The 57,671-nt window shown below is 69.9% G+C and carries 45 protein-coding genes (1 of these 45 running past the window's edge); 23 read left to right on the top strand and 22 right to left on the bottom strand.

Annotated features, from left to right (window positions below):
* The 5 genes from narH to ABZS97_RS17090 form a co-directional block, all read right to left on the bottom strand.
* Window positions 1–795, bottom strand: the 5' portion of a protein-coding gene (narH, locus tag ABZS97_RS17110; RefSeq protein ID WP_356138464.1) for a nitrate reductase subunit beta. The gene continues 792 nt to the left of window position 1, outside the view; only the first 795 of its 1,587 coding nucleotides appear in the window; the start codon lies at window positions 793–795; its stop codon lies off the left edge, out of view.
* Entirely contained in the window at window positions 795–4,490 is a 3,696-nt protein-coding gene (locus ABZS97_RS17105) for a nitrate reductase subunit alpha (RefSeq protein WP_356138462.1), read from the bottom strand. Before ABZS97_RS17105 ends, narH begins: the two co-directional genes overlap by 1 nt.
* Window positions 4,491–4,568: 78 nt before the next feature.
* Window positions 4,569–5,366, bottom strand: coding sequence for an SAM-dependent methyltransferase (locus ABZS97_RS17100; RefSeq protein ID WP_356138460.1), 798 nt, complete (start codon window positions 5,364–5,366; stop codon window positions 4,569–4,571).
* Between the two features lie 10 nt (window positions 5,367–5,376).
* Window positions 5,377–6,246 carry a helix-turn-helix transcriptional regulator gene (locus tag ABZS97_RS17095; RefSeq protein ID WP_356138458.1) on the bottom strand — a complete coding sequence of 290 codons (870 nt, stop codon included), beginning with the start codon at window positions 6,244–6,246 and terminating at the stop codon, window positions 5,377–5,379.
* Window positions 6,247–6,302: 56 nt separating this feature from the next.
* Entirely contained in the window at window positions 6,303–7,133 is an 831-nt protein-coding gene (locus ABZS97_RS17090; protein ID WP_356138456.1) for a helix-turn-helix transcriptional regulator, read from the bottom strand.
* A gap of 150 nt (window positions 7,134–7,283) precedes the next feature.
* On the opposite strand from ABZS97_RS17090, the gene ABZS97_RS17085 reads away from it, so the two are divergent.
* On the top strand, window positions 7,284–7,586 hold the full coding sequence (locus ABZS97_RS17085; protein WP_356138453.1) for a 4a-hydroxytetrahydrobiopterin dehydratase: 303 nt from the start codon (window positions 7,284–7,286) through the stop codon (window positions 7,584–7,586).
* 5 nt (window positions 7,587–7,591) lie between these two features.
* Window positions 7,592–8,338 (top strand): class I SAM-dependent methyltransferase, encoded by a 747-nt coding sequence (locus tag ABZS97_RS17080; RefSeq protein ID WP_356138451.1) that lies wholly within the window; start codon window positions 7,592–7,594, stop codon window positions 8,336–8,338.
* On the opposite strand, the gene ABZS97_RS17075 is transcribed toward ABZS97_RS17080, so the two are convergent.
* Together ABZS97_RS17075 and ABZS97_RS17070 are read right to left on the bottom strand one after the other, a co-directional pair.
* Window positions 8,304–8,783, bottom strand: a complete 480-nt coding sequence (locus ABZS97_RS17075; protein ID WP_356138445.1) for a hypothetical protein — start codon at window positions 8,781–8,783, stop codon at window positions 8,304–8,306. The two genes, ABZS97_RS17080 and ABZS97_RS17075, sit on opposite strands and share 35 nt — an antisense overlap.
* Window positions 8,780–9,259: a hypothetical protein gene (locus ABZS97_RS17070; protein ID WP_356138442.1), complete on the bottom strand. Its 480-nt coding sequence runs from the start codon at window positions 9,257–9,259 to the stop codon at window positions 8,780–8,782. The genes ABZS97_RS17075 and ABZS97_RS17070 overlap by 4 nt, the downstream gene beginning before the upstream one ends.
* A gap of 62 nt (window positions 9,260–9,321) precedes the next feature.
* Between ABZS97_RS17070 and ABZS97_RS17065 the strand changes: the two genes are divergently transcribed.
* Together ABZS97_RS17065 and ABZS97_RS17060 are read left to right on the top strand one after the other, a co-directional pair.
* Complete coding sequence (locus ABZS97_RS17065) at window positions 9,322–10,278, top strand: YafY family protein (RefSeq protein ID WP_356138440.1); 957 nt, start codon at window positions 9,322–9,324, stop codon at window positions 10,276–10,278.
* 93 nt (window positions 10,279–10,371) lie between these two features.
* Window positions 10,372–12,201 carry a rhamnogalacturonan lyase gene (locus tag ABZS97_RS17060; RefSeq protein ID WP_356138480.1) on the top strand — a complete coding sequence of 610 codons (1,830 nt, stop codon included), beginning with the start codon at window positions 10,372–10,374 and terminating at the stop codon, window positions 12,199–12,201.
* A gap of 63 nt (window positions 12,202–12,264) precedes the next feature.
* Here the strand turns inward: ABZS97_RS17060 and ABZS97_RS17055 are convergent, their stop codons facing one another.
* The 4 genes from ABZS97_RS17055 to ABZS97_RS17040 form a co-directional block, all read right to left on the bottom strand.
* Window positions 12,265–12,855 (bottom strand): hypothetical protein, encoded by a 591-nt coding sequence (locus tag ABZS97_RS17055; RefSeq protein ID WP_356138482.1) that lies wholly within the window; start codon window positions 12,853–12,855, stop codon window positions 12,265–12,267.
* 2 nt (window positions 12,856–12,857) lie between these two features.
* A complete protein-coding gene (locus tag ABZS97_RS17050) occupies window positions 12,858–13,175 on the bottom strand; it encodes a helix-turn-helix transcriptional regulator (protein ID WP_356138438.1) in 318 nt (105 codons plus the stop codon).
* A gap of 115 nt (window positions 13,176–13,290) precedes the next feature.
* On the bottom strand, window positions 13,291–15,954 hold the full coding sequence (locus tag ABZS97_RS17045; protein WP_356138436.1) for a cellulose binding domain-containing protein: 2,664 nt from the start codon (window positions 15,952–15,954) through the stop codon (window positions 13,291–13,293).
* A 133-nt stretch (window positions 15,955–16,087) separates the two neighbouring features.
* Window positions 16,088–19,003, bottom strand: a complete 2,916-nt coding sequence (locus tag ABZS97_RS17040) for a glycoside hydrolase family 48 protein (RefSeq protein ID WP_356138434.1) — start codon at window positions 19,001–19,003, stop codon at window positions 16,088–16,090.
* A 264-nt stretch (window positions 19,004–19,267) separates the two neighbouring features.
* Between ABZS97_RS17040 and ABZS97_RS17035 the strand changes: the two genes are divergently transcribed.
* Window positions 19,268–20,746, top strand: a complete 1,479-nt coding sequence (locus ABZS97_RS17035) for a cellulase family glycosylhydrolase (RefSeq protein ID WP_356138431.1) — start codon at window positions 19,268–19,270, stop codon at window positions 20,744–20,746.
* A gap of 77 nt (window positions 20,747–20,823) precedes the next feature.
* Window positions 20,824–22,551, top strand: coding sequence for a glycoside hydrolase family 6 protein (locus ABZS97_RS17030; RefSeq protein WP_356138429.1), 1,728 nt, complete (start codon window positions 20,824–20,826; stop codon window positions 22,549–22,551).
* Between the two features lie 55 nt (window positions 22,552–22,606).
* On the opposite strand, the gene ABZS97_RS17025 is transcribed toward ABZS97_RS17030, so the two are convergent.
* Window positions 22,607–23,377, bottom strand: coding sequence for a phytanoyl-CoA dioxygenase family protein (locus ABZS97_RS17025; RefSeq protein WP_356138427.1), 771 nt, complete (start codon window positions 23,375–23,377; stop codon window positions 22,607–22,609).
* 137 nt (window positions 23,378–23,514) lie between these two features.
* On the opposite strand from ABZS97_RS17025, the gene ABZS97_RS17020 reads away from it, so the two are divergent.
* Complete coding sequence (locus tag ABZS97_RS17020; protein ID WP_356138424.1) at window positions 23,515–24,408, top strand: methyltransferase; 894 nt, start codon at window positions 23,515–23,517, stop codon at window positions 24,406–24,408.
* 96 nt (window positions 24,409–24,504) lie between these two features.
* Window positions 24,505–25,206: an SDR family oxidoreductase gene (locus tag ABZS97_RS17015; protein WP_356138422.1), complete on the top strand. Its 702-nt coding sequence runs from the start codon at window positions 24,505–24,507 to the stop codon at window positions 25,204–25,206.
* 63 nt (window positions 25,207–25,269) lie between these two features.
* On the opposite strand, the gene ABZS97_RS17010 is transcribed toward ABZS97_RS17015, so the two are convergent.
* Window positions 25,270–25,977: a glycoside hydrolase family 75 protein gene (locus tag ABZS97_RS17010; RefSeq protein ID WP_356138417.1), complete on the bottom strand. Its 708-nt coding sequence runs from the start codon at window positions 25,975–25,977 to the stop codon at window positions 25,270–25,272.
* Window positions 25,978–26,173: 196 nt separating this feature from the next.
* Between ABZS97_RS17010 and ABZS97_RS17005 the strand changes: the two genes are divergently transcribed.
* The gene (locus ABZS97_RS17005) at window positions 26,174–27,187 is read left to right on the top strand and encodes a DMT family transporter (RefSeq protein ID WP_356138415.1); all 1,014 of its coding nucleotides are present in this window, start codon (window positions 26,174–26,176) and stop codon (window positions 27,185–27,187) included.
* On the opposite strand, the gene ABZS97_RS17000 is transcribed toward ABZS97_RS17005, so the two are convergent.
* A complete protein-coding gene (locus tag ABZS97_RS17000) occupies window positions 27,126–27,917 on the bottom strand; it encodes an aldo/keto reductase (RefSeq protein ID WP_356138478.1) in 792 nt (263 codons plus the stop codon). The two genes, ABZS97_RS17005 and ABZS97_RS17000, sit on opposite strands and share 62 nt — an antisense overlap.
* A gap of 324 nt (window positions 27,918–28,241) precedes the next feature.
* On the opposite strand from ABZS97_RS17000, the gene ABZS97_RS16995 reads away from it, so the two are divergent.
* From ABZS97_RS16995 to ABZS97_RS16940, 12 genes are all read left to right on the top strand, one after another.
* Window positions 28,242–28,385 (top strand): pyrroloquinoline quinone precursor peptide PqqA, encoded by a 144-nt coding sequence (locus ABZS97_RS16995; protein WP_356138413.1) that lies wholly within the window; start codon window positions 28,242–28,244, stop codon window positions 28,383–28,385.
* Window positions 28,386–28,417: 32 nt separating this feature from the next.
* Window positions 28,418–29,194: a pyrroloquinoline-quinone synthase PqqC gene (pqqC, locus tag ABZS97_RS16990; RefSeq protein WP_356138476.1), complete on the top strand. Its 777-nt coding sequence runs from the start codon at window positions 28,418–28,420 to the stop codon at window positions 29,192–29,194.
* Window positions 29,191–29,445, top strand: a complete 255-nt coding sequence (pqqD, locus tag ABZS97_RS16985; RefSeq protein WP_356138411.1) for a pyrroloquinoline quinone biosynthesis peptide chaperone PqqD — start codon at window positions 29,191–29,193, stop codon at window positions 29,443–29,445. Before pqqC ends, pqqD begins: the two co-directional genes overlap by 4 nt.
* The gene (gene pqqE, locus ABZS97_RS16980; protein ID WP_356138408.1) at window positions 29,442–30,551 is read left to right on the top strand and encodes a pyrroloquinoline quinone biosynthesis protein PqqE; all 1,110 of its coding nucleotides are present in this window, start codon (window positions 29,442–29,444) and stop codon (window positions 30,549–30,551) included. Before pqqD ends, pqqE begins: the two co-directional genes overlap by 4 nt.
* A 503-nt stretch (window positions 30,552–31,054) precedes the next feature.
* Window positions 31,055–32,140, top strand: a complete 1,086-nt coding sequence (locus ABZS97_RS16975) for a glycoside hydrolase family 88 protein (protein ID WP_356138474.1) — start codon at window positions 31,055–31,057, stop codon at window positions 32,138–32,140.
* A gap of 6 nt (window positions 32,141–32,146) precedes the next feature.
* Window positions 32,147–32,950, top strand: a complete 804-nt coding sequence (locus ABZS97_RS16970) for a Tat pathway signal sequence domain protein (protein ID WP_356138406.1) — start codon at window positions 32,147–32,149, stop codon at window positions 32,948–32,950.
* Window positions 32,951–32,962: 12 nt separating this feature from the next.
* Window positions 32,963–34,885 (top strand): glycosyl hydrolase family 28 protein, encoded by a 1,923-nt coding sequence (locus ABZS97_RS16965; RefSeq protein WP_356138404.1) that lies wholly within the window; start codon window positions 32,963–32,965, stop codon window positions 34,883–34,885.
* Window positions 34,882–36,711 (top strand): discoidin domain-containing protein, encoded by a 1,830-nt coding sequence (locus ABZS97_RS16960; RefSeq protein ID WP_356138401.1) that lies wholly within the window; start codon window positions 34,882–34,884, stop codon window positions 36,709–36,711. The genes ABZS97_RS16965 and ABZS97_RS16960 overlap by 4 nt, the downstream gene beginning before the upstream one ends.
* Window positions 36,711–38,438, top strand: a complete 1,728-nt coding sequence (locus tag ABZS97_RS16955; protein WP_356138399.1) for a carbohydrate-binding protein — start codon at window positions 36,711–36,713, stop codon at window positions 38,436–38,438. The genes ABZS97_RS16960 and ABZS97_RS16955 overlap by 1 nt, the downstream gene beginning before the upstream one ends.
* A gap of 164 nt (window positions 38,439–38,602) precedes the next feature.
* Window positions 38,603–40,000 (top strand): carbohydrate-binding protein, encoded by a 1,398-nt coding sequence (locus ABZS97_RS16950; protein ID WP_356138472.1) that lies wholly within the window; start codon window positions 38,603–38,605, stop codon window positions 39,998–40,000.
* A gap of 12 nt (window positions 40,001–40,012) precedes the next feature.
* Entirely contained in the window at window positions 40,013–41,656 is a 1,644-nt protein-coding gene (locus tag ABZS97_RS16945) for a glycosyl hydrolase family 8 (RefSeq protein WP_356138397.1), read from the top strand.
* A gap of 103 nt (window positions 41,657–41,759) precedes the next feature.
* Window positions 41,760–44,147, top strand: coding sequence for a PQQ-dependent sugar dehydrogenase (locus ABZS97_RS16940; protein ID WP_356138395.1), 2,388 nt, complete (start codon window positions 41,760–41,762; stop codon window positions 44,145–44,147).
* On the opposite strand, the gene ABZS97_RS16935 is transcribed toward ABZS97_RS16940, so the two are convergent.
* From ABZS97_RS16935 to ABZS97_RS16915, 5 genes are all read right to left on the bottom strand, one after another.
* Window positions 44,140–44,922 carry an ABC transporter ATP-binding protein gene (locus ABZS97_RS16935; protein ID WP_356138393.1) on the bottom strand — a complete coding sequence of 261 codons (783 nt, stop codon included), beginning with the start codon at window positions 44,920–44,922 and terminating at the stop codon, window positions 44,140–44,142. The genes ABZS97_RS16940 and ABZS97_RS16935 overlap by 8 nt on opposite strands.
* Window positions 44,919–47,630 (bottom strand): ATP-binding cassette domain-containing protein, encoded by a 2,712-nt coding sequence (locus ABZS97_RS16930; RefSeq protein WP_356138391.1) that lies wholly within the window; start codon window positions 47,628–47,630, stop codon window positions 44,919–44,921. Before ABZS97_RS16930 ends, ABZS97_RS16935 begins: the two co-directional genes overlap by 4 nt.
* A gap of 22 nt (window positions 47,631–47,652) precedes the next feature.
* Window positions 47,653–48,909, bottom strand: a complete 1,257-nt coding sequence (locus tag ABZS97_RS16925) for an ABC transporter substrate-binding protein (RefSeq protein ID WP_356138389.1) — start codon at window positions 48,907–48,909, stop codon at window positions 47,653–47,655.
* A gap of 160 nt (window positions 48,910–49,069) precedes the next feature.
* Entirely contained in the window at window positions 49,070–50,896 is a 1,827-nt protein-coding gene (locus ABZS97_RS16920; protein ID WP_356138387.1) for an AMP-dependent synthetase/ligase, read from the bottom strand.
* A gap of 287 nt (window positions 50,897–51,183) precedes the next feature.
* A complete protein-coding gene (locus ABZS97_RS16915) occupies window positions 51,184–52,704 on the bottom strand; it encodes an MFS transporter (RefSeq protein WP_356138385.1) in 1,521 nt (506 codons plus the stop codon).
* Between the two features lie 112 nt (window positions 52,705–52,816).
* Here ABZS97_RS16915 and ABZS97_RS16910 point away from each other — a divergent pair, with 112 nt between their 5' ends.
* Complete coding sequence (locus ABZS97_RS16910; RefSeq protein ID WP_356138383.1) at window positions 52,817–53,797, top strand: AsnC family transcriptional regulator; 981 nt, start codon at window positions 52,817–52,819, stop codon at window positions 53,795–53,797.
* Window positions 53,798–53,800: 3 nt separating this feature from the next.
* Here the strand turns inward: ABZS97_RS16910 and ABZS97_RS16905 are convergent, their stop codons facing one another.
* Complete coding sequence (locus tag ABZS97_RS16905) at window positions 53,801–54,664, bottom strand: LysR substrate-binding domain-containing protein (RefSeq protein WP_356138381.1); 864 nt, start codon at window positions 54,662–54,664, stop codon at window positions 53,801–53,803.
* 185 nt (window positions 54,665–54,849) lie between these two features.
* Here ABZS97_RS16905 and ABZS97_RS16900 point away from each other — a divergent pair, with 185 nt between their 5' ends.
* A complete protein-coding gene (locus ABZS97_RS16900; protein WP_356138470.1) occupies window positions 54,850–55,860 on the top strand; it encodes a bile acid:sodium symporter family protein in 1,011 nt (336 codons plus the stop codon).
* Here the strand turns inward: ABZS97_RS16900 and ABZS97_RS16895 are convergent.
* Both ABZS97_RS16895 and ABZS97_RS16890 read right to left on the bottom strand, forming a co-directional pair.
* On the bottom strand, window positions 55,796–57,028 hold the full coding sequence (locus ABZS97_RS16895) for a hypothetical protein (protein ID WP_356138379.1): 1,233 nt from the start codon (window positions 57,026–57,028) through the stop codon (window positions 55,796–55,798). The genes ABZS97_RS16900 and ABZS97_RS16895 overlap by 65 nt on opposite strands.
* A 10-nt stretch (window positions 57,029–57,038) precedes the next feature.
* Window positions 57,039–57,671, bottom strand: a 633-nt coding sequence (locus ABZS97_RS16890) for a LamG domain-containing protein (RefSeq protein WP_356138377.1), incomplete at its 5' end; no start/stop codon positions are given.

Raw genomic sequence — 57,671 nt, 5'->3', positions numbered from 1 at the left:
GCAGGTCTCCGAGCAGACGGTGGGCAGGCCCACCTCCAGGCGTGGATAGCACAGCGTGCACTTCTCGGCCTTGCCGGTGCGGTGGTTGAAGTAGACCTTCTTGTACGGGCATCCGGTCACGCACATCCGCCAGCCGCGGCAGGCGTCCTGGTCGACCAGCACAATGCCGTCCTCGGCCCGCTTGTACATCGCGCCGGAGGGGCAGGACGCCACGCACGCCGGGTTGAGGCAGTGCTCGCAGATCCGCGGCAGATAGAACATGAAGGTCTGCTCGAACGCGAACTTCACCTTGTCGGCGGCCTGTCTGCGCGTTCGCTCGACCATGGGGTCGAGGTCGCCGTGCTCGGGGGCGCCCGCCAGGTTGTCGTCCCAGTTCGAGGACCACTCGATCTTCATCGGCTTTCCGGTGAGCTGCGAGACGGGTCGTGCCACCGGGAAGTCGTCGCCGAGCGGGGCGTCGGTGAGGTTCTTGTAGTCGTACGTCCAGGGCTCGTAGTAGTCCTTGATCTCCGGCAGCTCGGGGTTGGAGAAGATCCCGGCGAGCTTGCGGAAGCGCCCGCCGCCCTTGAGCTTCAGGGCACCCCGCTTGTTCAGCTCCCAGCCGCCGCGCCATTTCTCCTGGTCCTCGTAGCGGCGCGGATAGCCCTGGCCGGGCCGGGTCTCGACGTTGTTGAACCAGACGTACTCCATGCCGCTGCGGTTGGTCCACGCCTGCTTGCAGGTCACCGAACAGGTATGGCAGCCGATGCATTTGTCGAGGTTCATGACCATGGCGATCTGGGCCATCGGGCGCATCAGTACTCCACCTCCTGCGAGCGGCGGCGGATGACCGTCACCTCGTCGCGCTGGTTGCCCGTCGGGCCCAGGTAGTTGAACGCCCACGACAACTGGGCGTAGCCGCCGATGAGATGGGACGGTTTGAGGATGAGCCGGGTCAGCGAGTTGTGGATGCCGCCGCGCATTCCGGTCGTCTCCGCCTTCGGGACGCTCACCGTGCGCTCCTGGGCGTGGTGCATGTAGACCGTGCCCGCGGGCATCCGGTGCGAGACGACCGCCCGGGCGACCACCACGCCGTTGCGGTTGACCGCCTCGATCCAGTCGTTGTCCCTCACCTTGATGGCGTCCGCGTCCTCGGGGGACATCCAGATGTTCTGCCCGCCGCGGGACAGCGAGAGCATGAACAGGTTGTCCTGGTACTCGGAGTGGATGGACCACTTGTTGTGCGGGGTCAGGTAACGGACCGTCACCTCCCGTTGCCCGTCCGGTCCGAGGCGCGGTTCGCCGAAGAGTCTGTTCATGTCGAGCGGCGGCCGGTAGACGGGCAGCGCCTCGCCCAGTTCATGGATCCAGTCGTGGTCGAGGAAGAAGTGCTGGCGCCCGGTGAGCGTGTGCCAGGGCTTGAGGTGCTCGGTGTTGAGGGTGAACGCGGTGTAGCGGCGCCCGCCCGACTCGCTGCCCGACCACTCCGGAGAGGTGATCACCGGCACCGGCGCGGCCTGCGTGTCCGCGTACGTGACCAGCTTGCCCTCGTGCTCGGCGGCCAGGTGGGCCATCTCCTGCCCGGTGCGCTCCTCCAGGGTGCGGAAGCCCTGCGTCGCCAGGCGCCCGTTGGTGGTGCCCGACAGGGCGAGGATGGTGTTGGCGGCCTTCACCGCGGTGTCGAGCGCCGGACGCCCGTCGGCGGGACCGCCGCGCACCGCACCGTTGCGCTCACGGAGGGAATCGACCTCCACGTCGGGCCGCAGCGCGATCCCCTTGGCGGGCAGCCCGAGCTTTTCCACCAGCGGACCGAGCGCCGCGAACTTCGCCCCGATCGCCGTGTAGTCCCGCTCGACCACCGTCAGGTTCGGCAGCGTTGTGCCGGGCACGGGCGCGCAGTCGCCCCGCTTCCAGTCCAGGACGACACCGCCGGGCTGCGCGATCTCGCCCGGAGTGTCGTGCTGCAGGGCGGTGGCGACGAGGTCCTTGCGGACCCCGAGGTGCCCGACGGCGAGTTCGCTCAGCCGCTCGGCCAGCGCCTTGAAGGTGTCGAAGTCGGTGCGTGCCTGCCACGGCGGATCGACGGCCGGGGTGAAGGAGTGCACGTAGGGGTGCATGTCCGTGGTCGACAGATCGTGCTTCTCGTACCAGGTGGCGGCCGGCAGGACGACGTCCGACAGCAGCGTCGAGGAGGTCTGCCGGAAGTCCAGCGACAGCAGCAGGTCGAGCTTGCCCTCGGGCGCCTCCTCCCGCCAGGTCACGTCGCGCGGGCGCACCTCGGGCTCCGCCTCCTCGGCGCGCAGCGACGAGTGGGTGCCGAGGAGATGCTTGGTGAAGTACTCCGCCCCCTTCGCCGAGGAGCCAAGCAGATTGGCCCGCCACAGGGTCAGCACCCGTGGCCAGTTCTCCGGTGCGTCCGGGTCCTCGCACGCGAACTTCAGTGTCCCCGCCCGGAGTTCGGCCACCACCTTGGCGACGGGGTCGCCGAACGCCTCGCCCAGGTCCAGGGGGTTGCGGTCGAACGTCGGATACGACGGCATCCACCCCGTCCGCGCCGACAGGGCCAGACAGTCCGCGCCCGTCATGCCCGCGAAGCGGCCCTCGCCCAGCGGGGAGGCGAGCACGTCGGCGGCGAAGCGGTCGTAGCGCCACTGGTCGGTGTTGAGGAACCAGTACGCGGTGCCGATCATCTGCCGTGGCGGCCGGCTCCAGTCGCCGGCGCCCGCGAGCGTCGCCCAGCCGGTGACCGGGCGGCACTTCTCCTGCCCGACGTAGTGCGCCCAGCCCCCGCCGTTGCGGCCCTGGCAGCCGGTGAGCTGAAGCAGGGCCAGGAAGGCGCGGTAGATCGTCTCGGAGTGGAACCAGTGGTTGGTCCCGGCGCCCATCAGGATCATGCAGCGGCCCCGCGACTTCTCCGCCGTCCGCGCGAACTCCCGGGCGATCTTCGTGCACGCGGCCGCGGGGACGGAGGTGTGCACCTGCTGCCAGGCGGGCGTGCCGGGCGCCTCGGCGTCGTCGTAGGAGGCGGGCCACTGCCCCGGGAGTCCGCCGCGTCCCACGCCGTACTGCGCGAGCAGCAGATCGAAGACGGTCGTCACCAGCGGGCCGTCCGCCCCGCCCGGACGCGTCGCCGGAACCCCACGTCGCAGGATGTCGCCGCGCCCCTGCCCGTGCTCCCCGCCCTCCGTGTCGAAGCGCGGCAGGAGCACCTCCACCCCGGCGGCGCCGTCGCTGCCGTACAGGCTCAACCGCGGTTGTACGGCGTCGAGTTCGAGGTTCCACCTGCCCTTGCCCGACTCGGTCCAGCGGAAGCCCAGCGAGCCGTTGGGGACGACCGGGCGGCCGGTCGCGGAGTCCAGCACGACCGTCTTCCACTCCGCGCCCTCGCCGCCCTGGCCGAGATCGGAGGCGCGCAGGAACTTGGCCGGGACGTACGCGCCGTCCCGCTCTGTGAGGGTCACCAGGAACGGCAGGTCGGTGAACCTGCGCACGTAGTCCGCGAAGAACGGGGTCTCGCGGTCGACGAAGAACTCCTTGAGGATCACGTGCCCCATCGCCAGGGCCAGCGCGCCGTCCGTGCCCGGGTGCGGATGCAGCCACTCGTCGGCGAACTTGGCGTTGTCGGCGTAGTCGGGGGCGACGACCACGACCTTCTGGCCGCGGTAGCGGGCCTCGGCCATCCAGTGCGCGTCGGGGGTGCGGGTCACCGGGACGTTGGAGCCCCACATCATCAGATACGCGGCGTCCCACCAGTCGCCCGACTCCGGCACGTCGGTCTGGTCGCCGAAGACCTGCGGTGAGGCGACCGGAAGGTCCGCGTACCAGTCGTAGAAGGAGAGCATCGGGGCGCCGATGAGCGAGTGGAAGCGCGCCCCTGCGGCGTGCGACACCATCGACATCGCCGGGATGGGCGAGAAGCCCGCGATCCGGTCGGGGCCGTACGCCTTGATGGTGTGGACATGGGCCGCCGCGACGATCTCGACCGCCTCGTCCCAGCTCGCCCGCACCAGTCCGCCCTTGCCGCGCGCCTGCTGGTAGCGGCGCCGCCGCTCCGGGTCGCTCTGCAGGTCCGCCCAGGCGAGCACCGGGTCGCCGAGCCGGTTGCGCGCCTCCCGGTACATCTCCAGGAGCACGCCCCTGATGTACGGGTAGCGGACCCGGGTCGGCGAGTACGTGTACCAGGAGAAAGCCGCCCCGCGCGGGCAGCCGCGGGGCTCGTACTCGGGACGATCGGGGCCCACCGACGGGTAGTCCGTCTGCTGGGTCTCCCAGGTGATGATGCCGTCCTTGACGTACACCTTCCAGCGGCAGGAGCCCGTGCAGTTCACTCCGTGCGTGGAGTTCACGACCTTGTCGTGGCTCCAGCGGTCGCGGTAGAACGCGTCCGCCTCGCGCCCGCCGGTGAGGCCGATGCTGTGCAGGTCGGGCGCCGGTGTGCCGGGCCGGAAGAACCTTCCGGCGCGGAGCAGGGCGGCGCCCGGTTCGCTGGGGGGTGCCGGGGTGTCGGCCACGGTGCGCTCCCTTGCTTGCCCGTGGGTCGAACCTACGGGCGGGTGCGGGAGCGCACCCGTTCACGGCACCCGTCCGGGTCAGGCCTTGCGGGCCACGCCCGCGTACACGGGCACGATGCCCTCCAGCTGGGCCGCCACGTCCACCGGCTCCGGCCGCCAGCCGAAGACGGGGATGACGCCGGGCCCGAGCAGCTCCAGGCCGTCGAAGAAGCGCGTGAACTCGGTGACCGACCGGGGGTGGAAGGGGGTGCCGCTGCGCCGGAAGTTCTCGGCGGCCTTCTCGATGGCCTCCGGGCTGAGGTCCGCGGTGACCTGCGACAGGATCAGGTAGCTGCCGGGCGCGAGCACGTCGACGTACGTGCGGAGCAGGTCGTGGACGCCGTCGTCCAGGTAGTGGGTCAGCGCCACCAGCGACAGGGCGACCGGCTCGGCGAAGTCCAGGGACTCGGCGGCCAGCCGCAGGATGGTGTCGGGGTCGCGGACGTCGGCGTGCACATAGTCGGTGCGGCCCTCGGCGGACCCCTGCAGCAGCGCCTGGGCGTGCCGCAGGACGATCGGGTCGTTGTCCGCGTACACGACCTTGCACTCGGGCGCGACGTCCTGCGCCACCTGGTGCAGGTTGGGTTCGGTGGGGATGCCCGTCCCGATGTCCAGGAACTGCCGGATCCCGGCCTCGGCGACCGTGCGGACGGCACGGTGCATGAACCGGCGGTTGGCGCGCGCCCCGCGCAGCACGGAGCCGTCCACGGCGAGGATCCGGCGCGCGAGCTCCTCGTCGATGGGGTAGTTGTCCTTGCCGCCCAGCCACCAGTCGTAGACCCGGGCGGGGTGGGGCCGGCTGGTGTCGATGGCGGGCGCTGCTTCCCGTTCGGTCATGCACATGCTCCTAGACGTGGCAGTCCTCGCGGTACTTCCGGAGGATCTTCTTGGTGTCGTGCGCGGACGCGGCACGGGCCGTCAGGTGGTCGAGCACTTCCAGGTGCATGGCCACCTCGGCGCGCGAGTCGAGGTAGAGCGCACCGGTCAGGTACTCGCTGACGACCATGTCGGGCAGTTCGGGCTCCGCGAAGCGGAACAGGCAGAAGGGCGCGTACGTCGCCGGGTGCGGGCCCTGCGCGTACTCGGCGACCTGGAGCGTGACGTGGTCGCTGTCGGCGGCCTCCAGCAGCCGGTCCAGCTGGTCGCGCATGACGGCGCCGCGGATGCTCACCGGACGCCTGAGCACCGTCTCGTCCATGACCACCCACAGACGCGGGGGATGTTCGCGCGAGAGCAGCTTCTGCCGGGCCATCCGCAGCGACACATGTCCCTCGACCGCCCCCGGGCCCGCCTCCCCGACCGTCCCGGCCTCCAGGACCGCCCGCGCGTACTCCTCGGTCTGCAGCAGCCCGGGCACGAAGTGCGGCTCGTACGACCGGATCATGCGGGCCGCGCCCTCCAGGCTGACGTGCATGCTGAACCAGTCCGGCAGCACCTCGTGGAACCGCTGCCACCAGCCGGGCCGGTTCGCCTCCTCGGTGAGCGCCACGAACGCCGACGCGTCGTCCTCGGGCACGCCGTAGGCGCTCAACAGCATCTGCACGTAAGGGATCTTGAGCGCGACGTCGGCCGTCTCCATCCGCCGTACGGTCGCCGAGGTCACGCGCAGCACCCGCGCCGCCTCGTCCCGGCTCAGCCCGGCCGTCTCCCGCAACTCCTGCAGCCGCTTCCCGAGCACCACCTGCCCCACGGTGGGCGCGGCACGCCGCTCACTCACGCCACGCCTCCCCACGCGCCGAAGTATGCGTGCAGTGTGACATGTCCATCGTTCCGTCAGGGCACGAGTGACTGAAGGTATTTGACGGTCGCGGGGTCGGCCGGGAGGAACGTCTCGATGGCCAGTTCCGCGACCGTCACGTCCATGGGTGTGTTGAAGGTGGAGATCGACGAGATGAAGGAGAGGACCCGGCCCTCGTGCTCGACCTGCATCGGGAGCGCGAAGTAGGGGACGGGCTCGGTGAGTTCGACGTCTGCGTCGAGGTCCGGGACCGGATACGCGGCGACCTCCTCGTACAGCGCGCGCAGCGGCTCGGAGCGGTGCAGGGCGATCTGGCGGTCCATCTGCGCGAGGAGGTGGTCGCGCCATTCGCGGTGGTTGCGGATGCGCGGGGCGAGGCCCTCCGGGTGCAGGGTGAGGCGCATCGCGTTCAGCGGGGATGTCAGGAGGGACTCCGGGATGCCCTCCAGGAGCATGGCGATGCCCCGATTGGCCGCGAGCACGTTGTACATGGCGTCGACCACGAGCGCCGGGTAGGGCTCGTAGCCCTGGATCAGGCGCTCCATGCCCTGGCGCAGCGCGTCCATCGACGGGTCGTCGAGCGGGGTCTCCGGATAGTGAGGCGCGTAACCGGCAGCCAGGAGCAGCGCGTTGCGCTCGCGGACCGGCACGTCCAGGTGCTCGGCCAGCCGCAGCACCATCTCCTCGCTCGGGCGCGAGCGGCCCGTCTCGATGAAACTGATGTGGCGGGCCGACGAGCCGGCCCGCAGCGCCAGCTCCAGCTGGCTGACGCGACGCTGCTCGCGCCAGCCGCGCAGCAGCGGGCCGACCCCCTTGCCGGGAGCGGCGGCGGGAAGGGAGGCGGCCTCGGAGGCGAGAGTGCTCATACGACGACCGTATCGGTCGGCCGGCGCGGCAGCCGGGCCATGGTTCCTCCAGGAGTGGTCGGCCGCCGGGGGCGTACGGCGCCGACTTCGGGGGATTGTGGCAGTGTGAGACGCGTCCCCCTTGTGTGAGCCGTGTGAGAGGAGCGAGGCATGCCGGTCCAACCGCTGTCGCAGAAGGAGATCGAGGACCGGCTGGCGGAGCTGCCGGGCTGGTCGCTGGACGGGGACCGGATCGCCGGTTCCTACCGCCTCGCCTCCCATTTCGCCGCGACCGCGATGGTCGTGCACATCGCCCAGGTGCAGGAGGAACTCGACCACCACTCCGACCTGACCCTCGGCTACAACACCGTCTCCCTGACGGTGAACACACACACCGTCGGCGGTGTCACCGAGCGCGACTTCGAGCTCGCCCGCCGGGTGGCGGAACTGGCACCGGGGCACGGCGCAAGCTGACCCGCATGCTCGACTACGACAAGGAAGCCGACGCCTACGACGCCACGCGCGGCGGTGAGCCCCGGGCCGCCGCGGCCGCGGACGCGGTGCTGGGCCTGGTGCCCGAGGGAACACGGAGCCTGCTCGACGTCGCCTGCGGCACCGGGATCGTGACCCGACGGCTCGCGGCCGCGCGGGGCGGGCTGCGGGTGACCGGCGCGGACGCCGCTTACGCCATGGCGCACATGGCCGCGGCCCGGCTGCCGGGCGCCGTGCTGCTGGCCGACAGCCGTCGACTGCCGTTTGCCGACGGGGTGTTCGACGCCGTGACCAGTGTGTGGCTGCTGCATCTGGTGGACGGCTCCGACGACGCCCGCGCCGTGGTCGCCGAGTGCGCGCGGGTGCTGCGCCCGGGCGGGGTGTACGTGACCACGGTCGACAAGGCCGCCGCCCACGACGTCGGCAGCGACATCGACGCCGTCCTCGCCCCGCGGCCGCGGCGCCCCGCGCAGGACCGGGCCGACCACATCGAGGCGTACGCCGTCGAGCACGGGCTGAGCCCGGTGGGACAGGCCCGCTTCCGGGGCCACGGCCAGGGGCGCAGCCCGCGCGGCACGGCGGCGGACCTGCGCCGCGGCTGGTACACCCAGCTGCCCCCGGGCGAGCGGCTGACCGAGCAGTTCGCGGTGCGGCTCGAAGCGCTGCCCGATCAGGAAGTCCCGCGCCCGGACCCGGAGTTCACGCTGAGGGCGTTTCAGAAGCCGCCCGCGTGAACTCCATGACCCAGTTGGTCACCCACGTCTTCTCCCCGTCCACCGAGAACGCCTGCTCCCAGCGGGCCGTGCCGGCGGAGATCCCCGACCACACGAACCGCACGCGTACGTCCTTTCCGTCGTGGGTGTCGTCGCCGTGGAACACGCCCTCGGCGCCCACGAATCGGCCCACCACCGGCGGGAACAGCCTGCCGCTGCGGCTGGAGGACCAGTTCAGCGACCACTGCTCGCTCTCGCGGTCGAAGAGGCGCAGGGTCAGGCCCTTCCACCCCTGAACGGGTACGTCGAGTTCGTCGATGTTCGCGGCACCGTCGAACAGGCTCCAGCAGCGGCTGGTGGCCGGGAACTCCTCCCACCCGCTGTCGGCGTCCAGGAAGTCCACCAGGCGCCGGTGAAGGACGTCCCACTCGCCGTGGAAGAAGTCGAAGTCGTGCGCGGTGCTCATGTGCGGTCTCCAGTCGTTTTGGCGGGGAGCGAGTCCCCGATGTATCCGTCCAGGTCGGGTGTGTGGGGGGCGAGCATGTGCCGCACCCAGGCGTCGCGTTCGTGCAGGATCGGCGGCAGTTCCCAGACACACCCGATCCAGGGGCGGTCCGGGGCGATGAAGTGGGTGGGGTCCCGGTCCGGACAGCCCAGCACCGGCTGGCCCGCCGACGCGCCCCGGAAGTGCAGGACGTTGTCCCACACCCAGCTGTACGCGTTGAGGTAGGCACCGTCGTCGCCTCCGCGGTGCAGCACGACGAAGGTCGCGGGCGGGGTGCCGTCCGGTTCCGGAAGCAGCTCGGGCACCATCGCGTACGCCGCCTTCTCCACCTCGGGCGCGATGCCCGCCGGGTCCGCGGTGACGTGGTAGCGCTTGATGCGCCGGCCGGCCACCACGATGGGCGGTGGCACGGTCAACAGTTTCTCGGTGAAGGCCATAGGGGGAAGCTAGGCCCGCTTCACTGACACCTTCTGTCAGTGAAGTCTGGCAGGGTGGACACGTGAAATCAGCGCGACTCGTCTCGATCCTGCTCCTGCTCCAGACCCGCGGCAGGATGACCGCCGCCGAGCTCGCCGCGGAGCTGGAGGTCTCGGTGCGCACGGTCTACCGGGATGTCGAGGCGCTGGGCGCGGCGGGCGTGCCGCTGTACGGGGACGCCGGTCACGCGGGCGGCTATCGGCTGCTCGACGGCTACCGCACCCGGCTGACCGGCCTCACCACCGACGAGGCCGAGGCCCTCTTCCTCGCGGGCGCCCCCGGCCCCGCAGCCGAGCTCGGCCTCGGTTCGGTTCTTGCCGCCGCCCAGCTGAAGGTGCGCGCCGCCCTCCCGCGCGAGCTGCGCGAACACGCCGACCGCGTCAGCGGCCGCTTCCACCTGGACGCGCCCGGCTGGTACGCGGAGGCCGCCGAGGCGCCGTACCTCCCGGCGGTGGCCGACGCGGTCTGGAACAGCCGCGTGCTGCACGTCCTGTACCGCCGCTGGGCCGAACCCACCGACGTGCAGCGCCGTCTGGAACCGTACGGACTGGTGCTGAAAGCCGGCCGCTGGTACGTCGTCGCGGGCCCCGGCCCGCGCACCTTCCGCGTCGACCAGATCCTCGAACTCGCCACGTCCGACGAGGAGTTCACCCGCCCCGACGACTTCGACCTGGCCGCGTACTGGACGCGGTACCAGCGCGACTTCCATGACCGGCTGTACCGCGGCGAGGCCCTGGTCAGGCTGGCGCCCGGGACGACGCTGCCCAGGGCGGTGCGGGTCGACGGACATGCGGACGAGGAGGGCTGGACCGTGGCCAGGGTGCCCATCGAGTCCGTCGAGCGCGCCCACGGCGAGTTCCTCGGCCTGGGCGCGGCCGTCGAGGTCCTCGAACCGGCCGGGCTGCGCTCGATGATCGCCGCCACGGTGGCAGAACTGGCCGAAAGATACGGCAACTCCCGTGCGAGCGGCGGCGACTGAGGGAGCGGAACCCGTCCGTCCTCTCAGGAGGTACGTCACGTGCAGCACCCGCATCCGCACCAACGCCGCAGACGCCGGGCCGTCCTCTCGGCGATGACCGCCGCCGCGGCCCTCGTCGCCGCCGGCCTCACCACGCTCGCCGGCACCGGCACGGCCGAGGCCGCCACCGCCCGGCAGGTCGAGAAGCTCGACCGGGGCGTCGTCAGCGTCCACACCGACAGCGGCAACCTGATCAGCTGGCGCTGGCTCGGCACCGACCCGAGCGATGTCTCCTTCAACGTCTACCGCGCCGGTACGAAGGTCAACTCGGTCCCGGTCACCGGTTCCACCAACTACTTCCACTCCGGTGCGCCCAACTCGGCCGACTACACGGTCCGCGCGATCGTGAACGGCACCGAGCAGGGCGACTCGGTGCACGCGATCCAGTTCCGCAGCGGCTACAAGGACGTGCCGATCACCCCGCCCGCGGGCGGCACGACCCCCGACGGCGTCGCGTACACCTACGAGGCCAACGACGCCTCGGTCGCCGACCTCGACGGCGACGGACAGCTCGACTTCGTCCTCAAGTGGCAGCCCACCAACGCCAAGGACAACTCCCAGTCCGGCTACACCGGCAACACGGTCCTCGACGGCGTCAAGCTCGACGGCACCCGCCTGTGGCGCATCGACCTGGGCCGCAACATCCGCTCGGGCGCGCATTACACGCAGTTCCAGGTCTACGACTACGACGGCGACGGCAAGGCCGAGGTCGCCATGAAGACGGCCGACGGCACGAAGGACGGCCAGGGCACGGTGATCGGCAACTCCGCGGCCGACTACCGCAATTCCAGCGGCTACGTCCTCTCCGGACCCGAGTACCTGACCATGTTCAACGGTCAGACGGGCAAGGCGATGGGCACCGTCGACTACGTCCCGGCCCGCGGCACCGTCTCGTCCTGGGGCGACTCCTACGGCAACCGAGTCGACCGGTTCCTCGCCGGGACCGCCTACCTGGACGGCGCAAGGCCCTCGCTGATCATGGCGCGCGGCTACTACACGCGCACCGTGATCGCCGCGTGGGACTGGCGGGGCGGCGCCTTCACCCGGCGCTGGACGTTCGACACCAACTCCTCGACGAACAGCGGCAAGGGGTACGACGGCCAGGGCGACCACCAGTTGTCGATGGCCGATGTCGACGGCGACGGCAAGGACGAGATCGTGTACGGCTCGATGGCCGTGGACGACAACGGCTCGGGGCTGTGGACCACGAAGAACGGGCACGGCGACGCCATGCACGTCGGCGACCTCGACCCCTCCCGGGCGGGCCTGGAGGAGTTCAAGGTCGACGAGGACTCCTCCAAGCCGTCCTCCTGGATGGCCGACGCGCGCACCGGGCAGATCCTGTGGTCCACGCCCGCCAACGGCGACAACGGGCGCGGAGTGTCCGGCGACGTGTGGGCCGGCAGCGCGGGCGCCGAGTCCTGGTCCTCCCACGCGGACGGCGTCCGCAATCCGAAGGGCACGGTGGTGGCGAGCCGCAAGCCGGGCAGCATCAACTTCCTGTCCTGGTGGGACGGCGACCCGGTCCGCGAACTCCTCGACGGCACCCACATCGACAAGTACGGCACGTCCGGCGACACCCGCCTGCTGACGGGCTCCTCGGTCCACTCCAACAACAGCACCAAGGCGACGCCGTCCCTGTCCGGCGACATCCTCGGCGACTGGCGCGAGGAGGTCGTCTGGCCGACGACCGACAACACGGCGCTCAGGATCTACTCCACGCCGTACGAGACGAACACGAAGATCACCACACTGCTCCACGACACCCAGTACCGCACGGCCCTGGCCTGGCAGAACACCGCCTACAACCAGCCGCCGCACCCGAGCTTCTTCATCGGCGACGGGATGGCGACTGCGCCGCGACCGGCGGTGTACACGCCGTAGGGCGCCCTCTGGCCGGACAGGTGGGAGCGGCCAAGTAGGGCCGCTCCCACCGCTGTTGGGCGTTCACTCGTCCTCGGTGTCCGGCCGGTCCACCGCCGCGAGTTCGATACCTCGTACCCGGCGCAGCCAGCCGATCGCGTTGTACAGGACGATCCCACCGGCGGCGGTCCATTCGAGGCCGTCGGTGCACAGCGCGTAGAGGCCGTCGTGCATGCTGATCGCGACCACTTGGAGGCCGACACCGGAGGCGACGAAGACGTTCGACCGCTGCTTGGTCGAGATCGTCCAGTCGATCGGTTTCCAGAAACCGCCGAGGATGTCACTGAGGCGCATACGTACGGCGGCGCGAACGAACCCCAGCGCAAAGCGCAGCTGCCGGACCGGGGAGAGCGTCACTCCGTGTTCCGGGTCTCCGGCGAGGACGGAGGCCCATTCCTCGACGTAGTGGGCGCGCCGTCGACCGGCGATCCTCCCGGCGACGCCCGCCGTGCGGGAGGGTACGCCCAGCGTTTCCAGGAGACTCGTGTCCCCCTTCATCCTGATCCCGATCGTCAGGAGCAGGAGACCCACGATCCCCGCGGCGCCGTACTTCCACTGCACGGTCTGCTCGATTCCGACAACGAACGCGGCTGAAAGGAGGGCCAGCGCAGGCATGGTCAGCCTCCCTGTGGAGCGATGCCGAGGAACCCGGGGTATCGCGCGGCGCGCGCCTCCAGGGCGGAGTTGGCGTTGATCCGGCCCGCCCCGGTCAGGTCGTAGTACGTGCGAGCGGGCCGGCCGGGGTGCTCGCCGTCCTCGCGTCGGCTGGTGATCCAGCCGGCTTTGAGGAGCCGTTCGAGGATCGGGTACACGGTTCCCGAGCCCAGTCCCGCCTCCTGGCAGATGCGCAGACCCCAGGCCGGGTTGTCGGGGGTGGAGGCCAGCAGCACCTTGATCACGTCAAGTGTGGTGCTGGTCAAGCGAATTGAGGCCATGTCGGCAGTGTGGCAGCGTGCCGAGCATATGTCGAGAACGAGATACGCCTCTCTTGGGTGAACGCGGGAAAGGGGCGCGTACCGGCGTCGGTACGCGCCCCCTGGGGAAGGACGGTCAGGTCACCGTGCAGGTCTGGTCGCCCAGTTTGAAGGTGGTCGGTTTCGTGTTCGAACCCGACCAGCTGCCCGTGAACCCGAAGCTCACCGACGAGCCCGTCGCCACGTTCGCGTTCCAGTTCACGTTCTTCGCGGTCACCGCCGTACCCGACTGCGTGTAGTCGGCGTTCCACAGCTGGGTGATCTTCTGGCCGTCCGCGAAGGACCAGCCGAGCGACCAGCCGGACCAGGCGCTCGTCCCCGTGTTGGCGAGGGACACGTCCGCCTGGAAGCCGCCCGACCACTGGTTGGTGACCTTGTACGTCACCGTGCAGGCGCCCGTCGGGGTGGGAGTCGGGTCCGTGCCGCCCCCGCCCCCGCCGCCGGTGTCGGAGGAGTCGCCGTAGACGACCCCCCGCCCGTTCGTCGAGACGTACACCCGCCCGTAGACCCGGGGGTCACCGGTGATCGCCTCGCCGGTGAAACCCCACTGGTGGGCGTCGTCGTTGATGCGGGTCCAGCTCGCGCCCTTGTCGGTGGAGCGGAAGATACCGCGGACGCCGCCGATCCTGGCGCTGGTGTAGAGCGTCTGGTACGACGCGCCCGTGGCCGCCTTGCCGAAGCCGATGGTGTCGGCCTGGCCGACGTTCGACAGCTTGGTGAAGCTCGTGCCGCCGTCCGTCGAGTGCCACAGCCCGTATGCCCCGTCCGTGGCCCCACCGGCCAGCCAGACGTCGCCCTTCGTGCCGGGCAGCGCCTTGAAGCGCACGCTGTCACCGCTCGGCAGGCCGCTCGCGGCGGACGCCGTGAAGGTGGCTCCGCCGTCCGAACTCACGTAGAACTTACCGGACTTGAAGCCGTAGAAGGTCTTCGGGTCGACCCGGTCCGACTCGACGCGCGCCCCGGCCGGGATCCCGCTCGACGCCGACCACGACGTACCGAACCCGGTCGCGTACTGCACGCCCGTGCCCGCCGGGCTCCACACGAACCGGCTGCCGTCGGAGGCCGCCGCGACCGTACCGCCGCCGCTGACACCCGAAGGGTCCGTACCCGCGAACCAGTTGGCGCCGTTGTCCGTCGAGAACGCGATGTGCGGACCCGAGTCCAGGTTGCCGACCCGCACCACGGTGTTCGTGTTCGTCTCGGCGAAGTCCAGGCTCGTGGTCGTCGTGAAGTTCGGTGAAGTGAACATCATCGAGGGGACCTTGGTCAGATCCGTGTGGCGGAAGCCGCCGATGTCGCCCAGGCCGCTGAAGAGCTGCGCCCCGCCCGACGGGGGAGCGGCCAGGTCCTGCACGGACGTCTCCTCCAGCCCCTGCACCATCGGCTTGATGGTGAACTGGCTCCCGCTGTCCCAGTTGGTGAGGTTCTCCGTGCCGTAGAGCGTCGCCCCCGTCCCGTACATCATCCGCGCGGAGTTGAACGGGTCGATCTCCAACGCCTCGGTCATCCAGCCGAGTTTGGGGCTCTGTTCGGGCGGCGAGGGGTTGGCGCCCCAGCTCAGCCACGGCGAGGAGGAGACATCCATCGTGTAGCGGTTCGCGCGGGTCGGGTACGAGGTGTAGTCCCAGGCCTTCGTCCAGGTGGAGCCGCTGTCCGTCGTACGGAAGATCTGCGTGTCCGGCCACCAGGAGCTGTACGCCGTCGCCATCACCGTGCCCGGATGCTGCCGGTCGACGGTCAGCCCGCTGAAGCCGTAGTAGGTGTCGGCCTCCGCGACCGGGCTGATGTTCGTCCAGGTGCCCGTCGCCGTCGCGTAGCGCCACAGTTGGCCCTTGCCGCCGTCGTACGGGCCGCCCTTGTCGCTGTAGGCGAGGTAGAGATAGCCGTTCTTGGCGTCCAGCACGCCCTTGTGGGCCAGATAGCCGGTCGGCTGACCGGCCAGCCGGGTCCAGGTCGCGCCCGCGTCCGTCGAGCGGTAGACCGAGTTGTCCTTGTCGGCGACGCCCACGTAGACCGTCTTCGTCGCGCTGCCGGACGAGCCCGTCGACTCGTCGAAGGTGACCCAGACGATGCCCTGGTTGTCGGAGGCGTAGCCGCTCGTGTCCGTCGCATCCTGCACGTAGTTGCCGACGTTGGGGAAGTCGGTGACCTGGGACCAGCTCGCGCCCGAGTCCGTCGAGCGCCACAGGCCCTTGCCGCTTGGCGCGCCCAGGTACAGCACGCTGTTCTTGTTCGGGTCGATCGCGAGCCGCTCGCCCATACCGCGGCCGGGCATGTTCCCGCCCAGCTTGTAGGGCAGGTCCGCCTTCTGCCAGCTCGCGCCCCGGTCGGAGGACCTGAGCACGGCGCCGTTGCCGGGATCCCAGCTGTTCGTGTACGTGCCGACGGCCGCGTACACCTTGTTCGGGTCGACGGAGTCGGAGGCGAGGCTGACGACACCGGTGTGGCCCCAGTCGTCCCAGCCGACCGAGTCGAGCAGCGGCGTCCAGGTCTTCGACGACTCCTGCCAGCGATAGGCGCCGCCGATGTCGGTGCGGGCGTAGGCGAGGTTCTTCTCGGACCGGTTGAAGACGATGCCGGGGACGAAGCCGCCGCCGTCGATGCGCGCGTTCTTCCAGGTGTACGTGTCCGCGGCGAGCGTCGTCCGAGGGGCGGGGCTCGCGGCCAGCGCGGGTGGTGTGCCCGCGAGGAGGCCGGCCGCGAGGGCGAGCACGGCTGTGAGGATGCGGGTTCTTCGCACGGGGGGTCCTCTCCTGAAGGGGGGTGGAAAGGCGCGACGGCCGGGCGGCCCCCCGTGCGGGTGGGGACCGCCCGGCCCGAGCCCTGCCGACACGAGGTCGACAGGGCCAGGTACGCGGAGCCTTAGCGGGGACTTATTCGAGGAGCTCCGCGTACGAACCCATGGCGAGGGCAATGTCCGCCTGGGCCCAGAACCGGTGGTACGTGAACGAGGGCGCGGCGCCGCCCGCGAGATAGCTCTGGATCTTCGACCACGCCGGGTCGTTCTTGTAGAAGGACCTGAGCGAGGTGAAGGTCGAGGAGGAGTTGACCGTGTCGCCGTTCGGCATCTTGCCGCTCCAGCCGCTGGGCACGTACACCGTGTCGTCGAAGCGGTTGTAGTCGGCGCGGGTCTCCGGGACGGCCACACCGAGGCCGTCCTGGTAGTTGCCCCACATGCCGTCGAGCAGTGCCTTCGCCGTCGTCTTCGCCTGGGTGTTGCCGGACTTGGCGGCGTAGTACGACAGGGTCTTGGCGTAGGCGGCCGCCACGCCCACGTCATTGGTGTAGTCGGCGACGGTGACGTGAAGTCCGCTGTTGGCGCCGGGACTTGAGGCGTTCCAGGTGTCGGGCGTACCCGACCACTGAAGGGTGGACGGAATCTGGTAGGTGCCGTCCGGGTTGATCGTGGTCTTGGACAGCGCCCAGGAGACCCACTTGTCGAGCACCGCCTTGGCGCTCGCGTTCCCGGTCTGCTGGTAGTACTCGGCGACGCGTTCCATGGACCACGCCTGGAAGCCGAACCACTGGTTGGACGGCGGGTCGTGGTACACGGGCTGCTGGTCGTAGTACATGCCGTAGAAAGTCGGCGTCCCGGCCGGAGGAGTCGCGTAGCGGCCCGCCCAGCTGTTGGTCGCGCCGCCCGCGATGGCGCCCTCGTTCGACTGCAGCCAGCGGTAGAACTCCAGCTGCCGGGTGAGCGAGGTGTTCCAGTCGGCCGCGCCTGTCGCCGACTTGGGCTTCAGATCGGCGTACGAGCTGAGCGCGTAGGCGGCCAGGGGGTTCTGGTAGCCGCCGTGCACATGGCTGGAGCCGATGCGCCAGGCCCAGCCCGCCGAGGTGTCGGTGGCGCCGCCCCACGCGTAGTACCAGGACAGCAGGTAGGACGAGGCGTCCTTGCCGGTGCCGGCCGCGCAGGTCGACGGTCCGACGCAGTTGCCGATCTTCTTGAAGTACTTGTCGTACATGGAGTAGCGCAGGTAGTCGCCCATCTTCGCGGCCTTGCCGACGGTCGTGGAGACGTCACTGCCCTTGCCCTGCCCCTTGGCCCACACATCGGCCCAGTAGGCGGCCTGCACGGCCCGCGCGTCGGCGTCCGGCGCGTCGGTGTACTTCCACTGCTTGGCGTACGAGGAGTCGCCGGTGAAGAGGTCCAGGTAGCCGTTGGTGCCGCCGTACTTGAAGGCGTCACAGGTGGGCTGCGGGACCGTCTCCCAGACGGACTCCTGGGCGCCGCGCTGGAAGGTGTTGATGTACGACGGCCCGGTGGCGGTCGGCCCCGCCTCGCACTTGCCCGGTTCGTTGCCGTAGCCGTAGGTGTTGTCGACGTCCTGCAGCCAGTGCATGCCGTACACGTCGTCGGTGCCGTACGCGCTCTTCAGCTCGCCGGCGATCGGGTCCGAGCCGACCGAGACACCGGTGTCGAGCTTGGCCGGGTACTCGTTCGGGGTGTCCAGCTCGGGTGCGTACGTCGCCGGTTTCGAGGCGTTGTAGAAGGAGTTCGTCGGCTGGTCGGCGTGCGTGGGGATCATGTACTTTTCCATGGTCGTCCACGCGGCGTTGAACTTGGACCAGTCGCCGGTGACCTTCCCGTACATCGCCTGCAGCCAGATCAGATAGCTGTACGCCTCTGACGTCGTCTCATGGCCCTGGTCCGGCGCCTCGACGATCAGCGTCTCCACCGAGTGGTACGGAATGCCCTCGGGGGAGAAGTAGCCGTTCGCCGGGTTGGTGATCTTGCCGTAGAGGTCCAGGAAACGTGCGTCGTACGCCTTCGACGCGGCCAGCTCCGTCACCGTGACGGTGGCCTTGGCCTGGCCGGTCGCGGACGCCGTGAAGGTCGCCGCCCCGGTGCCGGTGGCGTCGGCCGTGATGGTCACCTTCTGCGCCGTGTTCCAGTTGGACGGCGTGAACGTGAGCGACGATCCGCCGCTCACGGAGAGGCCCGTGTTGCCGTCCGTCCGGGCGGTGCTGACGGTGACGTTCGCCGAGGGCTGCGTCGACAGCTTCACGTCGAAGGTGCCCGTCTTGCCCTGCTGGACGCCCAGTTGGGTGGGCGAGGCGACCACCGCGGGACCCGAGGCGACCGTGATGCCGACCGGCGTGGAGTCGGCCGACGCGCCCAGGCTGTCGTACGCCTTCGCCACCAGGGAATGACTGCCCACGGTCAAGCCGGAGGCCGAGAGCGTGTACGGCGAGCTGGTGTCGGTGCCCAGCAGCGTGGTGTCGTCGTAGAACTCGACCTTGCTGATGGTCGCGTTGTCGGCAGCGGCGGCGGTCGCGGCGAGCGGTACCGCGTCCCCCTGCGTGTAGACGGCGCCCGCGGTGGGGCTGGTCAGCACGGTGATCGGCGGCTGGTGCGCTCCGGTGCAGCTGGTGCCGTTGATCGCGAAGGACGTGGGTGCGGTGTTGGTGCCGCTGTACGTGAACTGTGCGCCGGTGGTGACGGCGGCCCCGGCGGCGATCGTTCCGTTCCAGCCGGCGTTCTTCGCCGTGACCGTCTTGCCGGACTGGGACCAGGTGCCGTTCCAGCCGTTGCTGAGGGTCTGGTTGCCCCCGTAGGCGTACGTCAGGGTCCAGCCGTTGATGGCGTCGGTACCCCGGTTGGTGAGGGTCAGGTCGGCGGTGAAGCCGGAGCCCCAGTCGTTGGTCTTGTAGTCGACGCTGCATTGAACTCCCGCGGCCTGGGCGGGAGTCGAACCGGTCGCGAGCGTCGTCAGCGGCAGGGCGAGGGCTGCCACCACGGCGGTCCACAGCCGCCGCACAGTACGGCCTCTCCGTCTGGAGTGCATGTGCTGGTTTCTCCTTGCGGCTCGGAAATTGGGGGGAGGAGCAACAAGCCTTGAACCAGTGGGAGCGCTCCCATATTGAGGAGGGGGGTGCAAGGGGTCAAGATGTTTGAAGAGTCGAAAAGATTCGACGAAGGTGTCGAGGAAAAGTCGAGCGACTCCTCTGTCCTTTACTGTCACTTGGCGCTACGTTCCTTCGCACCAGTGGGAGCGATTCCATCAGTCGACGCGTCCGTCACGACGCGCCAGATCTGTGAGGAGTCGCTCATGCGACACCCCCCGCGTTTACTTTTCTTAACTGTCGGCGCCGCCGCGACTGCCCTGGTGGGCACAGTGGTCGCTCCGGTTGTCACGGCTTCAGGGGCCGCACCCGCGTGCACGGTGGAGTACTCCGTCACCAGCCAGTGGGGCACCGGCTTCCAGGGTGCCGTGAAGATCACCAACAACACGGCGGCGCTGAGCAGTTGGAGTCTGACCTTCGGCTTCGCCGACGGACAGAAGGTCAGTCAGGGCTGGAACGCCAAGTGGTCCCAGTCCGGTTCGACCGTGACCGCGTCCAACGAGAGCTGGAACGGCTCGCTGGGCACGGGCGCCGCCGTCAGCGCGGGATTCATCGCGTCCTGGTCGGGGAGCAACACGGCGCCGGCCTCCTTCAAGCTCAACGGCACCACCTGCAACGTGGACGCGGATCCGTCACCGACGCCCCCGCCGAGCGATCCTCCGGCGGACGGCAAGGCGCCGGCCCTGCACGTGTCGGGGAACAAGCTCGTCGACGCGAACGGGGCCAGTCGGCGCCTGCTCGGTGTCAACCGCTCCGGCGGCGAGTTCATGTGCGTCCAGGGCCGCGGCATCTGGGACGGACCGGTCGACGACGCCGCCGTCAAGGCGATCGCCGACTGGAAGGCCAACACGGTCCGCATCCCGCTGAACGAGGAGTGCTGGCTCGGGCTGTCCAACATCAAGCCCGAGTACGCGGGCGCCGACTACATCGCCGCCGTCAAGGACCTGGTGGCGAAGGTCGAGGCGCACGGCATGACGCCGATCGTCGAACTGCACTGGTCCTACGGCCAGTACACCGGCAACTCGGCGGGCTGCTCCGACGTGCACGCCACCTGCCAGAAGCCGATGCCGGACGCGCAGTACAGTCCGTCGTTCTGGTCCTCGGTCGCCGGCACCTTCAAGAGTGACCCGGCCGTCGCGTTCGACCTGTTCAACGAGCCCTATCCGGACCGGGCAACCTCCACGACCACCCAGGCGTGGCAGTGCTGGCGGGACGGCGGGACCTGTCCCGGCATCTCCTACGAGGTCGCCGGTATGCAGGACCTGGTCGACGCGGTACGCGGCACCGGCGCCAAGAACGTCGTCCTGGCCGGCGGGCTCGCGTACTCCAACGACCTGAGCCAGTGGCTGACGTACAAGCCCAGTGATCCGACGGGCAATCTCGCCGCCGCCTACCACGTCTACAACTTCAACACCTGCTCCAGCGAGAGCTGCTGGAACTCGACGCTCTCCCCGGTGGCCGCCCAAGTGCCGCTCGTGGCCGGGGAGATCGGGGAGAACACCTGCTCCCACGCCTTCGTCGACACCGTCATGAAGTGGTTCGACGACCGGGGCCTCTCCTACCTCGGCTGGACGTGGAACACCTGGGACTGCTCCTCCGGGCCGTCCCTGATCTCGAACTACGACGGCACTCCCACGTCGTACGGCATCGGGCTGCGTGACCGTCTGCGCGCCCTCAACGGATAACTCCCGCACCAGGCAACTCCCGCAAGGGCACCACTCGCAAAGGACAACTCCCGCAAAGGACAAGGAAACCCGCACTCATGAGTCGTACCAGAACAGCGATACTCGCTGCCTTGGCGCTGGTCGCCGGGGCCTCCGGGACCGCGGCCGCCGTCGTCGCGCCCTCGGACGCCGGGGTGGCAGCGGCCCCCGCCTGCACCGTGGACTACAAGGTGCAGAACCAGTGGGACACCGGCTTCACCACCGCCGTCACCGTGACCAACAACAGTGCTGCCAAGAGCAGTTGGGCGGTGAAGTGGTCCTACGCCGGAAACCAGAAGGTCACCTCCGGCTGGAACGCGAAGATCACTCAGAGCGGTACGGCCGTCACCGCGGCCAATGAGACCTACAACAGCTCGCTGGCGAGCGGCGGTTCGGTCAGCTTCGGGTTCAACGGCTCCTACAGCGGTACCAACGCGGTGCCGACGACCTTCACCCTGGACGGCGTGACCTGCAACGTGGACGGCGGCGGTCCCACCGATCCTCCGACCGATCCCCCCACGGACCCGCCCACCGGAACCAAGGTCGACAACCCGTACGCCGGCGCCAAGGTGTACGTGAACCCCGAGTGGAAGGCGCACGCCGACGCCGAGACCGGCGGCAGCCGCATCTCCAGCCAGCCCACCGGTGTCTGGCTCGACCGCATCGCCGCCATCAACGGCACGAGCAGCAGCATGGGCCTGCGCGCCCACCTCGACGCGGCCCTCGCCCAGAAGGGCAGCAACGCAGAGGTCGTCCAGCTGGTCATCTACGACCTGCCCGGACGCGACTGCTCGGCCCTCGCCTCCAACGGTGAGCTCGGCCCGACGGAGATCGACAAGTACAAGACGCAGTTCATCGACCCGATCGCGGCGATCCTCGCCGACTCCAAGTACGCGGGTCTGCGCATCGTCACCACCGTCGAGATCGACTCGCTGCCGAACCTCGTCACCAACACCGGCGGCAAGGCCACCGCCACCCCGGCGTGCGACACGATGCTCGCCAACGGCAACTACGTGAAGGGCGTCGGCTACGCGCTGCACAAGCTCGGCGCGATTCCCAACGTCTACAACTACATCGACGCCGGACACCACGGCTGGCTGGGCTGGGACGACAACTTCGGCCCCTCCGCGACCATCATGAAGCAGGCGGCCACCGCCGAGGGCGCGACCGTGAACGACGTGCACGGCTTCATCACCAACACCGCCAACTACAGCGCCCTGAAGGAGAACAACTTCACCATCAACGACTCGGTGGCGGGCAAGTCCGTCCGCGAGTCCAAGTGGATCGACTGGAACCGCTACGTCGACGAGCTGTCGTACGCCCAGGCCTTCCGCAACCAGCTCGTCTCGGTCGGCTTCAACTCCGGCATCGGCATGCTGATCGACACCTCCCGCAACGGCTGGGGCGGCACCGCACGTCCCACCGGCCCCGGTGCCACGACCAGCGTGGACACCTACGTCAACGGGGGCCGCTACGACCGCCGTATCCACGTCGGCAACTGGTGCAACCAGTCCGGGGCGGGCCTCGGTGAGCGTCCGCAGGCCGCACCCGCGGCGGGCATCGACGCGTACGTGTGGATGAAGCCCCCGGGTGAGTCCGACGGCTCCAGCTCGGCCATCTCGAACGACGAGGGCAAGGGCTTCGACCGGATGTGCGACCCGACGTACACGGGCAACCCCCGCAACGGCAACAGCATGTCCGGGGCGCTGCCCAACGCTCCGCTCTCCGGGCACTGGTTCTCCGCCCAGTTCCAGGAGCTCATGAAGAACGCGTACCCGGCGCTGTAATGCGCTGCGGTGCGCTGTCACCGATGAAGTGAACCCGTGAAGTGATCCGCCGGGGTCAGGCCTTCTGGGCCAGACCCCGGCGGATCGCGAACTCCACCGCCGAGTAGTCCCCGTCGGACCGCTCCAGCTCGTAGGGCACCGCCGGGAGCAGCGGCGGCTGCGCCATGAACCGCGGCCGCGTCCCGTGGTGCGGCTGGGCGGCGTGCACCAGAAACGGGTGGCAGAGGTACACGTCGCCGGGCCGGCCGGTGGCGTACGCGAGCGGCCGGTGGGCCGAGGCCTCGACCAGCCGGGGAGCGATGTCCAGCCCCGAGACACCGTCCTCGCCGTAGGGCTCCAGAAGCGGTGGCACGTCCAGGTGCGAGCCCGCCCGGATGCGGGTCGGGGCGTCCTCGGGGCCCACCTCGGTGAAGAGGAACAGCATGAGCAGGGCGCGCTCCTTCGACCGGAGGTTCGTGAAGTACCAGGTGGCGCCGGGCGGCAGATAGCTTCCCTCGATGTGCCAGCCCGCGTCGTCCGGCTCCTCCTCGTGCGGGAAGCGCAGCGGAAACGTGCCGAGGGAGTACCGCGGCTCCCAGCGGCCCTCGCCCACCAGCAGGTCGAACGCCTCATGCAGCACGGGGGAGTTGGCTGCGGCGGCGAACGGGCCCTGTGCCATGCCGGGCACCCGGTACACCGGGTCCTTCCAGGTGCCGGGGTCCTCGGGGTCGTACCCCGTCTCCCGCCACAGCAGCCGGGCGCAGTCCTCGGCGACACGCGGCGGGAAGGCGCCCTCGATCTTCACGAATCCGTCCTCGAGGAACCGCTCCACCACGTCGTCGTCCATCGGGCCATCCTGAGACACCGCCCGCGCGGTCGCACCTCAATTTCGGGTCACCCGTTTTGCCGTCCCGGCAACAGAAGTGGCCGTTCCCCGGTGCGGCGGCGCACTCTGTCAGCGACCCGGACGAGAGGCTCGCAGACATGGCACACCACCACGACAACCAGCACAACCACTCCCGCTCCCACGATCACGCCGACGTCGACTGGGCCGTGATGGCTCCGCTCCTGGAGGCACAGGCGGAGCTCTTCGCGCCGATGCAAGCGCAGGTCACGGCCTGGCTGCGCACCCACCAGCCGGAGCCGGGCCTGATCGTCGACGCCGGCAGCGGGCCCGGCGTCGTGTCCTGCGCCCTCGCCGACGCGTTCCCGGGCGCGCGGGTCGTCGCCGCCGACGCCTCGGGGCCCCTTCTGGAGCGGGCCGCGGAGCGCGCGGACCGGCTCGGGGTCGCCGACCGTTTCAGCACCCTGGAAGCCGAACTCCCGGCCGGGCTCGCCGACTTGGAGTACCCCGTCGACCTGCTGTGGGCGAGCAGGAGCCTGCACCACCTCGGCGACCAGCGGGCGGCCCTCGTCGCGTTCGCGCAGCGCCTGGCCCCGGGCGGCACCCTCGCGCTCCTGGAGGGCGGCCTGCCCACACGCTTCCTTCCGCGCGACATCGGCATCGGGCGTCCGGGCCTGCAGTCCCGCATCGGCGCGGCCGAGGACATGTGGTTCAACGAGATGCGGGCCGCGCTGCCCGGGGTGGTCGCCGAGATCGAGGACTGGCCGGCACTGCTGACCTCGGCGGGCCTGCGCCACACCGGGACCCGCTCCTTCCTGCTCGACCTCCCGGCGCCCCTCTCGGACGAGGCCCGCGCCTACCTGGTGTCCTACCTCGGGCGCCTGCGCGACTCCCTCGCCGAGGCCCTCGACGCAGACGACGTCGCCACTCTCGACCGGCTGCTCGACCCGGGCGACAAGGCGAGCGTGCACCACCGCCCCGACGTGTTCGTGCTGACGGCGCAGACGGTGTACACGGCGGAGAAGCCCGAGTGACCCGCCGCGGGGCCGCTGCGGGCTGCCCGGGCGGTTGACTTCGAGAGCGCTCCAAGTGATGAACTCCTGGCGTTCACCTAACACTTGGGGGTAATCATGAGCGACTCTCGCGTCGCGCTCATCACCGGCGGCGGCAGCGGAATCGGGGCGGCGGTGGCCCGGCGTCTGCTCGACGCGGGTCACCGGGTGGCCGTCACCGGGCGCGGGGAGGAGCGGCTGCGCGCCTTCGCCGAGGAACTGGGCCGCCCCGAGGAGTTGTTGACGCTCGTCGGCAACGCCGCCGAGTACGACCAGGTGCAGGCCGCGGTGGACGCGACCGTGAAGGAGTTCGGGCGGCTCGACACCGTCGTCGCCAACGCAGGCTTCGCCACGCACGACACCGTCGCCGCGGGCGACCCCGCCGGATGGCCGGACATGGTGCTGACCAACGTGCTGGGGCCGGCGCTTCTCATCAGGGCGTCCATCGGGGCGTTGAAGGAGACCAAGGGGCGGATCGTGCTGATCGGCAGCGTCGCGGGGCACGTCTTCACTCCGGGCAATCTCTACGGGGCGACCAAGTGGGCCGTGACCGGGCTCGCCGAGAACGCACGGCGCGAGGTCACCGAGTTCGGGGTCGGTGTGACCCTGGTGTCGCCCGGGCGTGTGGAGACCCCGTTCTGGGACAGCTACGGCAGCCTTCCGCCCGGGCACCTGCTCACCGCCGACCAGCTCGCCGAGTCCATTGTCTGGGCCATTCGCCAGCCGGTCGGAGTCGACATCAACAGCGTGACCGTACGGCCTATCGGGCAGCCCAACTAGACTGCCCGGTACGGGAGTTCGGCGCGGCATCGGACCAGCGCCGCGCCGAATCCCCTGCGGCACTCAGTTGTTCTGGATGAACTGCTTGGCCAGCGAGTCGCCCAGCGACACAGCCTTGCTGTGGCTCTCGATCGGCGACACCTGCGAGTTCTTGAACAGGATGTAGGTCACGCCGGAGTCCGTACCGCCCGTCTCCGGGTCCGGGTCGATCCCCAGGGACTTGGCCGTGGCGTACGAGGCCTCGCCGATGATCTTCGTGGGACCCGTGTCACCGACCACCGCGTACTCGACCTTGTTGTTGTAGATGACGGCGACCACGCCACCGCCCTTGATGCCGGAGCTCGAGTACTTCCAGATGCTGCTGGAGCTGGGCACGACGACGTACGGCAGCGAGTCCGCGCGCAACGGCTTGCCGTCGGACTGGTGGAAGGCGGTGTCGTCCTGGAACCAGGGGTCGGTGTCGCCGTTGCACTTGCCGGTGACCTGTCCGTCGCAGTCGACGTCCATGTCGGCCTTCCAGAACACCGCGCCGTTCTTGCCGCACACGGGAACGGTGGCCGAGGTCTCGTCGTCGGTCCGGTACTTGCCGTTCGATATCTGCGAACAGGACGTCACCTTGGCGAGCAGATCGGCCGCACTGACCGAACCCTCCTGCACGGAACGGGGGTTGGCGGTCTTCGAGGAGGTGCCCGACGCGCCGGCCGGGAGCGCCGCGGTGACGAGGAGGGCGGCTCCGGCGGCCGCCGCGAGGGTCAGTGTTCGAATGCGCACTGTGGGGGACCCTTCTGTTAGGAAACTTTCCTTACCGGGTTGCCGCACAATGTGGCCCTGTTCGCATGACCGCGTCAAGCCCTCGCTTCACTTTCGTTGCTCCCCGTTTTCCGAAGAGTTGACCTTGCGGTTGCGAGACCGATGCGCGGGTACTCGGCTGGATCTTGGCTCCGATCCATGTCGAGGGGAGTGTCCCGTGCCGCGTCCCGCCACGACGACGGTGACCGCCCGGGCGTCGAGCGGTGCTGCCAACGTGCTGCCGCACGGGCCGCGTTGGGGGCAGGGCACGGCAGCGGTGGCGCTCTCCGTGTCGCCCGTCTGCCTCGATCTCTCGGGCACGGAGGCCGGTACGGCGTCGGTCTACCGCTGTCTGCTCGCGCTTCCGCTCCTGCTGCTTCTCGTCGTTCCCGAGTACCGTCGCGAGGGGCTCCCGTCGCGACGCCAGGTGGGCTACGGCGTCGTCTGCGGGGCGCTGTTCGCGGGGGACATGGTCCTGTGGACGCAGGCGATCGCCGAGGTCGGCGCGGGTCTGTCCACCGTGCTGGTCAATGTGCAGGTGGCCCTCGTGCCCCTGCTCGCCTGGGCCGTGGACGGCGAGCGGGTGGCACGCCGCTTCCTGCTCTGGCTGCCCGTCATGGTGGTGGGGGTCGTCCTCACCGGCGGACTGGTGGACAGCGGTGTCGGCGGCAGCGACCCCGCCGCGGGCATGATCCACGCCATCCTCGCGGCCCTGTGCTACTCCGGGTTCCTGTTCCTGCTGCGCCGCGGCGGGTTCAGGGGGCACATCCGCGCGGCCTACACCGTGGTGGTGTTCGCCTCGGCGGTCTTCTCCGCGCTGTTCGGCGCGGTCTGGGGCGTCCTCGACCTCGCGCCCTCCTGGCACGCCCTCGCCTGGCTCGCGCTCGCGGCCCTGACCAGCGGGGTGATCGGATGGCTGATGGTGGCCGTGTACTCACCCAGGCTGTCGAGCCACGTCGGCGCCGTTCTGCTGCTGCTCACGCCGGTGGGCGCGGTCGGGCTCGGCGCCCTGGTCCTCGGTGAACGGCCGAGCCCCGCTCAGTGGCTCGGATGCGTGCTGATCCTCGTCAGCGCCTACCGCACGGTGCGTGCCGCGCCCCGGCGGGAACCGGAGCGCGGCACCCGGTCCGTCAGTGCGTACCGAACGTCGCCGGGTCGGGACCCAGGCGCCGGCCCTCGTTCAGGGCGCTGATCGCCGCGATGTCCTCGGCGTCCAGGCTGAAGTCGAAGACCTCGATGTTCTCCTTGATCCGCGAGGGGGTCACGGACTTGGGGATCACCACGTTGCCGAGCTGCAGGTGCCAGCGCAGCACGATCTGGGCCGGCGTCCGGCCGTGCTTCTGGGCGATGGCGACGATCGCCGGGACCTCCAGGAGGCCCTTGCCCGAGCCCAGCGGGGACCAGGCCTCGGTGGCGATGCCCTGCTCCGCGTGGAACTCCCGTGCGGCCTGCTGCTGGAGGTGCGGGTGCAGCTCGATCTGGTTGACGGCGGGGACGACGGACGTCTCGTCGAGCAGCGTTCGCAGGTGCTCCGGATGGAAGTTGGAGACTCCGACGGCCTTGGCGCGGCCGTCCGCGTGGATCTTCTCGAAGGCCTTGTACGAGTCGACGAACGTGCCACGGGCAGGCACCGGCCAGTGGATCAGGTACAGATCCACGTACTCCAGGCCGAGCTTGTCCAGGGACGCGTCGAAGGCGCGCAGTGTGCTGTCGTACCCCTGGTCGTTGTTCCAGAGCTTGGTGGTGACGAAGAGGTCCTCGCGGGCCACGCCGGAGGCGGCGATCGCCTTTCCGGTGCCCTCTTCGTTGCCGTAGATCGCCGCTGTGTCGATGCTGCGGTACCCGGCCTCCAGCGCGGTGGCGACGGCCCGCTCCGCCTCGCCGTCCGGCACCTGCCAGACACCGAAGCCCAGCTGGGGCATCTCGACGCCGTTGTTCAGGATGATCGGGGGGACCTTGCTCACGAGCTCTCGATCCTTCAGTCGTCGGGTGGTACTCCCATCGTCAACGATCACGGGCCGTGATGCATTCCTGACGTCGCTTTCGTCCGCCGACTCACAGCACCTTCACAGATTGGCCAGAAAAGGATCCGACCTTATTCGGTCCGGACCATTGACCGGGTCTCGTCATGCGGAGACTCTGTATCGCATCGTCGAACGTGTCGATGAACGCAATGCATGCATGTGAACGCCAGCACCTGCCTGGGCTCCTCACCCCCCACCCCTCAGGAAAGCGGGTATGCGCACATGAACGAAACGATCCCCGAGCTCCCTTACGTGGAACGGGCCATTCGGGAAACATCGGAGGAAAGAGGCTGGGAGACCCCGGGGTATCTGGTCGTCGAGACCGCCCTGGAGGTCACCGCCTACGCCCTCGGCGACCGCGCCTAACCCTCGGTGAGTACACCGTGACCGCGACTTCCGTGCGCGGCGACGGCGCCGCGGCCCCTTGGGGAACCGATGAGTTCACCGAGCGGCTGCGCGCCGTCGCCGAGGAGCGCTACCACGACCGGCATCCCTTCAACATCCGCATGCACCAAGGCGAGTTGACCCCCGCCGAGCTGCGCCGCTGGATCGCCAACCGCTTCCACTACCAGCGCCACATCCCCGTCAAGGACGCCCTGATCCTCGCCAAGTTCGACGATCCCGCACTGCGCAGGTCATGGCTGCGCCGCATCCGGGACCACGACGGGACGCGGGAGGGGGAAGGCGGCATCGAACGCTGGCTGCGGCTGGGCGAAGCCGCCGGCCTCGGCCGACCCGAACTGCGGGACGCCTCCCGGGTGCTGCCGGGGGTGCGGCTCGCGGTCGAGGGATACGTCAACTTCTGCCGGGTCCGTCCGGCACTCGACGCGGTCGCCGCGTCCCTGACCGAACTGTCGGCACCGGGCCTGATGCGCACCCGCATCGCCGCCTTCGAACGCCACTACCCGTGGATCGAGGCCGAGGGGCTCGCGTACTTCCGGACCCGGATCGGACAGGGCGGCCGCGACAGCGAGGAAGCCCTCGCGCTCGTACGGACCTGGGCCCGCACCCGCGAACGGCAGGAGCGGGCGGTGGCCGCGCTGACCTTCAAGTGCGACGTGCTCTGGTCCCTGCTCGACGCGGTGGAGCGGGGGGCGCCGGACGCGTCGCAGCGAGCGCCTCTGGATGCATCGGAGCGCCGCTTTCCGGATGCGCCGGAACGAGGAGCGTCATGACCTGGCGACCCGTACTGGCGCGCTCGGTGATGCTCCGTCATGACCGGGTCCGTGACATCGACCTGCTGCTCCTGCCCGAACGGGTGGTCGTCCTACGGGGCGACGCGGGCAACGTCGTCCGGCTCTGTGACGGCCGTCGTGCGGTGCCCGAGATCGTCGCCGAGCTCGGGGCGCGGTTTCCCGGCGCCCCCGTCGCCCGTGAAGTCCCCGCATTTCTCTCGGCCTTACGAAGGGAGGGCTGGCTCAGGTGACCGATCCGCCCTGGGCGCTGCTCGCCGAACTCACCCACGGCTGCCCACTGCGCTGCGCCTACTGCTCCAACCCCATCGAACTGATCAGTCGGTCAGAAGAGCTGAACACCGGACAATGGGTCGATGTGCTGCAACAGGCCGCCGACCTGGGCGTCGTGCAAACACACCTCTCCGGCGGTGAACCGCTCCTGAGGCGCGACCTCACCGACATTGTCGAGGCAGCGGACTCGGCCGGCCTCTACACCCAGCTGGTCACCAGCGGTGTCGGACTGCACGAACGGCGCCTGGGCGACCTCGTCGACGCCGGCCTGCGCAGCGTCCAGCTCTCCGTGCAGCACGCCGAGCCGACCGCCGCCGAACTCGTCGCGGGCGCACGCTCGTTCACGGCCAAGAAGCGCGCCGCCCGGCTGGTGAGCGAGGCCGGGCTCCCGCTCGGACTGAACGTCGTACTGCACCGCGCCAACATCGACGCGCTCGACGACCTGATCATGCTCGCCCTCGCCTGGGGCGCCGACCGGATGGAGCTCGCCCACACGCAGTTCTACGGCTGGGCGCTGCGCAACCGCGCCGCCCTGCTGCCGAGCCGCGAGCAGACCGAACGAGCCCGCGAAGCACTCGCCCGGTGGCGTGAACGCCTCGCGGGGGAACTGGAGTTGGTCTGGGTCGCCCCCGACTACTTCGACGGCACGGCGAAACCCTGCATGGGCGGCTGGGGTGCGGTCTCGCTCACGGTGGCCCCGGACGGCACGGTCCTGCCGTGTCCGGCCGCGGCCGTCCTCCCGGACCTCGACGCACCGAACCTGCGCGATCACCCGCTCGCCTGGATCTGGCACGCGTCGCACGCCTTCAACGCCTATCGCGGCGAGGCCTGGATGCAGGCCCCCTGCCGTACCTGCGCCCTTCGCACCACCGACTTCGGCGGCTGCCGCTGCCAGGCCCATGCGCTCACCGGCGACGCGACCCGTCCCGACCCGGCCTGCCGTCACGCCCCCGACCATCCGCTGGTCCGTGCCCTGGTCGACACGCCTGGCACGCCTGACCGCACCCCTGGCCGTGCCGATGCCCCCACCTACGCCTATCGCGAATACCGCGGAGGAGGAACATGAGACGTCCACATGTGCTGCCGGCGGCGGCCGCGCTCGCCGTCGCAAGCCTGATCGCCGTCCCCGCGGCCGTCCCGGCCGCCGCCGCTCCTGTCACCACCGCGCAGATCGCCACCGCTCCGGTCGCACCTCAGGCAGCCACCCCTCCGTTCGAGGCCGAGAGCGCCACGATCAGCCATGGCACGGTCGCCGCCGATCACCCCGGCTTCACCGGCACCGGCTTCGTCGACTACGACAACACCCCGGGCGGATACGTCGAGTTCACGGTCACCGCCGACCAGCAGGGCACCCAACCCCTCGCCCTCCGGTTCGCCAACGGCACCACCACCGACCGGCCGATGGACATCACCGTCAACGGCGTCCTCGTCGCCGATCACCTCTCCTTCCCGGGCAACGGCTCCTGGACCGGCTGGGAGACCCGGACCGTCGACGCGGCGCTCCGGCCGGGCGCCAACACCGTCCGGGCCACCGCCGTCACCGCGAACGGCGGGCCCAACCTCGACTCGCTGAGCGTGGGGCAGCCCGCGCCCGCCGAGGACTGGTCGGTGTCGATGATCGAGTCGACGACGGCACGCTACTCGCCGACCACGATCGGCGGCTGGTCGTACCCCGTCGGCCTGTATCTCTACGGCCAGTACCTCACGTACCAGCGCACCCATGACCCGCGCTACCTCTCGTACATCAAGAGCTACGTCGACCGTTTCGTGGCGAGTGACGGCGCGATCGGTCAGAGCTTCAACAACCTCGACAGCATGCAGGCCGGACGGCTGCTGACGATCCTGCACCACGAGACGGGCCAGGACCGCTACCGCATCGCGGCCAAGAAGATCCGCGACCGCCTCGACACCTACCCGCGCACCTCGGACGGCGGCTTCTGGCACGCCGACTCCGACAGCCGTGCCCACCAACTCTGGGCGGACGGCGTCTACATGGTGAACCCGTTCCTCGTCGAGTACGGCAGGGAGTTCGGCGACGCGACGTACGCCGACGACGAAGCGGCCAAGCAGCTCTACGTCTACGGCAGCCATCTCCAGGTCGGGAACGGCCTGTTGAAGCACGCCTACGACGAGTCGCGCACCGCGAGCTGGTCCGACCCGGGCACCGGTCTGGCGCCCGAGCACTGGTGCCGGGCCGTCGGCTGGTACTCGATGGCGATCGTCAACGTCCTGGACGCATTGCCGAGTTCGCATCCCCGCCGCGCCGCCCTTGTGACCATCCTGAAGAAGCTGGCCGTGGGCCTGGAGCGCTACCAGGACCCGGCCACCGGACGCTGGTTCCAGGTGATGGACAAGGGCGACCGCGGTGACAACTGGACCGAGACATCCTGCTCCAGCATGTTCACGTACGCCCTCTCGCGCGGAGCCCAGAAGGGCTATCTCGACGCGCACTACGCGACCGTCGCCCAGCGCGGCTACCAGGGCGTCCTCGCGAAGGTCTCCCTCGGTTCCGACGGCCGGACCAACCTGACCGACATCTCCATCGGCACCAACGTCGGCGACTACGCCTACTACGTGGGCCGCACCCGGGCGACCAACGACTTCCACGGTCTGGGCGCCTTCCTGATCATGAACGAACAACTCCGGGCGAGGTGAGGGAAGATGAGCGCACTGCACGGGCCGTACGAAGGGCCCTCCCGTCGGAAGGTGATCGGCGCCGCACTCGCCGGGACCGCGGCCGCCGCAGGGCTGCAGAGTCCCGCGCATGCGGCGAGCTGGCAGCTGAAGTGGTCGCCGACGGCGGGCGGCAACGGGCTCGGCGCCTTCGAGACGATCGAGGACGACCGCGCCGACTCGCACCCCGCCGGGCACCCGCACATCCACCCGGAGGGCGACAACTGGCGGTTCAACATGCACACGGTGGACCGCGACACCATGACCGATCGGCAACGCCAGGAGGTCACGGGCCTGCGCACCAGCAGCTCGAACTACCTGAAGTGGCTGCCGGGCCAGACCTGGCGGGTGACGTACTCGATGTACATCCCCAGCTCCCTCAAGGCGACCACCAGCTTCACCCACATCATGCAGATGAAGCAGCCGGGGACCGGAAGTTCGCCGATCGTCGTGCAGTCGCTGCGACGCGTGAACGGCGCCCAGACCATCGAGTTGAAGCTCGCCCTCACCGACACCCTGATCGGCCGGGCCGGCCTGGACCCGCTGCACGACAAGTGGACGGACGTCGACTTCCAGATCAAGGTCGGCGACGGCACCTCGGGTTCCGTGCGCTGGATCCTCAAGAGCGGAGGCACGACCGTCATCGACAAGTCGAAGTCAGGCGTGGACACCTTCCTCGGCGACCGGGTGCGGCCGAAGTGGGGCATCTACCGCTCCCTCGGCGACACCTCGGGCTGGCTGCAGAACTGCTATCTGCTCCTCACCAACCTCCGCGGTTACCAACTGGTGTGAGACGAGGCCGACATGAGAAGCACGGCACGCAGAGCACTCTCCCTGACCCTTCTCGGGTTCCTCGTCGTCCTCGGTCTGTCCCAGCCCCCGGCCGTCGCGAGTCCCCAGGCACCGACGGCGGGCACCGCCGTCTTCGACGTGCGCGACTACGGCGCCAAGGGCGACGGCTCCACCAATGACACGCCCGCCGTCCAGAAGGCGGTCGACGCAGCGAACGCGGCCGGCGGCGGCACCGTCCAACTCCCCTCACCCGGGACGTACAAGTCCAAGAACACGCTCCACATGAAGAGCAACGTGACGCTCCAGGTCGACACGGGCGCCACACTCCAGGGCTCCAGCGCGGACACGTACGACCCGCCCGAGACCAACCCCTACGACCAGTACCAGGACTACGGGCACAGCCACTTCCACAACGCGATGATCTACGGCGACCGGCTGACCAACATCGCCTTCGTGGGTGGTGGCGTCATCGACGGCCAGGGCAACCTGATCACCGGCAACCCGTCCTCCGGCGAAGCCGACAAGATCATCTCACTGACCCGCTGCAACGGCCTGCGCATCGGCGACGGTCTGACCCTGCGCCGCGGCGGCCACTTCGCGGCTCTCATCAACGGCTGTACGAACGTCACTTCGGACCACCTGACCATCGACACCGCGTCCGACCGTGACGGCTGGAACATCATCAGCACGACCGACGTCACCGTCACCAACGCAAACATCAAGGCCAACGACGACGCACTGGTCTTCAAGAGCGACTACGCGCTGGGCGCCAAACTGCCCAACGGCCCCGGCCGGGTGAGTGACTCGTACCTCTCGGCGGTGTGCTGCAACGCGCTCATGTTCGGCTCGGAGACCTGCGGCGACTTCACGGACTACCGCTTCGAGCACATCCGTATCGAGGGCTCGAACAAGTCCGGGCTCGGCATGGTCTCCATGGACGGCGCCAGGATCTCCGACATCCACTACCGCGACATCACCATGAAAGACGTCCACTCGCCGATCACGCAGAAGATCGGCACCCGCAAACGCTGCGGCAACAACCCGGGCGTCGGCTCCATCAGCAACGTCACCTACGACGACATCACCGCCACCGGCTCCAGCCCCTCCTTCAGCCCGACCCTGTGGGGCGAGTCGAGCCCGAACCACATCAGTGGTGTCACCTTCACCAACGTCGACCTCACCGTGCCCGGCGGCAACGGCACCATGTCCACCGCCGTGCCGAGCAACGACCCCACCAACTACAACCCCAACAGCATCGGCACCCGGCCCGCGTACGGCTGGTACCTGCACAACGCCGACCACGTCACCTTCACCGACAGCTCGGTGCGGTTCGCGGCGAACGACGGCCGCCCGGCGGTCATCGCCAATGCGGGCAGCTCGGTGAAGTTCACCCGGTTCACCGCGCAGAAGGGCAGCACGAGCCCCTTCGACATCGGCTTCCAGACCGTGTCGGGCCACTGCGTCGCCGACAGCCACAACACGACCGGCGGAGCGCTGCGGCTGTCGGCGTCGGGGTCGAGCCAGGACTGCGGCACCACACCGCCGCCCGGTACGCGGCACGAGGCCGAGAGCGCCACGTACTCGACGGGCAGCACCGTCGACACCGACCACGCGGGCTACTCCGGCACCGGCTTCGTGAACACCGCCAACGCGGCCGGCGCATACGTGGAGTGGAATGTGAACGCGGCGAGCGCGGGAACGAAGACCGTCGCGATCGCCTACGCCAACGGCACCACCGCGGACCGGCCGATGGACATCACCGTCAACGGCCAGGTCGTGGCATCCGGCGTCTCCTTCCCGCCGGCGCCCGACTGGACGACCTGGCGCACGATCGGCGTCGCCGTCCCGCTCACGGCGGGCGCGAACACCGTCCGCGCGACGGCGACCACCGCGAACGGCTGCCCCAACATCGACTACCTGGAGGTGCCGGCATGACCAGAACCGGCAGACGACCGACCGGCGGACGACTGTCCAGCAGACGACTGACCGCCCGCCTGATCGCGGTGGTGGCGCTCCTCCTCGGCGCGCTGCTGCTGCCCTCGCCCGCACACGCGGACCTGCAGAACCCCCGCCAGGACTTCCTGCGCGCCTCGACCGGCGGCCTCTTCCTGCACTGGGGTGAGCGCACCGCACCGCAGCACACCAGCTGCTCCGCCTGGGAGAACGACGTCACGAACGGCGGCTGGACCCCCGACTACTGGGTGCAGGAGGCCCAGAAACTGCACGTCCAGTACCTCGTCCTCGCCACCTTTCACAGCCGCCTCGGCTACGCCCGCCCCTGGCCCTCGGCGATCCCCGGCAGCTGCGCCACCAAGCGCGACTTCCTCGGCGAACTCATCACCGCGGCCTCCGCAAAGGGCCTCAAGGTCATCCTCTACATGACCGACGACCCCCAGTGGCACAACGAGGGCGGCCACGAGTGGCTGGACTCGGCGGCGTACTCCGCCTACAAGGGCACGAACGTCGACCTCACCACCCGTGACGGGTTCGGCCGGTTCTCGTACGACAACTTCTTCGAGGTCATGGACCGCTACCCGACGCTCGGCGGCTTCTGGATCGACAACGACAACGCGTACTGGGAGAGCCACGACCTCTACGCGCAGATCTACCAGAAGCGACCCAGCTACACGATCAGCAACAACAACGAAGACACGCCGATCATGGACATGATCAGCAACGAGCAGAAGACGGGAATGACCCCGTCGTACGACTACCCGCAGGCGGTCTACACGGCCCAACCCCGGCTCACCGAGGCCGACTTCAAGCTGCCGTCCAGCGGAGCCTGGTGGTACGACGGCTCGAACCCGAGCGTCGACCGCATGCTCACCCTCGGCCGGCTCGTCACCAACGCGGGCTCGTCCGTGAAGGCGCTGATGGCGGAAACAGCCCAGGTCAACGGGAAGTTCCCGTCCAACCAGGAGTCCTTCAACAACTTCGCGAACTCCTACCTCGGTCCCATCCGGGAGTCCCTGCACGGAGTCGAGGGCGGCGGCTACATGTACGGCGGCCTCAAGCCCGGCTTCTGGAACGACGGCGCCCACGGAGTCACCACGATCAGCAAGACCGACCCCGGCCGGCAGTACGTCCATGTCCTCACCCCGCCGTCCACCAGCACCCTGCGCATCCGCGACAACGGCTACCGGATCGCGTCCGTGACCAACTTGCGGACAGGGGCGGCCATTTCCTGGTCCCAGTCCGGCGGTGTCCTCACGCTGAACGGGCTGGGCAGCTGGGACCCGTACGACACCGTCTTCAAGGTGACCACGGCCGGACGCCAGGGCATCCTGCCCGCCTCCTCGTACACGATGAGCGCAGCCGCGTCGGCGAGCGGGCACGGCGCCCCGGCCGCCGCGGACGGCAGCTACCTCAGCTACTGGGACAGCAACAAGACGCTGCCGGTCACCCTCACCTTCGACCTCGGCAGCTCGAAGCGGGTGCAGTACCTCGGCCTTAACCAGCGTGAGGACTCGGTCGCCTACGCGCGCTCCGACACCGAGCAGTCCGCGCGAATCAAGGACTACAAGGTGTTCCTCAGCAACGACGGCTCCACCTGGGGCAGTGCGGTCAAGAGCGGCCAACTGCCCAGCGCCCGCGGCATGAAGGGCATCGACATCACCGCGGCCAACGCCCGCTACGTACGCCTCGAAGTCGACTCGACCTGGGCGGCGTCCACCGACACCACCCGCTACAAGCGGCTGCGGATCGACGAGGCATGGATCGGCACGTCGTACGCGACGCCCGCACCGGGGGTGGCGAAGTGATGAGACACCTCAGAGCCGTACTCCTCGCCCTCGCGGGCGTGTTGATCGCCGGAGCGATCCCGCTGCTGACCGCCCCTCCCGCCGCCGCCTCCGGCAACGGTCAGTCCATCCGGCCCGCGATGGGCTGGAGCAGCTGGAGCTTCGTGCGCCGCTGGCCGACCGAGGACAAGATCAAGGCGCAGGCGGACGCACTGGTGTCCAGTGGCCTCGACCGGCACGGCTTCGTGAATGTCAACCTCGACGACTTCTACCAGAAGTGCGACTCGAACGGCTTCGTCGTCGACTCCTACGGCCGCTGGACCGTCGACTCCGCCAAATTCCCCTCCGGCATCAAGGCGTTGGCGGACTACGTCCACTCCAAGGGCCTGAAGTTCGGCTTCTACGTCACCCCGGGCATCGCCAAGAACGCCGTCCTGAAGAACACCCCGATCGAGGGCACCTCGTACCACGCGGCGGACATCGCGGACACCTCGACGCTGGAGAAGAACTACAACTGCAAGAACATGTACTACATCGACTACGCGAAACCCGGCGCCCAGGAATTCGTCAACTCCTGGGCCAGGCAGTTCGCTTCGTGGGGCGTCGACTATCTCAAGATCGACGGCGTCGGCAGTCAGGACGTCCCCGACGTACGGGCCTGGGACAAGGCGCTGCGGGCCACGGGCCGTCCGATCAACTACGCCCTCTCCAACAACCTCGCCATCGCCGACGCCCCCACCTGGCGTTCCCTGGCGAACAGTTGGCGCACCCAGGGCGACGTCGAGTGCTACTGCGGGTCGGGCCCCAACGGCAGCGGCTATCCGCTCACCGACTGGTCCCACGTCACGACCCGCTTCACCTCGGCCGCCAACTGGCAGCAGTACGCGGGCCCCGGCGGCTGGAACGACCTGGACTCCCTGGAGATCGGCAACGGTGACCAGGCCGGACTCACCGCCGACCAGCGGCGCTCGCAGTTCACCCTGTGGTCGATGGCCGGCGCGCCCCTGCTGCTCGGCACCGACCTGACCCAGCTGGACCCGGTCGACACGGCGATGCTCACCAACGACCGGTTGATCGCCGTCGACCAGGACGGATACGCGGCGGGGCGCATCGTCTCCAGCGGTGTCAACCAGGTCTGGAGCAAGCGCGAGGACACCGGGGACTTCGTGGTCGCGCTTTTCAACACCGGTACGTCCGGCTCCTCGACGGCGACGGTGAACTGGTCGCAGGTCGGATTCACCGGCTCCGGTCAGGTCACGGACCTCTGGTCGGGGGCCGACAAGGGCACGGTCGCCGACACCTACAGCGCCACCCTGCGGCCGGGCGAGGCCCGGCTGATCCGGGTGGCCCCGCTCGGCACCAGGACGGTGCGTTACCAGGCGGAGCAGGCGGGCACCACGTCCGGCTCGACCGTCGACACCGACCACCTCGGCTTCACCGGCACCGGCTTCGTGAACACGGCCAACGCGGCGGGCGCGTACGTCGAGTGGACCGTGGACTCGGCCACCGCCCGCAACGCCTCGGTGGCCATCAGGTACGCCAACGGGTCCACCGTGGGCCGCCCGATGGACGTCACCGTGAACGGCACCGTCGTCTCCGCGAACCGCGCCTTCAACGGCACGGGGAGCTGGGACACCTGGGCGGCCTCGACGCTCACGGTGCCGCTCAGGGCGGGTACGAACACGATCAGGGTGACGGCCACGACCACGAACGGCGCGCCCAACGTGGACGCGCTCGACCGGAGTTGAGGCCTGCCACCGACAGTCCCCGCACCTCCCCGCCCGCGTTCTCGCAGGCGGGGACGTGTGCCCATCAAAGGTTAGGAACCCTTCCTAACACCCTCACATTGCACCGCTTCCCCATCCCTCGCACCGCACCGCTTCCCCGTCCCTCTCACCGCTCCTGGAGGTAGATCCACGTGCACCCCCTCGCACCCCCACGCCGTCTCGGCGTGGTCCTCGCCGCCCTGTTCGGGCTGCTGCTCTCCCTGCTGTTCGCCTCGCCCCCGTCGGCCCGCGCGGCGGCCGCGGCCACCGACTACCAGGCCGAGAGCGCCACGATCTCACAGGGCGCGGTGGCCACCAACCACACGGGCTTCACGGGCACGGGCTTCGTCGACTACACCAACATCACCGGCTCGTACGTCGAGTTCACGGCGGACGCGGCGGCCGCCGGTCAGACGACCCTGACCTTCCGCTACGCCAACGGCACGACCACCGACCGCCCGATGGACATCTCCGTGAACGGCACGGTCGTCGCCTCGAACGTGTCCTTCGCGCCCACCGCGAACTGGGACACCTGGGCCACCAAGTCGGTCACCGTCTCGCTGACCGCGGGCGCCAACAAGGTCCGCGCCACCGCGACCACCGCGGGCGGCGGACCCAACCTCGACGAACTGACGCTCGGCAGCACCCCCGTCGGCACCCCCGGCCTTGCGGTCGCGCCGTACGAGTACTTCGGCTGGGGCAACCCGCAGAGCCCGACCTCCGTGATGTCGGCGACCGGCGTCAAGTGGTTCACCCTCGCCTTCATCCTCTCCGACGGCTCCTGCAACCCCGCCTGGGACGGCTCGCGCCCGCTGACCGGTGGCGACGACCAGTCGAAGATCAACTCGATCCGGTCGGCCGGCGGTGACGTGATCGTCTCCTTCGGTGGCTGGAGCGGCGCGAAGCTCGGCGAGAAGTGCAGCAGTGCCTCCTCGCTCGCGGGCGCCTACCAGAAGGTCATCAACGCCTACCACCTCAAGGTCATCGACATCGACATCGAGAACACCGAGTGGGGCAACGCCACCGTCCGCCAGCGTGTGATCGACGCGCTGAAGATCGTGAAGGCCAACAACTCCGGCCTCAGGACCGTCATCACCTTCGGCACCACCACCAGCGGCCCCGACTCGACAGGCGTCGACATGATCAACCGTGGCGCCAACTCCGGTCTGGCCAACGACATCTGGTGCATCATGCCGTTCGACTTCGGCGGCGGCACGACCAACATGGGCACGCTGACCACCCAGGCCATGGAAGGCCTGAAGGGGCGCGTCAAGTCCGCGTACGGCTACAGCGACACGACGGCGTACGCGCACATCGGCCTCTCGTCGATGAACGGCAAGACCGACGACTCCGGCGAGCTCGTTCGCATCTCCGACTTCCGGACCATGCTCGCCTACGCCCAACAGCACCACATCGCACGCCTCACCTACTGGGCCGTCAACCGTGACCGGGCCTGCGGCTCCGGCTCCGACGGCGACGCGTGCAGCGGCGTCTCCCAGCAGCCGTACGACTACCTCAAGGTCTTCGCCCAGTACGCGGGCTGAGAAAGGGCGATCATGAAACTCACGCATCGCAGACGCGCCCTGGCCTGGGGCACCGCCCTGGCCCTCGCACTGCCCCTGCTCGGCCTGACGACAGCCGGGACGGCAGCGGCGGCCACCGACTACCAGGCCGAGGACGCCACGATCTCGCAGGGCGCGGTGGCCACCAACCACACCGGTTTCACGGGCGCGGGCTTCGTCGACTACACCAACATCGCCGGCTCGTACGTCGAGTTCACGGTGAGCGCCGCCTCGGCGGGCAGTACCGCGATCGACCTGCGGTACGCCAACGGCACGACTACCGACCGCCCGATGGACATCTCCGTGAACGGTACGGTCGTGGCCTCGAACGTGTCCTTCGCGCCGACCGGCAACTGGGACACCTGGGCCACCAAGTCGGTCACCGTGTCGTTCACCGCGGGCGCCAACAAGGTCCGCGCCACCGCGACCACCGCCAACGGCGGACCCAACCTCGACAGGACCACCGTAGGTGCGCCCAGCACGAGCGGGCCCGCCGTCCCGTTCGGCAGCCACCAATTCCCGTACACGACAGGGATGTTGAAGCCCTCGGGCAGTCAGGCGACCCTCGACCAGGCGGTCGTCAGCAAGTACACCGCCTGGAAGTCCGCCTTCGTGCGGGAGAACTGCGGCAACGGCTGGTACGAGGTCATCTCGCCCGACGCAGACCACCCCTACGTCGCCGAGGGGCAGGGCTACGGCATGGTCGTCAGCGCGTTCATGGCCGGCGCCGACCCCGACGCGAAGAAGATCTTCGACGGCCTGGTCAAGTACATGTTGGCGCACCCGTCGGTGCACAACTCCAACCTGCTCGCGGCCGAGCAGGACTCCTCCTGCAAGTCCGTCGACGGCTCCGACTCGGCGACCGACGGCGACCTCGACGTGGCGTACGGACTGCTGCTCGCCGACAAGCAGTGGGGGAGTGCGGGCACGTACAACTACAAGGACCTGGCGACCAAGCACATCAACGCGATCAAGGCCAGTGAGGTCAACCCGAGCACGCATCTGACGAAGCTCGGCGACTGGTCCTCCTCGGGCGACCAGTACTACTACATGACGCGCTCGTCGGACTGGATGCTCGACCACTTCCGGGCCTTCCGCCGCGCCACCGGCGACACCGCCTGGGACACCATCCGCACCGCCCACCAGAACCTGATCACCCAGCAACAGGCCAACTACGCCTCCGGCACCGGCCTGTTGGCGGACTTCGTCGTGAACACGAACGGCACCCCGAAGCCCGCGAGCGGCGAGGTCCTGGAGAGCCCCAACGACGGCGACTACGGCTGGAACGCCTGCCGTGACCCGTGGCGGATCGGCGTCGACGCCGTCACCGGCGGCGACGCGGCCTCCCTCGCCTCGGCGCGCAAGCTCAACTCCTGGATCAAGGCGAAGACCGGCGGCAGCCCCGACAGCATCGTCACCGGCTACCACCTGAACGGCTCGGCGTTCGACAGCGGGCACGACATGGCGTTCACCGCGCCCTTCGTCGTCACGGCCATGACCGACTCCGGCTCGCAGGTCTGGCTGGACGCCCTCTGGAACAAGCTCGCCGGCACGGCGATCAACTCCTCGCTCTACTACGGCGGCAGCGTCCAGCTCCAGTCGATGATCGTGGCGTCCGGCAACTACTGGGCGCCCTGATCTCCCTCACTCACGTGTAACCCTTTCGGATCTGACGGAGGTTCAGATGCGCAGCGCCACCCCATCCAGAGTCCGGCTGAGGAGGATCGCCATCGGTGCGGTCGTGCTCCTTTGTGCCGGACTCGTCCAGGCAGTACCGCAGTCGGCCTCGGCAGCGCCCGCACGCTACGAGGCGGAGAGCGCCGCCTACACGTCGGGCTCCACCGTGGACAGCAACTACGCCGGATACTCCGGCGCCGGCTTCCTCAACACCCCCAACGCGGCAGGCAGTTACGTCGAGTTCACCGTCAACGCCACGTCCGCGGGCACCGCCACCGTGGCCCTGCGCCACGCCAACGGCACCACCGCCGACCGCCCGGCGGACATCGCGGTCAACGGCACGGTGGTGAAGTCCGGGTACTCCTTCCCGTCCACCACCACCTGGGACGCCTGGACCACCTCGACGCTGACCGTCCCGGTGAACGCGGGCAGCAACAAGATCCGCCTCACCGCCACCGGTTCGGGCGGTCTCCCCAACACCGACTACCTCGACTTCGAGCTCGCCGCGGCCACCACCGACCACCAGGCCGAGGACGCCACGATCTCGCAGGGCGCGGTGGCCACCAACCACACCGGTTTCACGGGCACGGGCTTCGTCGACTACACCAACGTCGTTGGTTCGTATGTGGAGTTCACGGTGAGCGCCGCCTCGGCGGGCAGCGCGTCGCTCGCCTTGCGGTACGCCAACGGCACCACGACCGACCGCCCGATGGACATCTCCGTGAACGGCACGGTCGTCGCCTCGGGCGTCTCCTTCCCGGCCACCACCGACTGGGACACCTGGGCGACCAAGACCCTCAACGCACAGCTCACCGCGGGCTCCAACAAGATCCGCGCCACCGCCACGACCGCTGCCGGCGGCCCCAACCTCGACAGACTGAGCGTCGGCGCGGCGGCCGACACCCAGGCACCCACCCGGCCCGGTCAGCCCAGCTGCTCGAACATCGGCGAGGACGCACTCACGCTGACCTGGGACGCCTCCACGGACAACGTCGGCGTGACGGCGTACGACCTCTACGAACACGGCAACAAGATCGGCGAGGCCGCCGGCGACGTGACCTCGAAGAACCTCACCGGTCTGACGCCGAACACCGCCTACAACCTCACCGTCATCGCCCGGGACGCGTCCGGCAACACCTCACCGGCCAGCCCGGCCGTCGACTGCACGACCAAGCCCAGCTCCGACACCACCCCGCCCACCAAGCCGGGCACACTGACCGCCGCCAACGTCACCGCCACCAGCGCCGACCTGAGCTGGGGCGCCTCCACGGACGACAAGGCGGTCGTCGGCTACGACGTGCGCAGCGGCACCACCGTCTACAAGTCCGTCACCGGCACGTCGACCACGCTGACCGGCCTCGCCTGCAACAGCCCGTACACCCTGAACGCGGTGGCCCGCGACGCCGCAGGGAACACCTCCCCGCAGAGCAACACCGTCACCTTCACCACCCAGGCCTGCTCGACCGACGGCGGCGTCCCGTCCTCCATCACCACCATCTCCACCGGCTTGACCATCCCGTGGGGCACCTACTGGATGCCCGACGGCCAGACCTCCCTGGTCACCGAGCGGGACGACTTCCGCGTCTGGAAGGTCGCCAAGGACGGCACGAAGACCCAGGTGGGCACCGTGCCCAACGCCGTGACGACCGACGGCGAAGGCGGTCTGCTGGGCGTGGCCGTCGACCCCAACTGGGCCACCAACCACTACGTCTACTTCATGCACACCGCCTCCGAGGGCAACCGCGTCGTCCGCATGACCTACAACGGCAGCTCCCTCAGCGGCTACACCGTCCTCCTCCAAGGCATCAAGAAGAGCCGCTACCACAACGGCGGACGGCTCGCCTTCGGCCCCGACGGCTACCTGTACGTCTCCACCGGCGAGGCGCAGACTCCCGACCTCGCCCAGGACAAGAACTCGCTCAACGGCAAGATCCTGCGCATGACCACGGACGGCAAGGCCGCCCCCGGCAACCCCTTCGGCAACTACGTCTACAGCTACGGCCACCGCAACCCGCAGGGCCTCGCCTTCGACCGCAACGGCCGCCTTTGGGAAGCCGAGTTCGGCAACAGCTCCAAGGACGAACTCAACCTCATCAAGCCCGGTGCCAACTACGGCTGGCCGATCTGCGAAGGCACGTGCAGCACAGCCGGAATGACCAACCCCAAGAAGACCTGGAACGTCTCCGAAGCCTCACCCAGCGGCATCGCCATCGTCCGCAACGTCATCTACATGGCTTCCCTCCGCGGCGAACGCCTCTGGCGCATCCCCATCACCGGCGACACCGAAAGCGTCGGCACCCCCACCGCGTACTACGTCGGCACCTACGGCCGCCTGCGCACCGTTACCAAGGTGCCCGGCGCCGACCAGCTCTGGCTCTCCACCACCAATTGCGACAACAACGGAGGAGCGGCGGACGGCTCGGACAAGATCTTCCGGGTGAGCGTCAACTAGCGGGCGCGGCGCCGAGGTACGCGTCCCTGACCTTCGGGTCGGCGTGCACCTCGGCGGCCGTGCCCTCGGCGAGGACCCGGCCCAGGTCGAGGACGACGACGCGAGCGCACAGCTGCATGACGAAGGCGACGTTGTGCTCGACGAGGAGGACCGCGCAATCGTCCTCGGCTGCCAGCTGACGGATGACAGAGGACAGGCGCCGGGTTTCGTCGTCGGTCATTCCGGAGGTGGGTTCGTCCAGGAGCAGCACCCTGGGCGGATCCGCCACCGCGCGCGCCAGTTCCACCATCCGGGCCCGGCCCACCGGAAGAGCCGCGGCGTACACCTCGCCCAGTCCGTCGAGTCCGCAGTCGCGGAGCACGGCCGCCGCACGGTCGCGGCGCTTGCTCTCGCGTCGGCGTCGAGTGGGCGACGCCAGCAGGTCCGCGGCCAGGCCGCCACCGCCGCCGTGCCATTCCTGGGCCACGACCAGGTTGTCGGCCACGGTGAGTTGGCCGAACAGCTGCTGTCGTTGGAAGGTGCGGCGCATGCCGTGCCGGGCGCGCCAGACGGGGGAGCGGCGGGTGATGTCCGCGCCGTCGAGCAGGATGCGGCCCTCGTCGGGGCGGCGGATGCCCGAAAGGACGTCGAACAGGGTTGTCTTCCCGGCGCCGTTGGGCCCGATGAGTCCGCAGATCTCGCCCGGGCGCAGCGCGAGGCCGACGCCGTCGAGGGCGCGGATGCCGCCGAAGCGGACGCCGACCCCGACGGCCTCCAGTACGGGTGCGTCGCTCATGGACGGACCACCCCCTCGGCCGACGGCCCCTGTCGCTTCGCCGGCTCCGGCCGTCCTGCCCCGATGCCCAGATACGCCTCCGTCAGCCGGTCCGCCTGCACCTCGGTGCGCGGGCCGCACCAGGCCACCCGACCCTGCGCGAGATAGGCGACGGTGTCCGCGACCCCGAGGACCTCCGTCGCCTTCTCCTCGACCAGCAGGAGCGCCGTCCCGGCCTCCCTCAGTTCGACGAGCAGCCGGAACACCTCGTCGACCACGCGTGGGGCGAGCCCGAGCGACGGCTCGTCGACGACGAGCACCTTCGGCGGGCGCTGAAGGAGCGGCGCGAGCGCGAGCATCTGCTGTTCGCCGCCGGAGAGCGACCCGGCGGGAACGCTGCGCCGCGCGACCAGCCCGGGGAAGCGCTCGTACACGCCGTCCCGGTCGTTCTTCTCCCGCAGGTGCAGGGCGAGGTTCTCCTCGATCGTGAGGGCCGGGAAGATGCCGCGTCCCTCGGGGGCCAGCAGCACCCCGCCCCGGGACCGGCCGACGGCCCGTTCGCGGGTGGCGTCGCGCCCGGCGACGTACACCCGGCCCTCCAGCGGGCGCAGCAGCCCGGCGGCGACCTGACACGTGGTGGACTTGCCCGCGCCGTTGGGGCCGAGGAGGGCGAGGATCTCGCCCGGGCGTACGGCGAGGTCGACGCCGTGCAGGACGGGGGCGCCGTCGTATCCGGCACGGATGCCCCGGAGTTCGAGTGCGGCCTCGGGGGACGGTTTCGCGGCGGCGGGCTGTTCCGGTGCCGGGCGTGGGCTCGCCGCCGCAACTCGCCTTCGGTGCCGACGTGTCGGTACGGCGGCGCAGTACCCGTCCGGGTCGTTCGCCAGGGCGAGGCCCGCCAGACCGAAGAGGATCACCGGGAGGTGGACGGAGTCGGTCACGTAGTCGGAGACGAGGTGCGGTATGACGGCGTAGACGAGCCCGGCCACCACCGCGAACTGGGGGCGCCGCACACCCGCCGCCACGACCACCGCGAGCCAGATCAGGCCGGTCATCGCCGTGAAGTCCGTCGCCGTGACGCGGGTGCTGTACGACGCGTACAGCACACCGCCGAAGCCGGCGAGCCCGGCGGAGAGCGTGAACAGCATCAGCTTGGTGCGGACGACGGAGACGCCGGAGGCCATCGCCGCGGCGGGCGCCGAGCGGACGGCCAGCATGGCCCGCCCGGACGGAGAGTTCCGCAACGCGCTGAGCGACGCCACGGCCAGGGCGACCAGCACGATCATCGCCAGGCCCATCGCCCGGTCGTCGTTCAGGTCCACCGGACCGAAGACGGGACGCGGGATCGCCCAGCCGGTGTCACCGTTCCTCAACCAGCCCATTTGGAAGAGGACTTGGTCGGCGAGGAAGGCGAGCGCGAGAGTGGCGAGCGCGAGGGAGCGGCCGCCGAGCCGCAGCGCCGGGAGGGCGACCAGCGCGCCGAGCAGCGCGGCCGCGCACGTGCCGGCGGCCGCCGCGGCCACGAACGGCCAGCCGTGGCTCATCAGCAGCCCCGCGACCAGCGCCGCGCCCGTCACGAACGTGGCCTGCGCCAGCGACACCATCGCGCCGAGCCCCGTCACCACCGTGAAGGACACGAACACCAGGGAAAGGGCCAGGCCTTGGGCGAGCAGGCCGCTCCAGAACGGGGTCGTGACCGTGTAGAGGGCGACAGCGAGGAGCAGCCCGGCGGCCGTCCAGGGGCCCCAGCGCCGTATCCAGGACCTGCCTGTCGGAGAGTCGGCCGGCGGCGCGTCCGTGGCCGCGGTCCCCGCCGTACGCCGGCGCCGTGTCAGCACGAGCAGCCCGGCGAAGAGGATCAGGAACGGGACCGCCGTACGGAATCCCGTGACGCGTTCGGCGAAGGTGGCGTACCCGGCGACGAGGTTCTGCAGCACCCCGAGCCCCAGGCCGCCCGCGAAGGCGAGCGGGATCGACGCGAAGCGGCCGAGCACGGCAGCCGTCGCCGACACGAAGAGGAAGAGGGTGAAGTCGTGGGCCGACAGGCCCAGCAGCGGGGTGGCCAGGACACCGGCCAGGCCGGCGAGTCCCGACGACAGCATCCAGGCGATCGACGACAGCCGGTCGGCGCTGATCCCGCGCAGCTCCACGAGCGACCGGTTGTCCACCGCCGCACGGAGTTGCAGTCCGAGCGGTGTATGCCGCAGCAGGATCCACAGTCCGACGGCCACCACCGCCGTGGCCAGCCAGGTGATCAGCTGGTCGGAGTCGACGCCCACGCCGTCCATCAGCTGCCAGGACTTCGCAGGACTCGGTCCGACCCCGGGCAGCCCGAACTGGTTCTCGGCGGGCCGGACGGACACGCCCGCGTCCTCCAGCAGCTCCACGACCCACAGCCCGAGCGCGGGCAGCGCCACCAACAGCCCGATGGTGGCGACGATCTGGGCGGTCTCGCCGACCCGCGCCAGCTTGCGGAACATCAGCCGGTCCAGGCCCCAGCCCAGCGCGGGCGCCACCCCGCACACGAGCAGCACAGCTGTCGGCACGGCGGGCCAGCCGAGGCCGGAGTGCAGCTCGTAGAAGGCGAGCGCGCACAGATAGGCGGTGGCGCCGTGCGCGAAGTTGAACAGCCCCGAGGCCGAGCAGGAGAGCACGAGCCCCGTCGCCAGCAGGGCGTACAGCGCGCCCGAGACGAGTCCGCTGAGGACGAAAGCCAGCAGGTCCGACATGCCAAGTACCTTCGCCGGTCGGCTACTTGAAGGGGATCGGCGGATAGCAGGTGAAGGGCGCCGACACGACGTACTTGCCGTCCTTCAGCTGCACCAGGGCCCCGCACCCGAATGACTCCTGCTGCCCCTTGGGCTCGGCGCGGTCGCCGACCATGGTGCCGGAGTCGGAGAATTTGCCGGCCGCCTTCTGGAAGGACGCCGGCGTGAGGTTCTTGCCGGCCTTCCTCGCGATGGAGAGGAAGAGGTCGGCCGACATATAGCCGGTCATCATGTGCATGTTCAACGGCACCTCCTTTCCGGCCGCCTTCCTGATGTCCGCCTTGAACTGCTTCATCGCCGCGTTCTCCTGCTCGAACGGCTGGAAGGACAGCAGGATGTGCACCCCGTCGAGCGCCTGCTTCGTGGCGCTCTTGGCGAGCAGAGAGGGGTCGTAGTCGGTCGGATCGGTCAGCACGCCCCGGTAGCCGCCGCGCTTGAGCGCGGTGAACAGCCCGATGTTGTACGGCGTCTGCATCACGGAGACCACCGCGTCCGGCGCCTTTCCGCCGTTGCTGCGCAGGATGTCCTTCGTGTACGCCGACCAGTCGCTCGGCACCGACGTGGCGGGCACCGACGGCTTCGCGTAGGTCACCTTGTAGCCCGCCGTCGCGAAGCTCTGCTTGTAGGTGCGGATGGCGAAGTTCCCGGCGTCGCTGTCATTGGCGAGGATCGCCACCGACTTGCCCTCGGCGCCGCCCGTGACGTGCTTGAGCCCCTCCGGCCAGGTCTGCGAGATCGTGCCGCCCGGCATCGGCACCATGCAGCCGCCGAATCCGTAGATGTACGTCGGCCCGCAGAAGGACGGCAGGGTGCCCCAGCCGAACGTCGGCACCTTCTGCTGCTGGAGGAAGTCCGCACCCGAGAAGGTCGTCGAGCTCATCGGTGCGATCGCGAACACCTTGTCCTGCTGTACGAGTTTGCGCGCGGCGGCCAGGTTCCTCGCCGGGTCCTGCCCGTCGTCCTGCGCCCCCAGATAGGCGATCTTCCGTCCATTGACCCCGCCTTCCGCATTGGCCCGGTCGAACCGCGCCCTGGCCCCGAGATCGGTGTCCTTCTTCGAGTACCCGGTGGCGGTGGTCATCGAGACGATGCCCCCGACCTTGATGGAGTCACCGGTGACCCCGCGCACGGAGCCACCGGCCCCCTTGCCCGAACTGCTGTCAGTGGCAGCGGAGTTGCAGGCGCCTGCGAGCAGCAGCGCGGCCACGACGCCGGCGATGGTGCGGATCGGTCGCGACACGGTCGGTCCCCCTCCGTCGGGCCCTGCCTTCCGGGGACACCCCCGGGCCTCGGCCCTGCGAAAGTGTCGGTTGGATCTGACGACCCGTCAATATCTGACGCACCATGAAATGATGGACCGTCAGAGAAGGCCTGGCGGTCCGGTGTTCCAGGTCAGAGGTCTACGCCTGGTAGAGCGCCTGCACCTCGTCGGCGTAGGCCTTCTCGATCGCCTTCCGCTTCAGCTTCAGCGAGGGCGTCAACAAGCCGTGCTCCTCGGTGAACTGATGGGCCAGGATCCGGAACGTACGGATCGACTCGGGCTGCGAGACCAGTGTGTTCGCGGCGACGACGGCGCGTCGCACCTCGGTCTCCAGGTCGGGGTCGCGCACCAGCTCCGACGGGGTCAGCTGCGGCTTGCCGTGCATCTGCAGCCAGTGCTCGACGGCCTCCGAGTCCAGGGTGACCAGCGCCGCGATGTAGGGCCGGTCGTTGCCGACCGCGATGCACTGGGCGACCAGCGGATGGTCGCGCACCCGCTCCTCCAGGATGCCCGGCGACACGCTCTTGCCTCCGGAGGTCACCAGGATCTCCTTCTTGCGCCCGGTGATGGTGAGATAGCCGTCCTCGTCGAGGGAGCCCAGGTCGCCGGTGGCGAGCCAGCCGTCGTGCAGGGTGGCGTCGGTGGCCTTGGGGTCGTTGAGGTAGCCCTGGAAGACGTTGCCGCCGCTCAGCCAGATCTCGCCGTCGTCCGCGATGTGCACGGTGGTGCCGGGCAGCGCCTGGCCGACGGTGCCGAACCGGGTGCGCTCGGGCGGGTTGGCGGTCGCGGCCGCCGTGGACTCCGTGAGGCCGTACCCCTCGAAGATGGTCACTCCGGCGCCGGCGAAGAAGAGCCCGAGCCGCCGGTCCATCGCCGAACCGCCGGACATGGCGTGCTTCATCCGGCCGCCTAGAGCGGCGCGCACCTTGGAGTAGACGAGCTTGTCGAAGAACTGGTGCTGCATCCGCAGGCTTGCCGAGGGGCCGGGGCCGATGCCCCAGGCCTTCGACTCCACGGCGTCCGCGTAGCGCACCGCGACGTCGACGGCCTTCTCGAAGGGGCCCGAGCGGCCCTCTTTCTCGGCCTTGCGGCGGGAGGCGTTGAAGACCTTCTCGAAGATGTACGGCACGGCGAGGACGAACGTCGGCCGGAACGCGGCGAGGTCGGGCAGCAGGGCGGCCGCGTTGAGCTGCGGCTGGTGGCCGAACTTGACCTTGCCGCGGATCGCCGCGACCTGCACCATCCGCCCGAAGACATGGGCGAGCGGCAGGAACAGCAGGGTGGCCGCCTCGTCGCCGCGCTTGGAGTGGAAGACGGGCTCCCAGCGGTCGATGGCGGTGTCCGTCTCGAACATGAAGTTCGCGTGGGTGAGCACGCAGCCCTTGGGGCGCCCGGTGGTGCCGGACGTGTAGATGATCGTCGCGATCGACTCCGGGGTGACGGCCCGCCGGTGCCGGTGCACCACCTCGTCGTCGATGCCGGCGCCCGCCTCGTACAGCTCCTGGACGGCACCCACGTCGAGCTGCCAGAGCTGGTGCAGGTGCGGGAGCCGGTCGACGACCGTGGCGACGGTCATCGCGTGGTCCTCGTGCTCGACCATGACCGCGGAGACCTGCGCGTCGTGCAGCATCCAGAAGACCTGCTCGGCGGAGGAGGTCGGGTAGATCGGCACGACCTGGGCGCCGATCGTCCAGAGCGCGTAGTCGAAGAGCGTCCACTCGTAGCGCGTACGGGACATGATCGCGACCCGGTCCGCGAACCGGATCCCGTGGGCGAGCAGCCCCTTGGCCAGGGCGAGGACCTCGTCGCGGAACTCGGCGGAGGTCACGTCGCGCCACTGGCCGCCCTCGTCCTTGCGGCCGAGGGCGATGTACAGCGGGTCTTCGAGGGCATGGTCGAACACGACGTCGGCCAGGCCGCCCACCGGCGGCGGCGACGCCAGTGGAGGGTTGGTGAACTCGCGCAAACCCGCTCCTAGTGGCGCTCAGCACAGCGCCGTGAAAGCTACCTCAACGGGCTGGCGTGCGGGAGGGGTGAAGGAACGTCCGAACGTCCGGAATATGCACAGGTCAGCCGAGAAAATGCGCTCACATGGGGAAGGGCCGGACAGAATTCCTTACCGTCGCGTATGTTTCGGTGGCGCAATCTCCACGGAATCTGCGCGACCCGATTACGGTGCGCGGCGCCCCGGATACCGGACGTGGAGATTCCACTTCCGGTTGCCGAGACGCCCGACCTCTCAACCCGCCGCTGTCATCCGTGAGGCGCCGTCGCCTTCGCCGCCGACGTGTCCGACGCCCTCGACGTGTCCGACGCGGCCTCGGTGCCCGCCGGGCCCGCCGCGGCCCGCGGTGTCCGCACCAACACCAGTACCAGCGCGCCGGCGATCATGCCCGTCACACCCGCGGCCACCGACGCCGTGTCGAGCCCCGACGCGAAGGCGGCCCGCAGCGCCTGCTCGGAGAACGTGCCGCGCAGGGCCCCGGCGCCACCGCCCGCGAGGGTGTGCGCCGCGCCCGGCGGGAGCGTGTCCTGCATGCGCGAGGTCAGCACCGTGCCGAAGACGGCCACACCCAGCGCGTACCCCAGTTGCCGGACCGTGTTGACCGCGCCGCCGGCCATCCCCGACCGCTCCTGCGGCACGGCGGCCAGCGCGGCGCCCGCGATCGACGGGGAGACGAACCCGGTGCCGATCCCCACCAGGACCATCCCCGGTACCAGCATCGTCCAGTTCGTGCCCGCGTCCAGCACGGCCTGGCAGAAGGCGCCCGCTCCGATCAGCAGCAGCCCGCCGCCTATGGTCAGCCGGGCCGGCACCCCGTGCAGCAGCTTGCCCGTGAGGATCGCGACCACGACCGCCGCGCCCGTCAGCGGGAGCAGCGTGAGCCCGCCGCGCACCGGGCTCATGCCCAGGACGGTCTGCATCCAGATGGACAGGTACGGGATCACACCGAACGCCGCCGCGTTGAACGCGAGCGCGCCCGCCATCACGCCCACGAACGCGGGCTTGCGCAGCAGCGACAGGTCGAGCAGCGGATGGGCCGCCCGGCGTTCGACGAGCACGAAGCCCGTCAGGCTCAGTGCCGCGAGCGCGAACGAGGCCGTCGTGACCGTCGACGTCCAGCCGTCGGATCCGGCCCGCACCACCCCGTACGTCAGCGCCCCCGCGAAGCCCGCGAACGTCGCCGTGCCGGCCCAGTCGATACGCATCCCGCGCGGCCCCTTCGACTCCGGCACCACGCGCAGCGTCAGCCAGATCGACGCCACGCTCACCGGCAGGTTCACGAAGAAGATCCACCGCCAGCCCGGCCCCTCGGTGAGCAGCCCGCCCAGGACCGGCCCGACCGCGGCCGCGGCGCCGCTGACGGCTCCCCAGATGCCGAGCGCCGCCGACCGCTGCCGCCCGTGGTAGACGGAACCGAGCAGCGGAAGCGTCGTCGCGAACATCGCCGCCGCGCCCACACCCTGCAGTCCGCGCGCCGCCACCAGCAGCCCGGGCCCCGACGCGAAACCGCACAGCAGCGACGCCAGCGCGAACAGCGCCACGCCCGCCACGTGCACCGTGCGCCGGCCCAGAATGTCGGCCGCCGCACCGATCCCCAGCAGCAGCGCGGCGAGCGCGAGGGCGTACCCGTCGACCACCCACTGCAGATCACTCAGCGACGCGTGCAACGACCGTGCCATGTCCGGCAGCGCGACGACCACGATCGTCACGTCCAGCAACAACATGAACGTCCCCAGGCACACCGCCGTGAGCGGCCCCCATGTACGCATGTCCTCAACTCCTTGTGCCGCGAATGCGTATGGCTCCGTAGGATGAGGTCGCGACGGACGATCACCTCGGTGGTGCGCGATAATGTGACGGAAATCGATGAGGAGTGGGTCGATGGAAACGGAATCCGACACCTTCGATGAACTCGACCTGCGACTGCTGTGCGCGTTGGAGGTCAACGCCCGGGCCCCCTTCAGCCGGATCGCGACGGTGCTCGGCGTCTCCGACCAGACGATCGCGCGGCGCTACCGCAGGCTGCGCGCCGAGGGTGGCCTGCGGGTCGTCGCCGTCCGCGACGCCCAGCGGCTCGGTCAGGACCAGTGGATGCTGCGGCTGCGCTGCGCCCCCGACGCGGCGGGGGCCATTGCGGACGCGCTCGCGAAGCGCCCCGACACCGCCTGGATCGGGCTCGCCTCCGGCGGCACGGAGGTGGTCTGCATGACCCGCCCGCGCAACCCCGGCGACCACGACGAACTGCTGCTCGGAAAACTGCCGCGCACCCCGAGCATCGTGGAGATCCGCGCCCACCAGCTCCTGCACCGCTTCTACGGCGGACCGCTGGGCTGGCTCGCCAAGCGCCCGGCGCTCACGCGGGAGGAGAGCGCCGCGCTGCGCCCCGAGCCGCTGGACCCCGAGACGCCCGCCCGGATCGCCGCGGAGGACGAGCCGCTGGTCACCGCCCTGGAACGCGACGGACGCGCCACCTACCCGGAACTCCAACGGGCCACCGGCCGCTCCGAGTCGGCGGTCAAGCGCCGGCTCGCCGCACTGCTGGCCTCGGGCGCCGTGTACATCGACATCGAGTACGACACCGAGATCCTCGGCCACCCGATGGCCGCCAGTCTGTGGATCACGGCCGCCCCCGACGCCCTCCACGCCGTCGGCGAGGCCCTTGCCGGCCACGACGAGGTCGCCTTCGCCTCGGCGACCGCGGGCCCCTCCAACATCGTCGTGACCGCCGTCGTCCCCGACAGCGCGGGCCTGTACGCCTACCTGAGCGGAAGACTCGGCCGCCTGGAAGGCATCCGGCACGTCGAGACGACGCCGTACCTGCGCAAGGTCAAACAGCTCACCTATCCTCCGCCGTCGCGGTAGCGATCAGCCCCGGTTCAGCCGGTCCCCGCCCGCCAGGATCGCCGCCGCCAGCGCGTCCGCGGCGTCCTGTGCGGAGGCGCGGCGCCTGCCGTGCACCAGGACGAAGTCGACCGCGCCCAGCTCGGGCAGGCCCGCCCGGTCCGGCACCCGGACCAGTCCCGGAGGGACGAGTCCGCGGGAGTGGGCCATCACGCCGAGGCCCGCGCGGGCCGCCGCGATCAGGCCGTTCAGGCTGCCGCTGGTGCAGGCGACGCGCCACGGCCTGCCCTGGCGTTCCAGGGCCTCCATGGCCAGTGCGCGGGTGATGCCCGGCGGCGGGTAGACGATCAGCGGGACGGGCCGGTCGGGGTCCAGGCGCAGCCGCTCCGCGCCGATCCACACCAGCCGGTCGTGCCGGACCAGTTCGCCGCGCGGGTCCTGCGGCCGCCGCTTCGCGAGCACCAGGTCCAGCTTTCCGGCGGCCAGCTGCTCGTGCAGAGTGCCGGAGAGCTCGACCGTCAGCTCCAGGTCGACCTCGGGGTGGTCGTACCGGAAGCCCTCCAGGATCTCCGGCAGCCGGGTCAGCACGAAGTCCTCCGAGGCGCCGAAGCGCAGCCGCCCCCGCAGTCGGGTCCCCGTGAAGAACGCCGCCGCCTGCTCCTGCACCTCCAGGATCCGGCGGGCGAAGCCGAGCATCGCCTCGCCGTCCTCCGTCAGCTCCACGGAGTGGGTGTCGCGGGAGAAGAGCTGCCTCCCGGTGGCGTCCTCCAGGCGGCGCACGTGCTGGCTCACCGTGGACTGCCGCAGCCCCAGCCGACGGGCGGCCCGGGTGAAGCTCAGGGTCTGCGCCACCGCGAGGAACGTACGCAACTGGGACGGGTCGTACATGCCGTCACGTTATCGCGGATCGTGATGACAGTCAGAGCGGTATGACGGATTCCCGATCGGGCCACGGAGGAGGACGATGGAGAGGTCACGACCCGACTCTGGACGACGGCGTACCAGGGATGACCGTCAGCACGAAGCGAACCGAGCAGTGGAGCACCGTGAAACGCCTGCAGTGGCCGAGTTGGATGCCGATCGATCCGTACATCCTGCTGTTGCTCGGGACAGTGGGGCTCGCGGCCCTGTTCCCGGCACGGGGCACGGGCGCCGACGTCGCGTCGGGCGCGTCCACGGCCGCGATCGCCTTCCTCTTCTTCCTCTACGGGGCGCGTCTGTCGACCCGTGAGGCGATGGACGGCCTGCGCCACTGGCGGCTGCACGGCACGGTCCTCGCCTGTACCTTCGTCGTCTTCCCGCTGCTCGGCCTCGCCGCCCGCGGCCTGGTGCCGGTGTTCCTCACGCACCCGCTCTACCAGGGACTGCTGTTCCTCACGCTCGTCCCCTCGACCATCCAGTCGTCGATCGCCTTCACGTCCATGGCGCGCGGCAACGTCCCCGCCGCGATCTGCGCGGGCTCCTTCTCCTCGCTGGCCGGCATCGTCGTCACCCCGCTGCTCGCGGCGGCGCTGCTCGGCAACAGCGGCGGCGGCTTCTCCGCGGACTCGCTCGTCAAGATCGTGCTGCAGCTGCTCGTGCCGTTCATGGCGGGGCAGCTGCTGCGGCGCTGGATCGGCGGGTTCATCGCACGGCACAAGAAGGTCCTCGGCCTCGTCGACCGCGGGTCGATCCTCCTCGTCGTCTACACCGCGTTCAGCGAGGGCATGGTGCAGGGGATCTGGCACCAGGTCAGCGCCGTCCGCCTCGCCGGACTGCTGGTCGTCGAGGCAGTGATCCTCGCCGTGATGCTCGCCCTCACCTGGTACGGCGCGAAGGCGCTCGGGTTCGACCGGGAGGACCGGATCGCGATCCAGTTCGCCGGGTCGAAGAAGTCCCTCGCCTCCGGACTCCCCATGGCGAGCGTCCTGTTCGGCGCCCACGCCTCGCTCGCCGTGCTGCCGCTGATGCTCTTCCACCAGATGCAGCTGATGGTGTGCGCGGTGATCGCCAAGCGCCGGGCCCGCGACCCGGAGCCCGCTACGACCCGCGCTCCAGCCGCAGGGTCACGAATCGAGGTCGGTACAGGGACACGTTCCGGCTGAGGTTGGCCTGTGCCGCGGCGCCCGTCGCGTCCAGCCAGTTGACGTCGTAGCTCAGCACCAGCCGCCCGTCGCCGCTCAGGGCCGGGTGCGCCTGCGGGTTGTACGCCGCCACCTCGCCCGCGGGCAGCGACGGACTGAAACTGCGGGTGGGCCCGCGCCAGGGCCCGGTCGGCGAGCACGCCCAGTACGACGTGATCGTCGTCAGCCCCTCGGTCCCGGCGGCCATCGTGAACAGCACGTACGTGCCGCCGTCGCGCACCACCGTGAACGCACTGCCCACGCCCTTGCGCTGCCCGTCCCCGAGCACCGGCTCCGGGCGCGCCCGGACCGCCCACTGCGAGCCGTCCCAGTACTCCCAGGCGCCCGGCTCGGCGAGCCTGCCGCGTGGCACCCGGGCCACGTACGCCCGCGAGGCGGGACGGGAGGCGGCCTGGAGGTCGTCACCGCCGAAGACGTACGTCCACTGGCCCGCGTCGACCGCGGACGTCCCGAACAGCACACGCTGCGAGGCGTCGGCGACGGAACGCTGGTCGAGGACCGTCCGGATGCCCTCCAGCCGCAGATCGGGCAGCGAGAGCGTGGCGACCTCGGTGGCCGTGGGCACGCCGTAGATCCACGGCGCCCGGCCCGCCGTTCGGGTCCACAGCAGGACGCGTACGACCCGGTCCGCGGAGCCGGGCGCGCGCGGCTCGACCCGGGCCGCCACCGGCCAGCGCCACTGCTGCGGTCCCGGGTCGGGAAACACGGGCGCCGCGAGCGTGCGCTCCAGGCGGCCCGAGGCGGACATCACCACCGCCGAGTTGCGCACCAGCGGCGCCGAGGTGTCGCGCCACACGAACGACTCGCCGACCGGGTTCGGCGGAGCGTGCACCGGGCCGAGATAGGTGTCCGAGAACAGCCACAGCACCCGCCCGTCCGGCAGCCGCAGCGAGTGCGTGCCGTCGCCGCCGGTCCAGTCGTCCGTGCGCGTCGGGTCGTCGCCGTAGCGCGTGAACTCGCCCGTGAGTCCCGCGTCCGCGGACCAGGACCGCACCGTGCGCGCGGTGCACGTGCCGCCGCCCTCCCGGTCGTCGGGGAGGGCGGTGAGGAGCACGGCCGCGCAGACCAGGGCCAGGATGATCCCCAGCCCGGTCCCTGTCTGCCGTCGTGCGCGTGCGTCGTCGGGCACGGACGGGACGTTAGTGGCTGCCGCGCACCTGGTCCATGGGCAGCCACAGGACGGTGTCCCGCATCGACGCCCGGCTGCCGGCGCGCAGCCCGCCGATCTCCGCGTCGCTCAACGCCCGGTCCCAGACGTGCACTTCGTCGATCGCGCCGGTGAAGTACGCCCGGCTGTCCATCCGCTGACCGATGTGCACCCCGAACGGCGAGTTGCGGCTGACCGATCCGGGCACGTCCGCGGTGCCGGTCGCCGTACCGTCGACGAACAGCGTGAGCTGTCCGCCGCCGCGGCGCAGCGCCAGGTGGTGCCACTGGCCGTCGTTGTACGCGCCGGTGGTGCGCACGGAGGCGGAGGCCGGGGCCGCCGCGCCGTTGCGTGCCGTGATCAGCCCGGTGATCCGGTTCGACGCGGGCTCACCGCGCAGCCACACCTGCGGCTGCGTGTTGCCGATCCCGCCCATCCACAGCAGCGGTTGCTCGCCGGTCGTGGCGGTGTAGCGCAGCCACAGCGATGCCGTGAAGTCCTTTGTCCCGAGGGGGAGTCGGTCGCTGTACGGCAGCCGTACGGCGTCGTCGGCGCCGTCGAAGGCGAGGGATCCAACAGGGCTCTGAGCACCCGGTCCCCGCCGGGCGGAACCGTGCCCGCCGCC

Source organism: Streptomyces sp. NPDC005485, assembly GCF_040606085.1.
Classification (GTDB): domain Bacteria; phylum Actinomycetota; class Actinomycetes; order Streptomycetales; family Streptomycetaceae; genus Streptomyces.
The sequence above is the reverse complement of the archived record's forward strand: the minus strand, read 5'-3'. Positions and strand labels throughout refer to the sequence as shown.

Coding starts and splice junctions, on each gene's coding strand:
- ABZS97_RS17100 (WP_356138460.1), bottom strand. CDS start 5,366: ATGACCGAACGGGAAGCAGCGCCCGCCATCGACACCAGCCGGCCCCAC.
- ABZS97_RS17090 (WP_356138456.1), bottom strand. CDS start 7,133: ATGAGCACTCTCGCCTCCGAGGCCGCCTCCCTTCCCGCCGCCGCTCCC.
- ABZS97_RS17085 (WP_356138453.1), top strand. CDS start 7,284: ATGCCGGTCCAACCGCTGTCGCAGAAGGAGATCGAGGACCGGCTGGCG.
- ABZS97_RS17080 (WP_356138451.1), top strand. CDS start 7,592: ATGCTCGACTACGACAAGGAAGCCGACGCCTACGACGCCACGCGCGGC.
- ABZS97_RS17075 (WP_356138445.1), bottom strand. CDS start 8,783: ATGAGCACCGCGCACGACTTCGACTTCTTCCACGGCGAGTGGGACGTC.
- ABZS97_RS17070 (WP_356138442.1), bottom strand. CDS start 9,259: ATGGCCTTCACCGAGAAACTGTTGACCGTGCCACCGCCCATCGTGGTG.
- ABZS97_RS17060 (WP_356138480.1), top strand. CDS start 10,372: ATGACCGCCGCCGCGGCCCTCGTCGCCGCCGGCCTCACCACGCTCGCC.
- ABZS97_RS17055 (WP_356138482.1), bottom strand. CDS start 12,855: ATGCCTGCGCTGGCCCTCCTTTCAGCCGCGTTCGTTGTCGGAATCGAG.
- ABZS97_RS17050 (WP_356138438.1), bottom strand. CDS start 13,175: ATGGCCTCAATTCGCTTGACCAGCACCACACTTGACGTGATCAAGGTG.
- ABZS97_RS17040 (WP_356138434.1), bottom strand. CDS start 19,003: ATGCACTCCAGACGGAGAGGCCGTACTGTGCGGCGGCTGTGGACCGCC.
- ABZS97_RS17035 (WP_356138431.1), top strand. CDS start 19,268: ATGCGACACCCCCCGCGTTTACTTTTCTTAACTGTCGGCGCCGCCGCG.
- ABZS97_RS17030 (WP_356138429.1), top strand. CDS start 20,824: ATGAGTCGTACCAGAACAGCGATACTCGCTGCCTTGGCGCTGGTCGCC.
- ABZS97_RS17025 (WP_356138427.1), bottom strand. CDS start 23,377: ATGGACGACGACGTGGTGGAGCGGTTCCTCGAGGACGGATTCGTGAAG.
- ABZS97_RS17020 (WP_356138424.1), top strand. CDS start 23,515: ATGGCACACCACCACGACAACCAGCACAACCACTCCCGCTCCCACGAT.
- ABZS97_RS17015 (WP_356138422.1), top strand. CDS start 24,505: ATGAGCGACTCTCGCGTCGCGCTCATCACCGGCGGCGGCAGCGGAATC.
- ABZS97_RS17000 (WP_356138478.1), bottom strand. CDS start 27,917: ATGCCCCAGCTGGGCTTCGGTGTCTGGCAGGTGCCGGACGGCGAGGCG.
- ABZS97_RS16995 (WP_356138413.1), top strand. CDS start 28,242: ATGAACGAAACGATCCCCGAGCTCCCTTACGTGGAACGGGCCATTCGG.
- pqqD (WP_356138411.1), top strand. CDS start 29,191: ATGACCTGGCGACCCGTACTGGCGCGCTCGGTGATGCTCCGTCATGAC.
- ABZS97_RS16970 (WP_356138406.1), top strand. CDS start 32,147: ATGAGCGCACTGCACGGGCCGTACGAAGGGCCCTCCCGTCGGAAGGTG.
- ABZS97_RS16965 (WP_356138404.1), top strand. CDS start 32,963: ATGAGAAGCACGGCACGCAGAGCACTCTCCCTGACCCTTCTCGGGTTC.
- ABZS97_RS16960 (WP_356138401.1), top strand. CDS start 34,882: ATGACCAGAACCGGCAGACGACCGACCGGCGGACGACTGTCCAGCAGA.
- ABZS97_RS16955 (WP_356138399.1), top strand. CDS start 36,711: ATGAGACACCTCAGAGCCGTACTCCTCGCCCTCGCGGGCGTGTTGATC.
- ABZS97_RS16945 (WP_356138397.1), top strand. CDS start 40,013: ATGAAACTCACGCATCGCAGACGCGCCCTGGCCTGGGGCACCGCCCTG.
- ABZS97_RS16935 (WP_356138393.1), bottom strand. CDS start 44,922: ATGAGCGACGCACCCGTACTGGAGGCCGTCGGGGTCGGCGTCCGCTTC.
- ABZS97_RS16930 (WP_356138391.1), bottom strand. CDS start 47,630: ATGTCGGACCTGCTGGCTTTCGTCCTCAGCGGACTCGTCTCGGGCGCG.
- ABZS97_RS16915 (WP_356138385.1), bottom strand. CDS start 52,704: ATGCGTACATGGGGGCCGCTCACGGCGGTGTGCCTGGGGACGTTCATG.
- ABZS97_RS16910 (WP_356138383.1), top strand. CDS start 52,817: ATGGAAACGGAATCCGACACCTTCGATGAACTCGACCTGCGACTGCTG.
- ABZS97_RS16905 (WP_356138381.1), bottom strand. CDS start 54,664: ATGTACGACCCGTCCCAGTTGCGTACGTTCCTCGCGGTGGCGCAGACC.
- ABZS97_RS16900 (WP_356138470.1), top strand. CDS start 54,850: ATGCCGATCGATCCGTACATCCTGCTGTTGCTCGGGACAGTGGGGCTC.